This window comes from Streptomyces sp. NPDC030143 (assembly GCF_055573695.1).
In genome coordinates, this window is the sequence record NZ_JBVIAY010000014.1 from 111,752 (window position 1) to 169,258 (window position 57,507).

General features: G+C 72.4%; 47 protein-coding genes, 1 tRNA gene and 1 riboswitch (2 of these 49 only partly in view). Of the genes, 34 read left to right on the top strand and 14 right to left on the bottom strand.

The features are described from left to right. The 3 genes in view from ACZ4YY_RS23675 to ACZ4YY_RS23685 are tightly spaced (at most 7 nt apart) and all read left to right on the top strand, a layout consistent with a single transcriptional unit that may run on beyond the window. Positions 1-372, top strand: partial view of a VMAP-C domain-containing protein gene (locus ACZ4YY_RS23675; RefSeq protein ID WP_468293507.1) — the 3' end only. The gene continues 1,254 nt to the left of window position 1, outside the view; 372 of the gene's 1,626 nt are visible here — the last part of the coding sequence; the start codon falls outside the window, past its left edge; it ends in the stop codon at positions 370-372. Further along, positions 369-1,421: an AAA family ATPase gene (locus ACZ4YY_RS23680; RefSeq protein WP_468293509.1), complete on the top strand. Its 1,053-nt coding sequence runs from the start codon at positions 369-371 to the stop codon at positions 1,419-1,421. Before ACZ4YY_RS23675 ends, ACZ4YY_RS23680 begins: the two co-directional genes overlap by 4 nt. Positions 1,422-1,428: 7 nt before the next feature. Then, positions 1,429-5,301: an SAV_2336 N-terminal domain-related protein gene (locus ACZ4YY_RS23685; protein WP_468293512.1), complete on the top strand. Its 3,873-nt coding sequence runs from the start codon at positions 1,429-1,431 to the stop codon at positions 5,299-5,301. A 22-nt stretch (positions 5,302-5,323) separates the two neighbouring features. Here ACZ4YY_RS23685 and ACZ4YY_RS23690 read toward each other — a convergent pair whose 3' ends face one another. Continuing rightward, positions 5,324-6,817: an MFS transporter gene (locus ACZ4YY_RS23690; protein WP_468293515.1), complete on the bottom strand. Its 1,494-nt coding sequence runs from the start codon at positions 6,815-6,817 to the stop codon at positions 5,324-5,326. 558 nt (positions 6,818-7,375) lie between these two features. Between ACZ4YY_RS23690 and ACZ4YY_RS23695 the strand changes: the two genes are divergently transcribed. From ACZ4YY_RS23695 to mfd, 3 genes are all read left to right on the top strand, one after another. Further along, positions 7,376-8,164, top strand: coding sequence for an ABC transporter ATP-binding protein (locus tag ACZ4YY_RS23695; protein WP_468293518.1), 789 nt, complete (start codon positions 7,376-7,378; stop codon positions 8,162-8,164). Next, positions 8,161-10,740 carry an ABC transporter permease gene (locus tag ACZ4YY_RS23700; protein ID WP_468293521.1) on the top strand — a complete coding sequence of 860 codons (2,580 nt, stop codon included), beginning with the start codon at positions 8,161-8,163 and terminating at the stop codon, positions 10,738-10,740. Before ACZ4YY_RS23695 ends, ACZ4YY_RS23700 begins: the two co-directional genes overlap by 4 nt. Before the next feature lie 613 nt (positions 10,741-11,353). Further along, positions 11,354-14,887, top strand: coding sequence for a transcription-repair coupling factor (mfd, locus tag ACZ4YY_RS23705; protein ID WP_468293524.1), 3,534 nt, complete (start codon positions 11,354-11,356; stop codon positions 14,885-14,887). Between the two features lie 536 nt (positions 14,888-15,423). Here mfd and ACZ4YY_RS23710 read toward each other — a convergent pair. Next, positions 15,424-15,612, bottom strand: a complete 189-nt coding sequence (locus ACZ4YY_RS23710; RefSeq protein ID WP_468293526.1) for an antitoxin — start codon at positions 15,610-15,612, stop codon at positions 15,424-15,426. A 258-nt stretch (positions 15,613-15,870) separates the two neighbouring features. On the opposite strand from ACZ4YY_RS23710, the gene ACZ4YY_RS23715 reads away from it, so the two are divergent. The 3 genes from ACZ4YY_RS23715 to ACZ4YY_RS23725 all read left to right on the top strand — a co-directional run bounded on the left by ACZ4YY_RS23715 (position 15,871) and on the right by ACZ4YY_RS23725 (position 18,001). Beyond that, on the top strand, positions 15,871-16,593 hold the full coding sequence (locus tag ACZ4YY_RS23715) for an HNH endonuclease family protein (RefSeq protein ID WP_468293529.1): 723 nt from the start codon (positions 15,871-15,873) through the stop codon (positions 16,591-16,593). A gap of 239 nt (positions 16,594-16,832) precedes the next feature. Then, positions 16,833-17,576, top strand: coding sequence for a GNAT family N-acetyltransferase (locus tag ACZ4YY_RS23720; protein ID WP_468293532.1), 744 nt, complete (start codon positions 16,833-16,835; stop codon positions 17,574-17,576). Next, complete coding sequence (locus ACZ4YY_RS23725) at positions 17,573-18,001, top strand: DUF6086 family protein (RefSeq protein WP_468293535.1); 429 nt, start codon at positions 17,573-17,575, stop codon at positions 17,999-18,001. Before ACZ4YY_RS23720 ends, ACZ4YY_RS23725 begins: the two co-directional genes overlap by 4 nt. A 117-nt stretch (positions 18,002-18,118) precedes the next feature. Here the strand turns inward: ACZ4YY_RS23725 and ACZ4YY_RS23730 are convergent, their stop codons facing one another. Beyond that, positions 18,119-18,514, bottom strand: coding sequence for a hypothetical protein (locus tag ACZ4YY_RS23730; protein WP_468293538.1), 396 nt, complete (start codon positions 18,512-18,514; stop codon positions 18,119-18,121). 241 nt (positions 18,515-18,755) lie between these two features. On the opposite strand from ACZ4YY_RS23730, the gene ACZ4YY_RS23735 reads away from it, so the two are divergent. The 13 genes from ACZ4YY_RS23735 (at position 18,756) to ACZ4YY_RS23795 (ending at position 33,576) form a co-directional block, all read left to right on the top strand. Continuing rightward, positions 18,756-19,586, top strand: a complete 831-nt coding sequence (locus ACZ4YY_RS23735) for a glycoside hydrolase domain-containing protein (RefSeq protein WP_468293541.1) — start codon at positions 18,756-18,758, stop codon at positions 19,584-19,586. A 154-nt stretch (positions 19,587-19,740) separates the two neighbouring features. Further along, complete coding sequence (locus ACZ4YY_RS23740) at positions 19,741-20,388, top strand: SurA N-terminal domain-containing protein (RefSeq protein ID WP_468293544.1); 648 nt, start codon at positions 19,741-19,743, stop codon at positions 20,386-20,388. Positions 20,389-20,658: 270 nt separating this feature from the next. Then, positions 20,659-21,642 (top strand): nucleoside triphosphate pyrophosphohydrolase, encoded by a 984-nt coding sequence (locus ACZ4YY_RS23745; RefSeq protein WP_468293546.1) that lies wholly within the window; start codon positions 20,659-20,661, stop codon positions 21,640-21,642. Positions 21,643-21,660: 18 nt separating this feature from the next. After that, complete coding sequence (locus ACZ4YY_RS23750) at positions 21,661-22,953, top strand: cytochrome P450 family protein (RefSeq protein ID WP_468293548.1); 1,293 nt, start codon at positions 21,661-21,663, stop codon at positions 22,951-22,953. Between the two features lie 144 nt (positions 22,954-23,097). Further along, positions 23,098-24,132 (top strand): transglycosylase family protein, encoded by a 1,035-nt coding sequence (locus ACZ4YY_RS23755; protein WP_468293551.1) that lies wholly within the window; start codon positions 23,098-23,100, stop codon positions 24,130-24,132. 205 nt (positions 24,133-24,337) lie between these two features. After that, a riboswitch (cyclic di-AMP (ydaO/yuaA leader) is annotated at positions 24,338-24,506 on the top strand. Positions 24,507-24,509: 3 nt separating this feature from the next. Then, the gene (locus ACZ4YY_RS23760) at positions 24,510-25,217 is read left to right on the top strand and encodes a transglycosylase family protein (protein WP_468293554.1); all 708 of its coding nucleotides are present in this window, start codon (positions 24,510-24,512) and stop codon (positions 25,215-25,217) included. 371 nt (positions 25,218-25,588) lie between these two features. Continuing rightward, entirely contained in the window at positions 25,589-26,869 is a 1,281-nt protein-coding gene (gene eno, locus ACZ4YY_RS23765; RefSeq protein ID WP_468293557.1) for a phosphopyruvate hydratase, read from the top strand. A 115-nt stretch (positions 26,870-26,984) separates the two neighbouring features. After that, the gene (locus tag ACZ4YY_RS23770; protein WP_468293560.1) at positions 26,985-27,461 is read left to right on the top strand and encodes an FtsB family cell division protein; all 477 of its coding nucleotides are present in this window, start codon (positions 26,985-26,987) and stop codon (positions 27,459-27,461) included. Between the two features lie 26 nt (positions 27,462-27,487). Continuing rightward, a complete protein-coding gene (locus ACZ4YY_RS23775; RefSeq protein ID WP_468293563.1) occupies positions 27,488-28,030 on the top strand; it encodes a DUF501 domain-containing protein in 543 nt (180 codons plus the stop codon). 218 nt (positions 28,031-28,248) lie between these two features. After that, the gene (locus tag ACZ4YY_RS23780) at positions 28,249-29,199 is read left to right on the top strand and encodes a Ppx/GppA phosphatase family protein (RefSeq protein WP_468293781.1); all 951 of its coding nucleotides are present in this window, start codon (positions 28,249-28,251) and stop codon (positions 29,197-29,199) included. Positions 29,200-29,843: 644 nt separating this feature from the next. After that, positions 29,844-31,229 carry an NAD(P)/FAD-dependent oxidoreductase gene (locus ACZ4YY_RS23785; RefSeq protein WP_468293566.1) on the top strand — a complete coding sequence of 462 codons (1,386 nt, stop codon included), beginning with the start codon at positions 29,844-29,846 and terminating at the stop codon, positions 31,227-31,229. Between the two features lie 155 nt (positions 31,230-31,384). Continuing rightward, positions 31,385-32,059 carry a hypothetical protein gene (locus ACZ4YY_RS23790; protein WP_468293569.1) on the top strand — a complete coding sequence of 225 codons (675 nt, stop codon included), beginning with the start codon at positions 31,385-31,387 and terminating at the stop codon, positions 32,057-32,059. 227 nt (positions 32,060-32,286) lie between these two features. Beyond that, entirely contained in the window at positions 32,287-33,576 is a 1,290-nt protein-coding gene (locus tag ACZ4YY_RS23795; RefSeq protein WP_468293572.1) for a class I SAM-dependent methyltransferase, read from the top strand. A gap of 108 nt (positions 33,577-33,684) precedes the next feature. Here the strand turns inward: ACZ4YY_RS23795 and ACZ4YY_RS23800 are convergent, their stop codons facing one another. After that, entirely contained in the window at positions 33,685-36,216 is a 2,532-nt protein-coding gene (locus tag ACZ4YY_RS23800) for an ABC transporter permease (protein WP_468293575.1), read from the bottom strand. 52 nt (positions 36,217-36,268) lie between these two features. Further along, positions 36,269-37,039: an ABC transporter ATP-binding protein gene (locus ACZ4YY_RS23805; RefSeq protein ID WP_468293578.1), complete on the bottom strand. Its 771-nt coding sequence runs from the start codon at positions 37,037-37,039 to the stop codon at positions 36,269-36,271. A 395-nt stretch (positions 37,040-37,434) separates the two neighbouring features. On the opposite strand from ACZ4YY_RS23805, the gene ACZ4YY_RS23810 reads away from it, so the two are divergent. The 3 genes from ACZ4YY_RS23810 to ACZ4YY_RS23820 all read left to right on the top strand — a co-directional run bounded on the left by ACZ4YY_RS23810 (position 37,435) and on the right by ACZ4YY_RS23820 (position 40,061). Further along, positions 37,435-37,517 (top strand) — tRNA-Leu (locus ACZ4YY_RS23810). A gap of 227 nt (positions 37,518-37,744) precedes the next feature. After that, positions 37,745-38,920: a 4-hydroxybenzoate 3-monooxygenase gene (locus tag ACZ4YY_RS23815; protein ID WP_468293581.1), complete on the top strand. Its 1,176-nt coding sequence runs from the start codon at positions 37,745-37,747 to the stop codon at positions 38,918-38,920. 223 nt (positions 38,921-39,143) lie between these two features. Continuing rightward, complete coding sequence (locus ACZ4YY_RS23820; RefSeq protein ID WP_468293583.1) at positions 39,144-40,061, top strand: Bax inhibitor-1/YccA family protein; 918 nt, start codon at positions 39,144-39,146, stop codon at positions 40,059-40,061. Positions 40,062-40,214: 153 nt separating this feature from the next. Here ACZ4YY_RS23820 and ACZ4YY_RS23825 read toward each other — a convergent pair whose 3' ends face one another. Next, positions 40,215-40,442 carry a DUF4287 domain-containing protein gene (locus tag ACZ4YY_RS23825; RefSeq protein ID WP_468293586.1) on the bottom strand — a complete coding sequence of 76 codons (228 nt, stop codon included), beginning with the start codon at positions 40,440-40,442 and terminating at the stop codon, positions 40,215-40,217. Between the two features lie 103 nt (positions 40,443-40,545). Between ACZ4YY_RS23825 and ACZ4YY_RS23830 the strand changes: the two genes are divergently transcribed. Further along, positions 40,546-40,857 (top strand): hypothetical protein, encoded by a 312-nt coding sequence (locus ACZ4YY_RS23830; RefSeq protein ID WP_468293589.1) that lies wholly within the window; start codon positions 40,546-40,548, stop codon positions 40,855-40,857. Positions 40,858-40,872: 15 nt separating this feature from the next. On the opposite strand, the gene ACZ4YY_RS23835 is transcribed toward ACZ4YY_RS23830, so the two are convergent. The 3 genes from ACZ4YY_RS23835 to ACZ4YY_RS23845 all read right to left on the bottom strand — a co-directional run bounded on the left by ACZ4YY_RS23835 (position 40,873) and on the right by ACZ4YY_RS23845 (position 44,366). Beyond that, complete coding sequence (locus ACZ4YY_RS23835; protein ID WP_468293592.1) at positions 40,873-41,664, bottom strand: hypothetical protein; 792 nt, start codon at positions 41,662-41,664, stop codon at positions 40,873-40,875. 280 nt (positions 41,665-41,944) lie between these two features. Then, positions 41,945-43,162 carry an acetyl-CoA C-acetyltransferase gene (locus tag ACZ4YY_RS23840; protein ID WP_468293595.1) on the bottom strand — a complete coding sequence of 406 codons (1,218 nt, stop codon included), beginning with the start codon at positions 43,160-43,162 and terminating at the stop codon, positions 41,945-41,947. A 166-nt stretch (positions 43,163-43,328) separates the two neighbouring features. Further along, on the bottom strand, positions 43,329-44,366 hold the full coding sequence (locus tag ACZ4YY_RS23845) for an SGNH/GDSL hydrolase family protein (RefSeq protein ID WP_468293597.1): 1,038 nt from the start codon (positions 44,364-44,366) through the stop codon (positions 43,329-43,331). A 149-nt stretch (positions 44,367-44,515) separates the two neighbouring features. Here ACZ4YY_RS23845 and ACZ4YY_RS23850 point away from each other — a divergent pair, with 149 nt between their 5' ends. Then, positions 44,516-45,904 (top strand): cystathionine beta-synthase, encoded by a 1,389-nt coding sequence (locus ACZ4YY_RS23850; protein ID WP_468293599.1) that lies wholly within the window; start codon positions 44,516-44,518, stop codon positions 45,902-45,904. 717 nt (positions 45,905-46,621) lie between these two features. After that, the gene (locus ACZ4YY_RS23855; RefSeq protein WP_468293602.1) at positions 46,622-47,122 is read left to right on the top strand and encodes a DUF6924 domain-containing protein; all 501 of its coding nucleotides are present in this window, start codon (positions 46,622-46,624) and stop codon (positions 47,120-47,122) included. Here ACZ4YY_RS23855 and ACZ4YY_RS23860 read toward each other — a convergent pair. Continuing rightward, entirely contained in the window at positions 47,040-47,471 is a 432-nt protein-coding gene (locus ACZ4YY_RS23860; protein WP_468293605.1) for a hypothetical protein, read from the bottom strand. The two genes, ACZ4YY_RS23855 and ACZ4YY_RS23860, sit on opposite strands and share 83 nt — an antisense overlap. Before the next feature lie 192 nt (positions 47,472-47,663). Between ACZ4YY_RS23860 and ACZ4YY_RS23865 the strand changes: the two genes are divergently transcribed. Beyond that, positions 47,664-48,530, top strand: a complete 867-nt coding sequence (locus ACZ4YY_RS23865; RefSeq protein ID WP_468293608.1) for a MurR/RpiR family transcriptional regulator — start codon at positions 47,664-47,666, stop codon at positions 48,528-48,530. A gap of 157 nt (positions 48,531-48,687) precedes the next feature. Then, positions 48,688-49,272, top strand: coding sequence for a hypothetical protein (locus ACZ4YY_RS23870; protein ID WP_468293611.1), 585 nt, complete (start codon positions 48,688-48,690; stop codon positions 49,270-49,272). Between the two features lie 350 nt (positions 49,273-49,622). Here ACZ4YY_RS23870 and ACZ4YY_RS23875 read toward each other — a convergent pair whose 3' ends face one another. From ACZ4YY_RS23875 to ACZ4YY_RS23890, 4 genes are read right to left on the bottom strand one after another with little or no spacing between them, the layout of a single operon-like run. Then, a complete protein-coding gene (locus ACZ4YY_RS23875) occupies positions 49,623-49,997 on the bottom strand; it encodes a roadblock/LC7 domain-containing protein (protein WP_468293614.1) in 375 nt (124 codons plus the stop codon). 15 nt (positions 49,998-50,012) lie between these two features. Next, positions 50,013-50,504: a roadblock/LC7 domain-containing protein gene (locus ACZ4YY_RS23880; protein WP_468293617.1), complete on the bottom strand. Its 492-nt coding sequence runs from the start codon at positions 50,502-50,504 to the stop codon at positions 50,013-50,015. Between the two features lie 34 nt (positions 50,505-50,538). Continuing rightward, the gene (locus ACZ4YY_RS23885) at positions 50,539-51,363 is read right to left on the bottom strand and encodes a transcriptional regulator (RefSeq protein WP_468293620.1); all 825 of its coding nucleotides are present in this window, start codon (positions 51,361-51,363) and stop codon (positions 50,539-50,541) included. After that, on the bottom strand, positions 51,360-51,752 hold the full coding sequence (locus tag ACZ4YY_RS23890) for a hypothetical protein (RefSeq protein WP_468293622.1): 393 nt from the start codon (positions 51,750-51,752) through the stop codon (positions 51,360-51,362). The genes ACZ4YY_RS23885 and ACZ4YY_RS23890 overlap by 4 nt, the downstream gene beginning before the upstream one ends. A 582-nt stretch (positions 51,753-52,334) precedes the next feature. Between ACZ4YY_RS23890 and hutU the strand changes: the two genes are divergently transcribed. The 4 genes from hutU to hutI form a co-directional block, all read left to right on the top strand. Then, positions 52,335-53,999 carry a urocanate hydratase gene (gene hutU / locus ACZ4YY_RS23895; protein WP_468293624.1) on the top strand — a complete coding sequence of 555 codons (1,665 nt, stop codon included), beginning with the start codon at positions 52,335-52,337 and terminating at the stop codon, positions 53,997-53,999. Positions 54,000-54,400: 401 nt separating this feature from the next. After that, on the top strand, positions 54,401-55,603 hold the full coding sequence (locus ACZ4YY_RS23900; RefSeq protein ID WP_468293627.1) for an allantoate amidohydrolase: 1,203 nt from the start codon (positions 54,401-54,403) through the stop codon (positions 55,601-55,603). Further along, entirely contained in the window at positions 55,600-56,949 is a 1,350-nt protein-coding gene (locus ACZ4YY_RS23905; protein ID WP_468293630.1) for a formimidoylglutamate deiminase, read from the top strand. Before ACZ4YY_RS23900 ends, ACZ4YY_RS23905 begins: the two co-directional genes overlap by 4 nt. A gap of 47 nt (positions 56,950-56,996) precedes the next feature. Beyond that, positions 56,997-57,507: the 5' portion of an imidazolonepropionase gene (hutI, locus tag ACZ4YY_RS23910; protein WP_468293633.1), read on the top strand. Its footprint extends 665 nt past the window's final position; the window shows 511 of its 1,176 coding nt (coding positions 1-511); it begins with the start codon at positions 56,997-56,999; its stop codon lies off the right edge, out of view.

The window sequence follows — 57,507 nt, forward strand, 5'->3', positions numbered from 1 at the left end:
GACGTCGCCGAGTGGCTGCGCACCCACACGGATCTGACGTGCCTGGGCCTGGGCCTGCCCTACGACCACGACGACGAGCTCCTCCGGGACGCCGTGGACGACGCGCTGCTGGAGGACGGCATCCCCGTCATCGTCTGGCGGCGCGACGCGGGCGGCCCCGGCCCGCTCCTGGACGCGCTGCGCGAGGGACATCCGCCCGCCCTGCTGGCCGACCTGCCGCACAGCGTGCACCGGGCGCGCAGGCTCGGACGGCCCGACCCGACGAGCGTGCACAACCAGATCACCCTGCTGTGGGACGACCCGACGTGCGTCTTCAGCGGCCAGGACCAGCCGATGTCCGGCACCCGCGGGGCCGGTGAGGGAGCGGTATGAACACGACGCAGGATTGGCGGGTCTACCGGGGCACCGGCACCCCGCACGACGGCATCGACCGGCTGCCCGAGGCGCCCCCGTGGCGTGCGTTCCGGCACGGCGGCGCCCGGCCCGCGCAGTTGCTCCCCACACCCCGCGTCCCCGACGACGACGCCGTCCAGCGCCACCTCGGCCGGGCCGGCCAGGGCGCCGCCTACCAGGCCGGCCCGCGCGAGGTCCACCTGGTCAACCTGGCTCTGCACCTGCGCCGCCCCCTGCTGCTGACCGGCAAGCCCGGCACCGGCAAGTCCACCCTGGCCTACGCCGTCGCCCACGAACTCAACCTCGGCCCCGTGCTGCGCTGGGCGATCACCAGCCGCTCCACGCTCAAGGACGGCCTGTACGAGTACGACGCCCTGGGCCGCCTCCACGACGCCGGACTGCGCAACGCCGGCACCCTCGCCCGCCGGGAGGACGGGACGCCCGAGCCGCCCGACATCGGCAGGTACCTGTGGCTGGGCCCGCTCGGCACGGCGCTGCTGCCCTGGCGCAGGCCCCGTGTCCTGCTCATCGACGAGATCGACAAGAGCGACATGGACTTCCCCAACGACCTGCTGAACGTCTTCGAGGAGGGCGAGTTCCTCATCCCCGAACTGGCCCGGCTCGGCCCGGGCACCCAACAGGTCATGACCGCCGACCGGGTCCCGGGGGAGGTCGCCGGCGGCTCGGTGGCCTGCGCGGAGTTCCCGCTCGTGGTGCTGACCAGCAACGAGGAGCGGGAGTTCCCCATGGCGTTCCTGCGCCGCTGCGTCCGGCTGGAGATCGGCGCCCCGGACGAGGAGCGGCTCAAGGGCATGGTCGCGGCCCACCTCGGCGAGCCGTCCGACCGGGCGGTCCCGGTCCGCGCCGAGATCATCGCCCGGTTCCTCGCCCGGCAGCGGGAGACCGGCGCCCTCGCCAACGACCAGCTCCTCAACGCGCTGCTCATGGCGGAACGGGGCCTGTGGGACGACGAGTCCGGCCGCGCCCTGCTCGACGAGGACCTGCTGCGGCCCCTGGACCGGGGGTGAGGTGACCGTGCCCGGGGGTGCGGGGCCGGGGCCCGCGGGGACACCGCCCGGGACGGGAGACGCGGTACCGGGCGCCGAGCTGCTCCGTGAGGAGCTCGCCCGCCTGCTGGGCGCCGGGGGCGCGCCCGACGCCCGCGACGCACTCGACGTGCTCTGGATCGCCCGGCTCGCCGGAATCGGCCCGCTCGACCGGTCACAGCCGCGCTCCACCGCCCCGACGCCACCGCCGGCGCCGGCCGCGCCGCCTCCCGACCCCGCGCCCGACCCCGTGTCCGAAACCCCGCACCCCGCCCCGACGCCACCGCCGGCGCCGGCCGCGCCACCGCCGCCCGGCCCCGAGCCCCACACCCCGGCTCCCGCCCCGGAACCGGCTCCCGTCCCGGCCCCCGCACCCCCCACCGCCCGCCTGCACCTGCCCGGGAGGAAGAACGCCGGGACAACCGTCCGGCCCGGCGGCGCGCACTCCGTCCGGGTCGTCCAGCCCCAGGCCCTCCCCGACACGCTCGCCCTCCACCGCGCCCTGCGCCCCCTGCGCCGCACGGTCCCCTCGGCCCGCGACCGCGTCCTGGACGTGGAGGCCACCGCGGCCGCGGCCGGCGACACCGGACTCCTGCTGCCGGTCCTGCGCCCCGCCGCCGAACGCCGCTTCTGTGTCGACCTGCTCGTCGACACCGGCACCACCATGACCGTCTGGCACCGCCTCGCCGGCGAACTGAGCACCCTCCTCGCCCGGCACGGCGCCTTCGCCGACGTCCGCGCCTGGGCCCTGCACACCGACGGCCCGGTGCCGACCCTGGCACCCTTCCGGCGTGGCGCGCAGGCCGCCCGCCCCACCCGCCGCTGGCACCGGACCCTCGCCGACCCCACCGGCCGCCGCGCGGTCCTGCTCCTCACGGACGGCACCGGCCCCGCCTGGTACGGCACGGAACTGCCCGCCACGCTCGCCGACTGGTCCCGCCGCCGCCCCGTCGCCGTCCTCCAGGTCCTGCCGAGCAGGCTGTGGCACCGTACGGCGCTGCGCACGGCACCCGTCCGCGCCCGTGGCACCGACACCGCCCGCGCCACCCTGGAGATCCGCTCCGGGGGACCGCTGCCCGGTGTCGTCCGCGGCCCCGCCGGAGCCGCCGACCGGGCGCGGATCCGCTGGCTGCCGGTGCTCGAGGTGTCCGGCGACTGGCTCGCGCCCTGGGCCCGGCTCGTCTCCGGCCGCACGACCGACTGGACACCGCTGCTCGCGGCGCCGCTCACGGTCGTCGACCGTCCCGACCCGGTCACGGACGCGGACGGACCGGCCGACCCCGCCGCGCGGATCGAGCACTTCGAACAGGGCTACTCCCCGGAGGCCTTCCACCTGCTGCGGCTCCTGGCGGCGGCCCCGCTGAGCCTGCCCGTGATGCGGCTCGTCCAGGGCGCCATGCTGCCCTCGTCCACCGCCATGCACCTGGCCGAGATCTTCCTCTCCGGCCTGCTGGTCCGCCGCGGCCCGGCCGTGCCGGGGGAGGACCCGGACGCCGTGCTGTACGACTTCCGCGACGGCGTCCGAGAGGCGCTGCTCGACCGCCTCACCCGCACGGAGTCCCTGCGCGTCCTGGACCAGGTGATCGACGGCGTGAGCGATCGGGTCGCGGCGACGCTGGGCGGGATCACCGACTTCGCGGCCCTCGCGGCGGCCGTGGAGCACGACGGCGGACCGGACGGGCTCGAACTGCCCGACGACAGCCGGGCGTTCGCCGAGGTGGCGCTGGCCGTCGTCGCAGGCGCCGGCGGCGACTACGCGCGCCTCGCGGCGCGCCTGGCCGGGGGCGGCGCGGGCCGAGCGGCGGCGCCGGAGCGGGAGGCCCCGCGGCGGCGGGGGCGCAGGGGAGCCCGGCTGTTCCCGTGGCGGCGCGGGCGGGAGCCGGAGCGGGAGGGGGAACGCGTTCAGGACCGGGAGCGCGACCACCGGCCCCCGCCGGCCACCGAGTCCCGCACCACGCGGAGGGTGGCGTCCCGGACACCCGAGCTGCCGCCCTTCCACCAACGGCGGGACGAGATCTCGGACGTCGTGAACGCGCTGCTGCGCGGCGGCACGTCGGTGTGTGTGATCGACGGGGCGCGCGGCGTGGGCAAGACCACGCTCGCCGTCGACGTCGCGCGCACGCTGAGGTCGGACTTCCTCCTGGTCCGGTGGATCCGGGCCGACACGGTCACGGTCCTGCTGGCCGACCTGATGGGCTTCGCCGACGATCTCGGCGTGCCCGTCCGGGGCGAGAGCCCCGGCGAGGTCCTCGGCGCGATCGCCGTCCGCCTGCGCTCCCACCCGGGCTGGCTGCTGGTCCTCGACGGCGTGACCGCGCAGACCGCTCCCCATCTGACCGACGGCTTCCAGCCGTTGTTCTCGGTCGGCTCCGGAAGCGTCCTGATGACCCTCGCCGAAGGGACACCGCTGCGGATCGTCCGGACGTACGAGAGCGTGACCCTGTACGACTTCAGCCGTGAGACGGCCCTGTCGTACGTCCGGGCGGCGCTCGCCGGTCACCGGGGGGAGCTGTGGCACAGCGAGGACGAACTCGCCGACCTGGTGGCCGTGGTGGGCAGGAACCCCGCGGCCCTGGCGTCCGCGGTGGCGACGATGCAGCTGGCCGGACGGCCGGTCGCCCTTCACGTCGAGGACGGCCTGTCGAGCCGTCGGACGGTCAGCGCGTTCGTGAACTCGATCGTGTGGATCACGGAGGGCGACGACTTCGTCGGGACCGGCGTCGCCGTCCGGTCCGACCTGGTCCTCTTCACCGGCTCGTTCGGGGACGCCGGTGCGCTGCGCGTCCACCTCAGGAGCGGCGCGGTCCTGCGTCCGAACGACGCGGCGAGGTCGGAGCGCCACCGCGGCCTGGTGACACTGCTCCGGCTGGAGGAGTCCGTCCTGCCGGCGGCCCTGCCGCCCTCGCCCACCGGTGACAACGAGGTCTTCGCCGCGTGGTACGCCCCGCCCGAGCCCGGCCAGGAGGCGCGGTTCGTCCTGCGGCGCGCGGACTCCACGGCCTCCCCGCCTCCCCCGAGCGCGGCGCTCTTCGACCCGGACGGAAAGCTGTGCTCCCTGGTGGACTCCGTCGACGGCGCCGGGCGGATCTTCATCACCCCCCGGTTCGTCGACGCCCTCGCGGCACACCTCGTCGAACGCCCGGTCCCCGAGGTGCCGCAGCCGGGTCCCGGATCACGTCGGCTGCTCGTCTGGCCCGCCCCTCACGCCCGTACGCGGCAGGAGTTCGTCGACCGCGGCTACCAGCCGGTGATCGTGCAGTCGCCCGAAGAGACCGACGCGCAGAGCGCCGTCCGGCCGGCCGCCTTCCTCGTCGACCCGCTGACCGTGCCCGTCACCCGCACCACGTTGCTGTCCCTGCGGACGGTGGCGGCCAGGATGCCGGTGCTGGTCACGGCCGGCCTCGGACAGGCCTCGCGCGATGCGGCGTACGGCGCCGACCCCGCCGTGATGCTGAAGGCGCTCGCGCCCCGCGACGGCGAGCGGCACCCGCAGCGCGTGCTGGTCGTCGAGGAGTGGGAGGAGATCGCGCTGGCTCTGAGAGCGATGCTGGAAGGACGCGGGATGCTGGTCTCCCACGCCGTCGGCGGCCGGGACGCCGTGATGCTCGCGGCGGAGATGCGGCCGAACCTGGTGGTGCTGAACCTCATGCAGACCCACCGGCTCCGGATCGTGGAGTGGCTGCGGGCGAACGGCCGCCTCGAGGGGACGCCGCTCGTCGCGTACACCTGCGCGATCGACCGGGCGGACCTGCCGCGGCTGGCCTCCGGCGAGAGCGTGCTCCACCTCACCGAGCGGGCGGCCACCCCGGAGGCGCGGGACCGGCTCGTCGACCTCGTGGCGTGGATGAACGGCGAGGCGTAGCGGCTGGGGGCGTCGTCACTCCTTACTCCTTCAGTACCGGAAACCGCCGGGGCGCCACGCACAACAGCACCAGGAAGGCCACCGCCGCCGCGCAGGAGGCGCCCAGGTACACCGCGTGCACCGCGTCCGCGAGCGCCCGGCGGGTCGTCTCCGGGACGGCGCCCCCGTCCAGGGCGCGGGTGACGGAGTCCAGGTCGCCGGCGCCGCCGAGCCGTGCGGCCAGCACCCCGTTGGCGACCGCGCCGAACACCGCCGCGCCGACGGTCTGGCCGGTCTGGCGGCAGAACAGGACGGACGCGGTCGTCGTGCCGCGCTCCGACCAGCCGACCGTGGACTGCACGCCGACCAGGAGCGGGAGCTGGAAGAGCCCCAGGGCGGCGCCCAGCAGGAGCATCAGCACCGTCGGCTGCCAGGCGGCGCCGGGATACGGCAGGAACGGAAAGGCCAGCAGCACCAGCGTGGCCGCGCCGATGCCGAGGAGCGCGGTGTCGCGGAAGCCGATGCGCCGGTAGACGTGCTGGCTGAGGGCGGCCGACAGCGGCCAGCTCAGCGTCCACACCGACAGCACGAACCCGGCGGTGACCGGGTCGAGTTCCAGCACCGACTGCGCGTACGTCGGCAGGAACACCGTGGGTGCCACCATGACCAGGCCCAGCGCGCCCAGGGCGAGGTTGACCGCGGCGATCGTCCGACGGCGCCAGACCCAGCCGGGGATGATCGGCTCGGCCGCCCGGCGCTCCACCAGCACCACCACCACCGCCAGCGCGAGCCCCGTGCCGAACAGGGCGAGCGACGGCCGCGACAGCCACGGCCAGGCCACCCCGCCCTGCACCAGCGCGGTCAGCAGCACCCCGCCGCAGGCGAACACCGCCAGCGCCCCCGCCCAGTCCACGCGCGCGCGAGGGCGTGACTCCCGCAGCGGCTCGTGCAGGTGACGCACGATCAGCCACAACGCCACCGCCCCGACGGGCAGGTTGACCAGGAAGATCCACCGCCAGTCGGCGTAGGCGGCGAGCAGCCCGCCCACGCCGGGCCCGGCGACGGCGGACACCGCCCACACCGTGGACAGCTTCGACTGGATCTTCGGGCGCTCCTCCAGGGGGTAGAGGTCGGCGGCGAGCGTCTGCACCGTGCCCTGCAACGCCCCTCCGCCCAGGCCCTGCAGGACGCGGAACGCGATCAGCGCACCCATGTTCCAGGCGAGTGCGCACAACAGCGAGCCCAGCAGGAACAGGGCCGCGCCGGCCACCAGTACCGGCTTGCGGCCGAAGGTGTCGGAGAGCTTGCCGTAGACGGGCAGGGTGACCGTCACCGCGAGGAGGTAGCCGGAGAACAGCCAGGAGAAGACGGAGAACCCGCCGAGGTCGCCGACGATCTGCGGGACGGCGGTGGAGACGACGGTGGAGTCCAGGGCGGCCAGCCCCATGGAGAGCATCAGCGCGGCGACGACCGCGGTCCGCCGGTCGGTGGCCGGGTGCCGTGCGGCCTCCCGCGCCGCGGGTCTCGCGTCGCCCACCTGATGCCCCCTGCCCATGCTTCCGCGGTTCCCGTGCCCCTTGCAGCTTTCGGCTGCCGACAGCTTGCCACTTGAGGGGTCCTTGCACTGTGCCCGCCCGGGCCGCGCGGCCTGGCACCGCACCTCGCGGCGCCTTGCGCGGCACGGCACCGGGCCGCGCGGCCTGATCAGGCGCTCACAGTGCAAGGACCCCTTGCGCCTGACGCGACGGGAGGGTGGAGGCTCAGTGGGCCGGAGGGTGGAGGCGACCCTGAGACGCACTCCACCCGTCGGCGGACTGCCCCTAGGGGGACCTCGGTACTACGGGTCGGGGAGGGTTCGTACCGACGGAGGACGAGACGGCCAGGGCCGCTCCTTAACCTGGCTTTACGCCGTCGATCGGGGGCGGGGGACGGCCACCCCCCTCGCCGACAGGGGGGTTATCCCCCGGCGAAGACGGGCCCGAGCACCAGCGCGCGGGACCCGTCGGCACCGACAGACTCATCGACGTAGAGCCGAGCGCTGCCTTTCCCGCACATCCGGCAGCTCTTCCCTTACTGCTGACATAGGAGACATACCGTGACTTCGGCTGTGACCATTCCCAGGCACGGGGGCACTGGAGGGCGTACGGCCGTCGCCGCGCGAGCGCGCCAGGTCGTCAAGGCGTACGGATCCGGGGAGACCCGGGTCGTCGCTCTCGACCACGTCGACGTGGACATCGCCCGTGGCCGGTTCACCGCGATCATGGGCCCCTCGGGGTCCGGCAAGTCCACGCTGATGCACTGCCTCGCCGGTCTCGACACCGTCACGTCCGGGCAGATCTACCTGGACGAGACCGAGATCACGGGCCTGAAGGACAAGAAGCTGACCCAGCTGCGCCGGGACCGGATCGGCTTCATCTTCCAGGCGTACAACCTGCTGCCGACGCTGAACGCGATCGAGAACATCACCCTGCCCATGGACATCGCCGGCCGCAAGCCCGACAAGGCGTGGCTGGACCGGGTCGTGGAGACCGTCGGCCTCGCCGAACGGCTCAGGCACCGGCCCACCCAGCTCTCCGGCGGCCAGCAGCAGCGCGTCGCCGTCGCCCGCGCCCTCGCCGCCCGCCCCGAGATCATCTTCGGGGACGAGCCGACCGGAAACCTCGACTCGCGCGCCGGCGCCGAGGTGCTGGGCTTCCTGCGCCGCTCCGTCGACGAGCTCGGCCAGACGATCGTGATGGTCACCCACGACCCGGTCGCCGCCTCCTACGCCGACCGCGTCCTCTACCTCGCCGACGGCCGGATCGTCGACGAGATGCACCAGCCGACCGCCGAGCAGGTCCTGGACCGCATGAAGGACTTCGACGCGCGGGGGCGTACGTCATGACCGTCATGAAGACCTCGATGCGCAACTTCTTCGCGCACAAGGGACGCATGGCCCTCTCGGCCGTGGCGGTCCTGCTGTCGGTGGCGTTCGTCTGCGGCACGCTCGTCTTCACCGACACCATGAACACCACCTTCGACAAGCTGTTCGCCGCCACCTCCTCCGATGTGACGGTGAGCGCGAAGGGCGCCTCGGACACCGGGGAGACCATCTCCGGCAACGGCAAGCCGCCGGTCATGCCGGCCGCCGTCCTCGGCAAGATCCGCGAGGCGGACGGCGTGAAGTCGGTGGAGGGGACCGTCTTCTCGACCTCCGTGACCGTCGTGGACGCCGACAAGGACAACCTGTCGCCCTCCAGCGGCGCCCCGACCGTCGTCGGCAGCTGGAACAGCCAGGACGCCCGCACCATGAAGATCACGGAGGGCGTCGCGCCCCGCGGATCCGGCCAGGTCATGGTCGACGCCGACACCGCCGACAAACACCACCTCGAGCTCGGCGACAGCATCGGCGTCATCACCGCCGTCGGCACCCACACCGCGCGGATCTCCGGCTTCGCCGCCTTCCAGGTCACCAACCCCGGCGCCGCGATCTTCTACCTCGACCTGAGGACCGCCCAGCAGACCCTGGTCGGGCAGCCGGACGTCTACACCAACGTCAACGTCAACGCCGCGGCCGGCGTCACCGACGCGCAGCTCAAGCAGAACGTCACCGCCGTCGTCGGCGGCGACTACAAGGTGCAGACCGCCAAGGAGACCGCCGACGCCAACCGCAAGGAAGTCGGCGAGTTCCTGAACGTCATGAAGTACGCGATGCTCGGCTTCGCCGGGATCGCCTTCCTCGTCGGCATCTTCCTGATCATCAACACCTTCTCGATGCTGGTCGCCCAGCGCACCCGCGAGATCGGCCTCATGCGGGCCATCGGCTCCAGCCGCAAGCAGGTCAACCGCTCCGTCCTCGCCGAGGCGCTGCTCCTCGGGGTCGTCGGCTCCGTCCTCGGCGTCGGCGCGGGCGTCGGCATCGCCGTCGGCCTCATGAAGCTCATGGGCATGACCGGCATGAACCTGTCCACCGACGACCTCACGGTCGCCTGGACGACCCCCGTGACCGGCATGGTCCTCGGCGTCGTCGTCACCGTCCTCGCCGCCTACCTGCCCGCCCGCCGCGCCGGCAAGGTCTCCCCGATGGCCGCCCTGCGCGACGCCGGCGCCCCCGCCGACGCCAAGGCCGGTGTCGTACGGGCCGTGCTCGGCGCCCTGCTCACCGGCGCCGGCGTCTGCGGCCTCTACCTGGCCACCGCCGCCGACAAGGCGAGCGAGGGCTCCCTGTGGCTCGGCCTGGGCGTGGTGCTGTCCCTGATCGGGTTCGTCGTCATCGGCCCGCTGCTGGCCGGCGCGGTGGTCCGCGTCCTCGGCGCCCTCCTGCTGCGCGCCTTCGGCCCGGTCGGCCGCATGGCCGAACGCAACGCCCTGCGCAACCCGCGCCGCACCGGCGCCACCGGCGCCGCCCTGATGATCGGCCTCGCCCTGGTCGCCTGCCTGTCGGTGGTCGGCTCCTCCATGGTCGCCTCCGCCACCGACCAGCTCGACAAGAGCGTCGGCACGGACTTCATCATCCAGAGCGACAACACGCAGCTGATGACCCCGCAGGCCGTCCAGGCCGTCAAGAAGACGCCCGGCCTGGAGCGGGTCACCGAGTACAAGCTGCTCGAGGCCCACCTCACCACCCCCGACGGCAAGACCTCCAAGAACGAGACGATCAACGCGACCGACCCGACGTACGTCACGGACCTGCGCACCGAGACCGTGGCGGGCGACCTCGCCGCCGCCTACCGGCCCGACTCGATGTCCGTCTTCGAGGGCTTCGCCGAGGAGCACGGCCTGAAGATCGGCTCGAAGGTCGACGTGGCCTTCAAGGACGGCGGCACCGCCTCCCTCACCGTCCGCGCCATCACCAGCGACGACGTCGTCATCGACAAGGGCGCCATGTACGCCTCCATCGCGACCGTCGCCCGGCACGTGCCGGCCGAGCGGATGCCGCTGGACGCCATGGTCCTGGCCGCCGCGAAGGACGGACAGCAGGACGCCGCCTACACGGCGCTCAAGGCGTCGCTGCACGACTACCCGCAGTACGTCGTCCGCGACCAGACCGACTACAAGGAAGCCCTGAAGGACCAGATCGGTCAGATGCTGAACCTGATCTACGGTCTCCTGGCGCTCGCGATCGTCGTCGCCGTCCTCGGCGTCGTCAACACCCTCGCCCTGTCCGTCGTGGAACGCACCCGCGAGATCGGCCTGATGCGCGCGATCGGCATGTCACGCCGTCAGCTGCGCCGCATGATCCGCATGGAGTCGGTGGTCATCGCCCTCTTCGGCGCCCTCCTCGGCCTCGGCCTGGGCATGGGCTGGGGCGCGACCGCCCAGCAGCTCCTCGCCCTGGAGGGCCTGAAGGTCCTCGACATCCCCTGGCCGACGATCATCACGGTCTTCATCGCCTCGGCCTTCGTGGGCCTGTTCGCAGCCCTGATCCCGGCGTTCCGCGCAGGCCGCATGAACGTCCTGAACGCCATCGCGACAGACTGACCCGACCCCCCCCCGTCCCGAACCGGGGGCGGGACGGGGGCGCCCGGCGCCGAAGAGTCTTGGGGGACTCTTCGGCGCCGCGGTTTTCCCCGGTCGCCGACGGGGGGACCGGGGTGGGGTGTGCGGCGTTCGGGAGGGGGAGGGTGGTGGGTCCGGGGCGAAGCCCCGCCGGGGTCGAGGGGACGGAGTCCCCGGGGGCGGGAAGGGTAGGGGCGACGGGAGCTGAACCGCCTCCCCGCACACCCCGGCCGCGCCCCCCGACCCCGTCGACACCGGCCACACCACCCCCGCGGTTGTCCACAGCCCCCGCCGACCACGACCACGTCGTCGTAGGCTGGACGCACCCCCGGCCCGCCCCGCGTGTCGGGCACTTCGCGATGCCCAAAGCCCGCAGAGCCCGAAAGGGCCAGCAAAGCCAGCAAAACCCGCAAGAAGCAGCAAAGCCACCAAGAGCCAGCAAGCCGCCACAAGCCAGCCAAGCCCGTAAGAGTCGGTCGCAAGGTCCGCAAAAGTCGGCCAACGGCCCGCAAGAGCCGGCCGGACCCGACCCGAGCCCGGCCAGACCAGCCCCAGACCCCCCGAAGCCCACCCCCCGGACGAAAGCCGCCCCCGAATGAGCCTGCACGGTCTGCTCGACGCCGTAGTCAAGGACACCGCCCTCGCGGAAGCGATCCCGGCGGCAGCCGACGGCAACCGCATGCACGTCGACCTCGTCGGCCCCCCGGCGGCCCGCCCCTTCGCGATCGCCGCCCTCGCCCGCGAGAGCGGCCGCCCGGTCCTGGCGGTGACGGCCACCGGCCGCGAGGCCGAGGACCTCGCCGCGGCCCTGCGCTCCCTGCTGCCCCCGGACGGCGTCGTGGAGTACCCCTCCTGGGAGACCCTCCCGCACGAACGCCTCAGCCCCCGCAGCGACACCGTCGGCCGCCGCCTCGCCGTCCTGCGCCGCCTGGCCCACCCCCGCCCCGACGACCCGGAGACCGGCCCGGTCTCCGTCGTCGTGGCCCCCGTCCGCTCGGTGCTCCAACCGCAGGTCAAGGGCCTCGGCGACCTGGAACCGGTGGCCCTGAGAAGCGGTCAGACCGCCGATCTGAACGAGATCGTCGAGGCCCTCGCCGCCGCCGCGTACGCGCGCGTGGAGCTCGTCGAGAAGCGCGGCGAGTTCGCCGTCCGCGGCGGCATCCTCGACGTGTTCCCGCCCACCGAGGAACACCCCCTGCGCATCGAGTTCTGGGGCGACGACGTCGAGGAGATCCGCTACTTCAAGGTCGCCGACCAGCGCTCCCTCGAGGTCGCCGAACACGGCCTGTGGGCCCCGCCCTGCCGCGAACTGCTCCTCACCGACGACGTCCGCTCCCGCGCGCGTGCCCTCGCCGAGCAGCACCCCGAGCTCGGCGAACTGCTCGGCAAGATCGCCGAGGGCATCGCCGTGGAGGGCATGGAGTCCCTCGCGCCCGTCCTCGTCGACGACATGGAGCTGCTGATCGACGTCCTGCCCAAGGGCGCCATGGCCGTCGTCTGCGACCCCGAGCGGGTCCGCACGCGTGCCGCGGACCTCGTCGCCACGAGCCAGGAGTTCCTCCAGGCGTCCTGGGCGGCCACCGCCGGCGGCGGCGAGGCCCCCATCGACGTCGGCGCGGCCTCCCTGTGGTCCCTGGCGGACATCCGCGACCGCGCGCGCGAGCTGGACATGATGTGGTGGTCGGTGTCGCCGTTCGCCGCCGATCTGGAGCTGGAGGCGGACACCCTCCAGCTCGGCATGCACGCCCCCGAGACCTACCGCGGTGACACCGCGAAGGCGCTCGCCGACACCAAGGGCTGGCTGGCCGACGGCTGGCGCGTCGTCTTCGTCACCGAGGGCCACGGCCCGGCGGCCCGCACCGTCGAGGTGCTCGGCGGCGAGGGCGTGGCGGCCCGCCTGGACGTCGACCTCGCCGAACTGTCCCCGTCCCTCGTCCACGTCGCCTGCGGCTGCATCGACTACGGCTTCGTCGACCCGGCGCTGCGGCTCGCCGTGCTGACGGAGACCGACCTGTCGGGTCAGAAAGCCGCCGGCAAGGACGGCGCGCGCATGCCCGCGCGCCGCAGGAAGACCATCGACCCGCTCACCCTGGAGGCGGGCGACTACATCGTCCACGAGCAGCACGGCGTGGGCCGCTACATCGAGATGGTGCAGCGCACGGTGCAGGGCGCCACGCGCGAGTACCTGGTCGTGGAGTACGCCCCCGCCAAGCGCGGCCAGCCGGGCGACCGCCTCTACATCCCCACCGACCAGCTGGAACAGATCACCAAGTACGTCGGCGGCGAGGCACCCACCCTGCACCGGCTGGGCGGCGCCGACTGGACGAAGACGAAGGCCCGCGCGAAGAAGGCCGTCAAGGAGATCGCGGCCGACCTGATCAAGCTGTACAGCGCCCGCATGGCGGCCCCCGGGCACGCCTTCGGCGCGGACACCCCCTGGCAGCGGGAGCTGGAGGACGCCTTCCCGTACGCGGAGACGCCCGACCAGCTCACCACCATCGCCGAGGTCAAGGACGACATGGAGAAGTCGGTCCCCATGGACCGGCTGATCTGCGGCGACGTCGGCTACGGCAAGACGGAGATCGCCGTCCGCGCCGCCTTCAAGGCCGTCCAGGACGGCAAGCAGGTGGCGGTTCTCGTCCCGACGACACTGCTGGTGCAGCAGCACTTCGGGACGTTCAGCGAGCGGTACGCGCAGTTCCCGGTCAACGTGCGGGCACTGTCCCGCTTCCAGACCGACACGGAGGCCAAGGCGGTCCTCGAGGGCCTGCGCGAGGGCTCGGTCGACGTCGTCATCGGCACCCACCGCCTGTTCTCGTCCGAGACGAAGTTCAAGGACCTGGGCCTGGTCATCGTCGACGAGGAGCAGCGCTTCGGCGTCGAGCACAAGGAGCAGCTGAAGAAGCTGCGCGCCAACGTCGACGTCCTGACCATGTCCGCCACGCCGATCCCGCGCACCCTGGAGATGGCGGTCACGGGCATCCGCGAGATGTCCACGATCACGACACCGCCCGAGGAGCGCCACCCGGTGCTCACCTTCGTCGGCCCGTACGAGGAGAAGCAGATCGGCGCCGCCATCCGCCGCGAACTCCTGCGCGAGGGTCAGGTCTTCTACATCCACAACCGGGTCGAGTCGATCGACCGGGCGGCCGCCCGTCTGCGTGAGATCGTCCCCGAGGCGAGGATCGCCACCGCGCACGGCCAGATGTCGGAGGCGGCGCTGGAGCAGGTCGTCGTCGACTTCTGGGAGAAGCGGTTCGACGTGCTCGTCTCGACGACGATCGTCGAGTCCGGCATCGACATCTCCAACGCCAACACCCTGATCGTGGAGCGGGGCGACACCTTCGGTCTCTCCCAGCTCCACCAGCTGCGCGGCCGGGTCGGACGAGGCCGCGAACGCGGCTACTCCTACTTCCTCTACCCGCCGGAGAAACCCCTCACGGAGACCGCCCACGAGCGTCTCGCCACCATCGCCCAGCACACCGAGATGGGCGCGGGCATGTACGTGGCGATGAAGGACCTCGAGATCCGCGGCGCGGGCAACCTGCTCGGCGGGGAACAGTCCGGCCACATCGCGGGTGTCGGCTTCGACCTGTACGTCCGTATGGTCGGCGAGGCCGTCGCCGACTACCGGCGCCAGCTGGAGACCGGCGAGATCGAGGAGGAGCCGCCCCTCGAGGTCAAGATCGAACTGCCCGTCGACGCGCACGTCCCACACGACTACGCCCCCGGCGAGCGGCTGCGCCTGCAGGCCTACCGCGCCATCGCCTCCGCCAACTCGGAGGAGGACATCAAAGCCGTGCGCGAGGAGCTCGTCGACCGCTACGGCAAGCTGCCCGAGCCGGTGGAGAACCTGCTGCTGGTGGCCGGCCTGCGCATGCTCGCGCGCGCGTGCGGCGTCGGCGAGATCGTCCTCCAGGGCACCAACATCCGCTTCGCACCCGTGGAGCTGCGCGAGTCGCAGGAGCTCCGCCTCAAGCGGCTCTACCCCGGCACCGTCATCAAACCGACGGTCCACCAGGTCCTGGTCCCCCGCCCCAAAACCGCGAAGGTGGGCGGCAAGCCCCTGCTCGGACGCGCACTGCTGGGCTGGGTCGGCGAGTTCCTGACGTCTGTCCTGGGCTCGTAGGCCGTCGGCCCGTATCGGCGGAGGAGGGGCGACTCGGGCCGAGCGGCGCCTTGTGGACCTTCAGCCCGTCCGGCGTTCGAGGCCGAGGCCCGTCAAGGGCCGACGCGGGGTGCAGGGGCGCAGCCCCACCGGGGCCGGAGCCCCGGGCGGGCGGCCCCACCGGAGTCCGGGGCGGGCGGTCCCGCTGGGTGCACATGGGCGAGGCGTGGCAGGTCGCCGCCCCCGAAGCGGTGCCGGCGGCGAACTGCGCCGCCGCGAGGAGGAGGACACCGACCGGCTCGCCCTCGGCCCCCGGCGCGCCCCCGGCTCGCCCTCGGCGCGGAGTCCGCTGAGCGCCTCACCTCGCTCCTCGGTGACCACCGGGTCGCGGCGATCGGCTCGGGCCTGCTGCCGTCGGAGTCGACGCTGGGGTTCGGAGAGGTGTGACACCCGGTCACGGCACGGCGAAGCCGCCCGAGAGTGCACTGCGTCGCGGACGGCTTCCGATGCGCGACCGGTACGCGCGACCGGTCGTGGAGAGTCTCCCGGTCCCGGCGCTACTGCTGCTCGGGTGGCCGCTGCTCGTCGTCCATGCCGAGCCGCCGGTGCATCTGCTGCTGCCCGGAGTCGACCTGGGACTCGTACTTGTTGCCGGTCCTCTCGTTCACCTTCTGTTCCGCGGTGTCGGACACGTTCTTGGCCTTGCTTCGCCCCTGGTGGCTCTTGAACCTGTCGAAGATGCCCATCCCGAACTCCTTCCGGAGGTGGCTCCACACCGACGATATGCCTGGCTCACAACAGATGCCCACTTAGGCCCTTTATGGTCTGGACCTCCCGTCGCCCCCCACCCGCCACCGCCGCCCCCCACCCGCCACCGCTGGCCGCCCTCTGCCACCGCTGGCCGCCCTCTGCCACCGACCGCCCGCTCGCCTACGGTGTAGGCGGGTCCGGCAGGGGAATCCGCCCTGTGCCGGGTGGAAGCGGTCAGGCAAGGGGAGGGGCGCGTGAGGCGTCTGAGGGGCGGGGCGGCCGTGGCCGTCGTGGTGATGTGCGCCGTGACCGGCTGCACCGGCGAACAGGCCACCGGCACCGGATCCGCCGGTCCGGCCCGGACGACGGGCGGGGGAGCGGCCCTGGCGGCCGTCGACTCGCTGACGGTCAAGGGGCGCGCCCCCAGGACCGGGTACGACCGGGACAAGTTCGGCACCCCGTGGGCGGACACGGACTCCAACGACTGCGGCACCCGCGACGACATCCTCAAACGGGACCTGGAGGAGGTGAGGTTCACCGACGGCGTCTGCAAGGTGAGTTACGGGGTGTTGGAGCGGGATCCGTACTCCGGCAAGGAGGTGACCTTCCGGCGGGGCCGCAGCCAGGTCGACATCGACCACGTGGTCGCCCTGTCCGACGCCTGGCAGAAGGGCGCCAAGTACTGGGACGCCGGGAAGCGGATCGCCCTCGCCAACGACCCCCTCAACCTGCTGGCCGTCGACGCGAGCACCAACCGTTCCAAGGGGGACGGCGACACGGCGACGTGGCTGCCGCCCAACAAGGCCTACCGCTGCACGTACGTGGCGGCACAGGTCGCCGTGAAGAAGAAGTACGAACTCTGGGTCACCGCCGCGGAGAAGACGGCGATGCACAAGGTCCTCGCGTCCTGCCCCGACCAGAAACTCCCCACGGGCGGCACCCCGACGAAGGCCCCGGAACGCTTCCACGCGAACTGACCGCCACTTCCTGACCGAGCCCGCGCCGCCCGGTCCGCCACCTCCTGGCCGGGCCCGTGCCGCCCGGTCCGCCACCTCCTGGCCGGGCCCGTGCCGCCCGGTCCGCCGCTTCCCGGCCGAGCCCGCGCCGCCCGGTCCGCCGACCCGACCGGACCCCGGCTCATCACCCGGAACCGGCCGCCGGCTCACCGCCCCGAAATCCGTTTTCCGCCCACGGACCGGCCGCCTACGGTTGCCGCATGGAACTGAAGATCTCCTCCCTCGCCGCGCGGCCCGAGATGCTGGGGCCCGTGCTCGAGATGCCGGACAGCTGGCCGGAATTCACGACACAGGACCCGGTGGGCAACGCGCACTACGGGCGGATCCCGCTCGAGTTGCCGGAGTACGTGCTGTTCGCGGAGGACGACAAGGGTGAGGTCCTCGCGCACGCCTACAGTGTGCCGTTCGCCCTCGCAGCCGACGGCCGGGGTGAGCTGCCGGCCCGGGGCTGGGACCAGGTGCTCGTGTGGGCCTTCGCCGACCTGCGGAACGGGGTGCGGCCCGACACGGTCAGCGCGATCTCGATCGTCGTCGCCCCGCACGCCCAGGGCCGCGGCCTGTCCGCCATCATGCTCTCGGCGATGCGGGACAGCGCCCGTGCGCGGGGCTTCGCCGAGGTCGTCGCCCCGGTCCGCCCGAACGCCAAGCACCGCGAACCGCACACCCCCATCGAGGAGTACGCGCACCGGGTGCGGGAGGACGGGCTGCCCTACGACCCGTGGCTGCGGGTGCACGCACGGGCGGGGGCGAGCATCGCGCGGGTGGCGCCGGCGTCGATGACGGTGGCCGCCTCGCTGGAGGAGTGGCGCCGCTGGACGGGGCTGCCCTTCGACACGCAGGGGGACGTCGAGGTGCCCGGCGCGCTCGTGCCGGTGCGCTGCGAGCCGGAGCGTGACCACGCGGTGTACGTCGAGCCCAACGTGTGGATGCGCCACCCGTTGTGAGCTACATCTTCACCCTCGCGGAGACCGACGAGGACGTGTGGGAACCGGCTCTGGCCGTCGGTCAGTTGTTCATGGGCGGCGTCGAGGCCCTGAGTTCCCGCATCCTCGGGATGCCCAGCGGGCTCGACGACGTCTCGGGCGACTGGGTGATGGTCGATCCGGTGGAGTACGGGGCGTTCGTCGACGCGGCTCTCAAGCGGCGTGGTCGGACGACCCACTCGCAGTTCGTCATGATGCTGGACGGCGTGCTGCCCGTCATGATCATGCTGGCCGACCGGGCCGGCGCGTCGATCACCGCGACCACCCCGGCCGAGCGCGTGTATTTGGAGTGGGCCAGGGACGAGGACCGCGTCCTGCACGGACACGTCTGGGAGAACCACGACGGAAGCGTCACCGTCTGGAAGTCCGGGGCCGTCCGCGAGTGACCCCGCACGCCGGGCCGCCGCAGTGCGTTCTCGTCCCGCGGCCCCCGGATGCCGCGCCCCAGGGCCTCATCGCCCTTCGGTGTCCCGCGCCCCGGGCGCCCCCTGGCCTCTCCTCGTCTACCGCCCGTACGGGTACCCCTGCTGATACGGGTACGGCTGCCCGGTCCCGGCTCCCGCCGGGTACGTCGGCAGCTTCTTGTCGAACACCGCGAACAGCAGCATCCAGGTCGCCACCGCCAGCGACACCAGTACGGCGATGCCGAGGAACGGGTCGCCGTCGCCCTCGGACGTGATCAGCGCCCACGGCAGCGTCAGGACCTCGTACAGGGCGAACGCCGCGAAGGCGACCCAGTCCGAGGGCCGGCCGCGCCGGATCGCCACGTAGAGGAACGGCACCCACACCAGCAGGCCCAGCGCCCCCCACACCAGAGCCGCCCAGGCCAGCCGCTGGAACCAGCCGCCCTCCAGCCGCTTGTCCGGCCCCGCCGTCACACCCGTCGTGCCCATTGTCATGTCCCGCCCCCCACATCGTGCAGAGGGCAAGGGTAGGGCACGGGGGTCCATGCCGGACCCCTCTTTCTTTACTGGGACATGAGCGAATCTTGCGGCTTTGGGAGGCCTCCGTTTTCTGTTCACAGAGCCCTCCCGGGGTACGGTGCGATCCGCTTCGAGCGCCGTGCGGACACGCGAGCAGGCGAACGGCCCGGCGTACGAACGTCATCGACGGACAGATCAGGAGTGGGGTGGGGTGGGGATGGCCGAGCACCGGCAGTCCAGAAAGCGCAGATACATCACCTGGGGGGTGGCCGGCGCCGCCGTCGTCGCCGGCGCGGGGATCGCGGCACAGCAGTCCATGGCGGCCACCACCTGGCCCGCCCAGAAGACGTACACCGGCCGCGCCTTCGACACCTGCGCCGCGCCCTCCCTGGCCGCGATGAAGGCCTGGCGCACCAACGGCTACTACGGCGCCGCCGCCGTCTACATCGGCGGCAAGAACCGCGGCTGCGCCCAGCCGAACCTCACCGCCTCCTGGGTGAAGTCGGTCAACTCCGTCGGTTGGAAGCTCATCCCGCTCTACGTCGGCGCCCAGCCGCCCTGCCAGACCGGCTCCAGCCCCGAGAAGATCGCCGCCGCCACAGCCGCCTCCCAGGGCGCGCAGGACGCCGCCGACGCGGTCGCCAAGGCCGCCGCGCTCGGCATGAAGGCCGGCAGCCCCGTCTACCTCGACATGGAGCCGTACGACATCACCAACAAGGCGTGCAACGACGCCGTGCTGACGTACGTGCGTTCCTTCACCAAGACCCTGCGCGCCAAGGTCTACCGGGCCGGCTACTACGGCTTCTCCAGCTCCAGCGCCAAGGCGGTCGCCACCGCGACCAACAGGACGGACCTGCCGGGCAACCTCTGGTACGCGCTGTGGGACAAGCAGGAGACCACCACCGCGGACTGGCCGTGGGGCGCCACGCAGTACACCGATCACAGCCGCGGCCACCAGTACATGGTCAACAGCAAGGAGACCCGCGGCGGCTACACGATCACCGTGGACCGCAACGCCTGGGACGCCCCGGTCGCCATCATCGGCTGACCCGCGCGGCGACCCGAGGGGGCGAGAGGGCGCGGCGGTGCCCGAAGTCCCGGTGAATCGTTGGTCGAATGGGTTGGCCACAGCCGCACCACTGCCTACCATCGATCACCGCAAGACTTTGTGCACCGCCGCACAATCTCCTCGGGAGGCTTCCTTGCACCGCCGACGCCGTCGCACCGCGCTCCTGCTGTCCGCCGCGATCGTGGCGGCCCCTCTCCTCACCGCTTGCGGAAACGATGCGCATCCGGGCGCCGCGGCCGTCGTCGGCGGCCAGCGGATCACCGTCTCGCAGCTGGAGAACCGGGTGAACGAGGTGCGCGCCGCCCAGCGCGCGGCCGTCCCCGACGACACCCAGTACGCGCAGGCCATCGCCCAGACCGGCACCCTCACCCGCGACACCCTGCACGGCATGGTGCTGGACAGGGTGCTGCACCGCGCCGCCGAGGACGCCGGGGTCACCGTCTCGCGCCGGGAGGTGCAGGAGATGCGGGCCGGCCTGGAGCAGCAGGCGGGCGGCGCGAAGGGCCTGGAGACGGTCTGGCTCCAGCAGTACGGCATCCCGCCGCAGCGCCTCGACGAGAACCTCCACCTCCAGCTGGAGGCCCAGAAACTCGCCGCGGCGCTCGGCACGGACACCAGCCAGCCGGCCTTCTGGGCGGCCCTGTCCAAGGCGTCCACGGCCCTCGGCGTCGACCTCAACCCGCGCTACGGCGCCTGGGACGTGAAGAAGGTCAGCCGCGTCGACGCGCAGACCCCGTGGGTCCGCGACGTCACGACGACGGGCTCCCGGCAACCGGCGTGACCCCGCCGTCCGGCGCCCACCCGGGGTAACCCCGCCGCCCGGCGCCCACCGGGCGTGATCCCGCCCTCCGGCGCCCACCCGGCGTGACCCTGTCCGCCGGGTGGTGTCGGACGTGACGCACACCGGGGGCTCCGCCCGTCGTTGAGCCGCCCACCGGCTCCCCGTCCGCCGGCTCCTCGCCCTTCGAGCCCCCGAGCCCTGCGCCTCCACGCCACCCCCGCCCGCCGGACGGCTGATCGCGCTGTCCGTGGTGTGGGTTACGTTCGAGGTGTGAACGATGTGACCGTACCCACCGCGTCCGCCACAGGCCGAGTCGTCCTGCTCACGACCAGCCACCGCGTGGCGCCCGGCCTGCTGTCCTGGCCCGCCTGGCAGGCGCTGCGCACCGCCGACCGCGTCCTGTGCGCGGACGGCGCGCACCCCCAGTTGCCGTACCTGCGGGAGGCGGGGATACCGGTCGAGGAGTCCTCCCCGACGGCGGAGGACCTGATCGCCGGCTGCGTCGGGGGCCGCACGGTGGTGGTCGTGGCGACCGGTGAGGGCGAACCCGCGCTCACGGACGGCCTGGCCCGTCTCGCCGGCTCCGGCCGGGTCTCCCTGCCGGAGCTCGAGCTGCTGCCCGCCTCCTACGACCTCCCCGGCGCCCGTCTCCTCGACCTCGTCCAGGTCATGGACCGCATCCGCGCCGAGTGCCCGTGGTCCTCCCGCCAGACCCACAAGGGCCTGGCGAAGTACGCGGTGGAGGAGTCGTACGAACTGGTCGAGGCGATCGAGGACGGCGACCGCGACGAGCTGAGGGAGGAGCTGGGCGACGTCCTGCTCCAGGTCGTCTTCCACGCGCGGATCGCCGAGGAGGACGAGGAGTCGCCGTTCTCCGTCGACGACGTGGCGGCGACGATCGTCGCCAAGCTCGTCCACCGCCACCCCCATGTCTTCGGCGAGGCCACGGCCACCACGCCCGAGGAGGTGAAGGAGCACTGGCTGCGCACCAAGGCGGCCGAGAAGCGGCGCGAGTCCGTCACGGACGGCGTCCCCCTGCACCAGCCGGGACTGGCCCTCGCCGCGAAGCTCGCCTCACGGGTGCGCACCGCAGGTCTCGACGTACCGCTGCCGGCCGCCGAGGGCATCGGCTACGAGCTGCTGGCCCTCGCGGCCCGCGCGGAGGCGGAGGGTGTCGACCCGGAGGCTGCGCTGCGGGCGGCGGCCCGCGCCTACCGGGACGCGATCCGGGGTGTGGAGGGGCTCGCGGAGTAGTGCGGATACGGTCAGGGGGTGACGGACCAGCCCACCCCCGACGGCACCGCCCCCGAACTCTTCACCTGGGAGTTCGCCACCGACCCCTACCCCGCCTACGCGTGGCTGCGCGAGCACGCCCCCGTGCACCGCACGCGACTGCCCAGCGGTGTGGAGGCCTGGCTGGTCACCCGGTACGCCGACGCCAAGCAGGCCCTCGCCGACCAGCGGCTCAGCAAGAATCCCGCGCACCACTCCGAGCCCGCGCACGCCAAGGGCAAGACGGGCATTCCCGGTGAGCGCAAGGCGGAGCTGATGACGCACCTGCTGAACATCGACCCGCCGGACCACACCAGGCTCCGACGGCTCGTCAGCAAGGCCTTCACGCCGCGCCGGGTCGCCGAGTTCACCCCCCGCGTCCAGGAACTGACGGACCAGCTGATCGACCGGTTCGCCGAACGGGGCAGTGCCGACCTCATCCACGACTTCGCCTTCCCGCTCCCCATCTACGCCATCTGCGACCTCCTCGGCGTCCCCCGCGAGGACCAGGACGACTTCCGCGACTGGGCGGGAATGATGATCCGGCACGGCGGCGGGCCGCGCGGAGGTGTCGCGCGCTCGGTGAAGAAGATGCGCGGCTACCTGTCGGAACTCATCCACCGCAAGCGCGAGTCCCTGCCCGCCGAACCCGCCCCCGGCGAGGACCTCATCTCGGGCCTCATCCGCGCCTCCGACCACGGCGAGCACCTCACCGAGAACGAGGCCGCCGCCATGGCCTTCATCCTGCTGTTCGCCGGCTTCGAGACGACCGTCAACCTCATCGGCAACGGCACCTACGCCCTGCTCACCCACCCCGATGAACGTCGCCGCCTCCAGGACGCGCTGAGCGCCGGCGACCGCGCCCTCCTGGAGTCCGGGGTCGAGGAACTCCTGCGCTACGACGGACCGGTGGAGCTGGCCACCTGGCGGTTCGCCACCCGCCCGCTGACCCTCGGCGGTCAGGACATCGCCCCCGGTGACCCCGTCCTGGTCGTGCTGGCCGCCGCCGACCGCGACCCGGAGCGCTTCGCCGACCCGGACGTCCTCGACCTCTCCCGCCGTGACAACCAGCACCTCGGCTACGGCCACGGCATCCACTACTGCCTGGGCGCACCGCTGGCCCGGCTGGAGGGTCGGACCGCCCTCGCGACCCTGCTCACCCGGCTGCCCGACCTGCGACTCGCCGCCGATCCGGCCGACTTGAGGTGGCGTGGGGGGCTCATCATGCGTGGGCTGCGCACGCTGCCGGTGGAGTTCAGCCCCGTATGTGCCCGTTCGGCGAAGCAAGGGTGACCGAACCTCAACTCTGTGATCTTCACGTGATCTGCGCGGCATTAACTTGTGACAAGTGATCGTCTGCCTATACGTTCACTCGTCAACGCGGCGGGGAAGCATCAGCCGTCGCGCGGGCACTGCTGTCTCGAGAAAGGCCCCCGCATGCTCTCCGGGAACGGTCGTCACCGTCGCCCCCGTCAGGCCCCGGCCCTCCTCGTCGCGGTCGGCGTGACCGGCTCGGCCATCGCCATCCCGCTGCTCGGCGCCTCCGGCGCGAGCGCCGCCGACGGCACGGTGTGGGACAAGGTGGCGGAGTGCGAGACCGGCGGCTCCTGGAGCGCCAACGACGGCAACGGCGAGTTCGGCGGCCTGGCCCTGAGCCAGGAGGACTGGGAGGCCTACGGCGGCCTCGACTACGCCTCGCGCCCCGATCTGGCGAGCCGCAACCAGCAGATCGCGGTCGCCCAGAAGGTCCTGGCGGACCAGGGGATCGGCGCGTGGGGCACCTGCGGGCTGACGTCCGGGCTCAGCAAGGAGTCCGGCTCGGGGAGCGTCGACACCGGTGTGCCGGACGCCACGTCCGACTCGCCTGTCTCGTCCGGCTTGTCCGACCTGTCCAGAGGCTCGTCCGGCTCGTCGAACCCCTCAGGAGTCTCCGACTCCGCGAAGGGGTCGGGCGCGTCCGCCGACCCGTCCGCCGAATCCTCCACGGATGCCGGCAACTCAACGGATACGCCGTCGTCGTCCCCTTCGTCCCCTTCCTCCCCCTCCGGAGTGGACGACTCCGCCGCACCGGGCACCTCCGAGGGCTCCGGGGCGAGCGGTTCACAGGGGACCGGCAGCTCGCCGACAGCGACCCCCGGAACGGACGAGTCAGACAACTCGGGGCAGAGTGCCGGTTCTTGGAGCCTCGTCGACACGGGTTCCCTCGGCGCCGGCCGCCACCGCGGCGCCACCGCGGACGAGGGTGCGGCCGACGGCGCCGCCACCGCCCCCTCCGGCCGGCACGCCGCCAACACCCTGGACGGCGCGGCGAGCGCCTACACCGTCCAGCCCGGCGACTCGCTCGTGTCCATCGCCGACTCCCTTGAGCTCGACGGCGGATGGCGTGCGCTCTACTCCGCGAACCAGGACGTCATCGGCGCCGACCCGGGCGACATCGTCCCCGGTCAGACCCTGGACACGGGCGTCGAATAGGGCGGAAACCCCGCGAAAAACAGCGGGAGTTCACGTCATGGTTCGCGCTGAATGTCCGGTTTGGCGAAAGTGTGGGATGAGTCTCAGAAGCCCTGATCGTCTTTGAAATTCCGCCGATCGCGTGTCTACGGTCGTGACCGCTCGGCAATCCGAGCCCCGGCTGCCGCAACGCCGAATCCTGCCAGCGGCCGCCCGGGAACAGTCGTCGCGTCAAGCGCCGTAGGCAGGAGCGGGGGACCCAAGGTAAGCGCCGGCCCCGGCAGTTGATGCCGGATCCGGCTAGGGGTGAAGCCACGCCTCCCAGGAGGAGTGGCCGGGCAACTCAACCGGCCCGAACCCGACAGCTCACCTCGCAGGCGTCGGTGAGGGGATCCACCATGCTGTTTTCCGGCAAGGGCAAGCACCGTCGTCCGTCCAAGGCCACTCGCGCCATCGCCATCGCCGGTGTCACCGGTGCCGCCGTCGCCGCCCCGCTGATGGCGGCCGGCAACGCCTCCGCCGCCACCGCCTCCGAGTGGGACGCGGTCGCCCAGTGCGAGTCCGGCGGCAACTGGTCCATCAACACCGGCAACGGCTACTACGGCGGTCTTCAGTTCTCGGCCTCCACCTGGGCCGCGTACGGCGGCACGCAGTACGCCTCCACCGCCGACAAGGCCACCAAGTCGCAGCAGATCGAGATCGCCGAGAAGGTCCTCGCGGGCCAGGGCAAGGGTGCCTGGCCGGTCTGCGGCGTGGGCCTGTCCGGCGCCGCGTACAACGGCGGCGGCACCTCCTCGTCGTCCTCGTCCTCCTCGTCGTCCTCCGGCGACTCCTCGGACAGCGGCTCCCGCTCCACCGAGCAGCAGAGCGCCTCCCGCTCCGCCGAGCGCCCGGCCACGAAGTCCCAGAAGACCGTCACCACGCCGACCGGCAAGAAGGTCAAGAAGGGCGACGGCGAGTACAAGGTCGTCAAGGGCGACACCCTCAGCTCCATCGCCGGCAAGCAGAAGGTCGAGGGCGGCTGGGAGAAGCTGTTCCAGCTGAACAAGGACATCGTCGAGGACGCCGACCTCATCTACCCGGGTCAGCAGCTTCACCTGAAGTGACACCCGGCTCCCAGGACGGCCACAGCCCCCTCACAGCCGAGGTCCGCACACTGAGGACCTCGTGAGGGTCCCCCCGTCCCCACGGGCTCCCCGCCCCGGTGCGTTCTCCCCCGTACGCACCGGGGCGGGGTTTTCTCTTCCCCGGCCTCTCCCGGCGGCGACCCCGCCCGCCCCCCGGATTTCGCCCAATCGTCGCCCTCCCTCTTTGTTCCGGACGGGAACAATGTGTACCGTCAGGCTGTCCACGGGACGGTCGGTCGGCTGCCGACGGCCCGGGGGCGGTTAGGCTCTAGTCGCAAGGCTCCGCAAGGGTCCGTCACGACCCCTCGGGCCCCGCACTACCAGCGTCACATCCCAAGAAGGAGATGCTCGTGCCGTCCATCGACGTCGTCGTAGCCCGGGAAATCCTGGACTCCCGAGGCAACCCCACGGTCGAGGTCGAGGTCGGCCTCGACGACGGCAGCACGGGTCGTGCCGCCGTCCCGTCCGGCGCCTCCACCGGCGCCTTCGAGGCCGTCGAGCTCCGCGACGGCGACCCGAACCGCTACCTCGGCAAGGGTGTCGAGAAGGCCGTCCTCGCCGTCATCGAGCAGATCGGCCCGGAGCTGGTCGGCTACGACGCCACCGAGCAGCGCCTGATCGACCAGGCCATGTTCGACCTGGACGCCACCGACAACAAGGGCTCCCTCGGCGCCAACGCCATCCTCGGCGTCTCCCTCGCCGTCGCCCACGCCGCCTCCGAGGCCAGCGACCTCCCGCTCTTCCGCTACCTGGGCGGCCCGAACGCGCACCTGCTCCCGGTGCCGATGATGAACATCCTGAACGGCGGCTCGCACGCCGACACCAACGTGGACATCCAGGAGTTCATGATCGCCCCGATCGGCGCGGAGTCCTTCTCCGAGGCCCTGCGTTGGGGCGCCGAGGTCTACCACACCCTCAAGAAGGTGCTGAAGCGCAAGGGCCTGAACACCGGCCTCGGCGACGAGGGCGGCTTCGCCCCGAACCTGGACTCCAACCGCGCCGCCCTCGACCTCATCCTCGAGGCCGTCAAGGAAGCCGGCTACACCCCCGGCGAGCAGATCGCCCTGGCGCTCGACGTCGCCGCCTCCGAGTTCTACAAGGACGGCGTGTACGTCTTCGAGGGCAAGGAGCGCACCGCCGCCGAGATGACCGACTACTACGCCGAGCTCGTCGACGCGTACCCGCTGGTCTCCATCGAGGACCCGCTGTTCGAGGACGACTGGGACGGCTGGAAGACCATCACCGAGCGCCTCGGCGACAAGGTCCAGCTCGTCGGTGACGACCTGTTCGTCACCAACCCCGAGCGCCTCGCCCGCGGTATCGAGGAGGGCGCCGCCAACGCGCTGCTCGTCAAGGTCAACCAGATCGGCTCGCTCACCGAGACCCTGGACGCCGTCGAGCTGGCCCAGCGCAACGGCTTCAAGTGCATGATGTCCCACCGTTCCGGCGAGACCGAGGACGTCACCATCGCCGACCTCGCCGTCGCGGTGAACTGCGGTCAGATCAAGACCGGTGCCCCGGCCCGCTCGGACCGCGTCGCCAAGTACAACCAGCTGCTGCGCATTGAGGAGATCCTCGACGACGCCGCGGTCTACGCCGGCCGCAGCGCCTTCCCGCGCTTCAAGGGCTGACACCTGGTGAGGTGACCCTCCGGGTCACGGCTTGGCCAGTCGTACGTACGTCCCCGTACTCGGTCCCGTACCGTGTCCGGGGACGTACGCACGTGTGAGACGGAAGGCGGGAAACATGCCCGTGAGGGACCGGGACCGTTTCTCCACCGCGACCAGGATCAGGCTGCTCGGCGAGCAGACGGCGGCCCGCGTCTACCGTTCCCAGACCAAGCGCCAGGCCCGCCGCTCCCGCCTCACCGGCCGTGCCGCCCTCCTCGCGCTCGTCCTGTGCTCGATGATCGTGGCCCTGGCCTACCCGATGCGCCAGTACGTCTCCCAGCGCGCCGAGATCGCCGATCTGCAGCGCGAGCGGGAGCAGGCCCGCGAGCGGGTGGAGCAACTGCGCGACCTCAAGGCGCGCTGGCAGGACGACGCGTACGCCGAGCAGCAGATCCGGCAGCGGCTGCACTACGTGATGCCGGGGGAGACGGGATTCATCGTCGTCGACCCGGACGCGGCCAAGCAGGCCCGCACCGACCTGGGGGCCGCCGACCGCCCCTGGTACTCGAACGTCTGGGACGGGGTCGACAAGTCCGACGCCTCCGACCAGTGAACCGACAGAGAGACACTCCCCGAAGCATGGAAACCCCTCCGCCGACCACCCCGCGCACCGAGCCCACCGACGCGGACGTCGAGGCCTTCAAGCAGCAGCTCGGGCGTCCCCCGCGCGGTCTGCGCGCGATCGCCCACCGCTGCCCGTGCGGCCAGCCGGACGTCGTCGAGACGGCGCCCCGCCTGCCCGACGGCACCCCCTTCCCCACGCTGTACTACCTGACGTGCCCGAAGGCGAACTCCGCCATCGGCACGCTGGAGGCCGACGGCGTGATGAAGGAGATGACGGAGCGCCTCCAGCAGGACCCGGAGCTGGCCGCCGCCTACCGGGCCGCGCACGAGGACTACGTCCGGCGGCGGGACGAGATCGAGGAGCTCAGGAACTTCCCCAGCGCCGGCGGCATGCCGGACCGTGTGAAGTGCCTGCACGTCCTGGTCGCCCACTCGCTGGCCGCCGGCCCCGGCGTGAACCCCCTCGGCGACGAGGCGCTCGCGATGCTGCCGGAGTGGTGGCGCAAGGGGACGTGTGTCACGCGCGGCACGGAGGAGTCACCGTCCACGGGCGGGTGACAGTCCGCGGGGTATGACCGTCCGAGGAGAAGCGGCCGTCGGCCCAGCCCCGCCGGTGCGGTCCCCGCCACGGGGCCGCCCGCCGGTGCGGGACCGCCACGCGGCCGCTGCCCCGGACCTCCGCTTCGGCCCTCAACGGGCCTCGTCCTCGCACGCCGGACGGACTGGATACTGCCGACCGGCGCCGCAAAGCTCACCTGATGACAGAAGGGCCCGCCATGACCCGCGTCGCCGCCATCGACTGCGGTACGAACTCCATCCGGCTTCTTGTCGCCGACGCCGACCCGGCCACGGGCCGACTGGTCGAGCGGGACCGCCGGATGACGATCGTCCGCCTCGGCCAGGGGGTCGACCGCACCGGCCGTCTCGCACCCGAGGCGCTGGAGCGGACCTTCGCCGCCTGCCGGGAGTACGCGGCCGTCATCGAGGAACACGGCGTCGAGCGCCTGCGTTTCGTCGCCACCTCCGCCTCCCGGGACGCGGAGAACCGCGACGTGTTCGTGCGCGGGGTGCTGGACATCCTGGGCGTCGAGCCCGAGGTCATCTCCGGCGACCAGGAGGCCGAGTTCTCCTTCACCGGCGCCACGCGGGAACTGACGGGCCGGGACGACCTCCCCAGGCCCTACCTCGTGGTCGACATCGGCGGCGGCTCGACCGAGTTCGTCGTCGGCGACGACCACGTGCGCGCGGCGCGCTCGGTCGACGTCGGCTGCGTGCGGATGACCGAGCGGCACCTGGTCGTGGACGGGGTGGTCACCGACCCGCCCACCGCCGAGCAGATCACGGCGATGCGGGCCGACATCGAGGCCGCCCTAGACCTCGCGGAGCGGACCGTGCCGCTGCGCGAGGCGCACACGCTGGTCGGCCTCGCGGGCTCGGTCACGACGATCTCCGCGATCGCGCAGAAGCTGCCGGAGTACGACTCCGATGCCATCCACCACTCCCGGGTCTCCCGCGAGCGCGTCCACGAGATCACCGAATGGCTGCTGCGCTCCACGCACGCCGAACGCGCGGCCGTCCCCTCGATGCACCCGGGCCGGGTGGACGTCATCGCCGCGGGCGCCCTCGTCCTGCTCGCGATCATGGAGCGGATCGGCGCGCGGGAGGTCGTGGTGAGCGAGCACGACATCCTGGACGGGATCGCTTGGAGTTGCGCGTCCACCGAGTGACCCTCGTGGGCGGTCTTCGACCGCACCGCTCATCGCGCGGCGGGCCGGGAGCGCTGAGGGGAGGGCAGGCGGCGGGGCGTCCCACATCGCGGTGGACGTCCCGCCGGTCGCGGCGGTACCGGTCGTCACCGAGTGCGGTCAGGGCGGTGAGGATGCGCACGGCGTCGGGACGGCTGACGGACCCGGGCTGCCGCTGCGCCGCGGGCCGGGCAGCACTCCGCTGAGCAGTGTGGACAACGCATGAGCGCACCGCAGGGGCCTTTGCGGGCCCCTCGTCACGGCCCGGGCGACGCCCCGTCGGAAAAGTTCGTGAAGTTCTTCACAAGGAATTCGGCCCTGGCGGAGGACGGGAACGCTCCGGTTGACCCTTCCGGGCCCCCGACGCCCGTGTGAACGTGTTCAAAAGCGGAGTGCGGGGACGTTTCGCGGGGGTGCCGCACCGGGGTGTCCGGCGCCCCTCACCCCGGCCCTCATCGCCCGGAGAGGCAGCTCACGCGGCATTGACAACGGGGTGGGGGAGGCACAGGTTCCCGTTTCGCGCCATGACGTGGATCACGCGGGCGGCGGAGGATAGCACACCCTCTGGAAGAGCTTGTGAAGGGGCGCACGAGCGACCCCCCCGAGCCGGGTGGATACTCGATGGCATGAGCACCACGGAGCGTCCCAGGATCCTCGTAGTAGGCGGTGGGTACGTAGGCCTGTACGCAGCTCGGCGCATTCTGAAGAAGATGCGCTACGGCGAGGCGACCGTCACGGTCGTCGACCCCCGGTCGTACATGACCTACCAGCCCTTCCTCCCCGAAACCGCCGCCGGCAACATCTCCCCGCGCCACGTCGTCGTCCCGCTGCGACGCGTGCTGCCCAAGGCGGAGGTCCTCACCGGCCGGGTCACCACCATCGACCAGGACCGCAAGGTCGCCACGATCGCCCCGCTGGTCGGCGAGGCGTACGAGCTGCCCTTCGACTACCTGGTGATCGCGCTCGGCGCGGTCTCCCGCACCTTCCCGATCCCCGGCCTCGCCGAGCAGGGCATCGGCATGAAGGGCATCGAGGAGGCCATCGGCCTGCGCAACCACGTCCTCGAGCAGCTGGACAAGGCCGACTCCACCAACGACGAGGAGATCCGCCGCAAGGCGCTCACCTTCGTCTTCATCGGCGGTGGCTTCGCGGGCGCGGAAACCGTCGGCGAGGTCGAGGACATGGCCCGCGACGCGGCCAAGTACTACAAGAACGTGTCCCGCGAGGACATGCGCTTCATCCTGGTCGACGCCGCCGACAAGATCCTCCCCGAGGTCGGCCCCAAGCTCGGCCAGTACGGCAAGGAGCACCTGGAGAGCCGCGGCGTGGAGATCTACCTCTCCACCTCGATGGACTCCTGCGTCGACGGCCACGTGGTGCTGAAGAACGGCCTGGAGGTCGACTCCAGCACCATCGTGTGGACGGCCGGCGTCAAGCCGAACCCGGTCCTGGCCCGCTACGGCCTCCCGCTGGGCCCGCGCGGTCACGTCGACACGGCCGCCACCCTCCAGGTGCAGGGCACCGACTACATCTGGGCCGCCGGCGACAACGCCCAGGTCCCGGACCTCGCCGGCCGCAAGGCGGGCAACGAGAACGCCTGGTGCCCGCCGAACGCCCAGCACGCCCTGCGTCAGGCCAGGGTCCTCGGCGACAACGTGATCTCCGGAATGCGGGGCTTCCCGCAGAAGGAGTACGCGCACTCCAACAAGGGCGCGGTGGCCGGTCTCGGCCTGCACAAGGGCGTGGCGATGATCGTCATGGGCAAGATGAAGATCAAGCTCAAGGGCCGTCTCGCCTGGTACATGCACCGTGGCTACCACGGTCTGGCCATGCCGACGTGGAACCGCAAGATCCGCGTCTTCGCCGACTGGACCCTCGGCATGTTCCTCAAGCGTGAGGTCGTCGCCCTCGGCGCCCTGGAGTCCCCGCGCGAGGAGTTCTACGAGGCCGCCAAGCCGGCCCCGGTGGCCGCCAAGCCGGCCAAGACGGAGGAAAAGGCCAAGGCCTCCTGACCTCCGCCGACCGAACGACGCCCGAAGGGGCCGCCCGCCATCCGTGGTGCGGGCGGCCCCTTCGGCGTGGACGGGCCGGGGCGCGGTCGATCTGAGTACGTCTCTGAGTACCGGCGCCCACGCCCCGCCACCGCCCGTCATGATCGAGTGGGGCCATGACGACACCGCACGTTCCGCACCTCCCCCAGCAGCCCCCGTCCCCGCCCGTCGCCGGGTTCCCGCCGCCGCCCGCCCCCGGCGGGCCGGGGCGTCGGTGGCGGGGGCCGGTGGGTGTGGTCGTGGCGTTGGTGCTGCTCGTGGCCGGTGCGGGGCTCGTCGCCTGGCGGATGACGGACGGCGGGGACGACGGGCCGCTGGCGGGGCGGCCACGGGTGCAGGACACCACCGCCGGCATCTCGTACGCCCTTCCCGAGGGGTGGAAGCGCGCGGACGGTGATCTGCTCGACGCGTTCACCTCCTCGATCTCGCACGGGGGCGAGTCCGCCGCCGACGACAGCGGGAGCGTCGTCCTCGCGGGGCGGGGCGGCGCCGTGGCGGAGTCCGACCTGCGGGCGTCCACCGAGGCATGGGCCCGTTCGAACGCCGAGTTCTTCTACCCCGACGGCGACTCCACCCCGCAGGAGTCCGAAGCCCGCACGGTCGACGGGCGTCCGGCGCACACCGTGGTCCTGAAGGTGTCCGACGGCGAGGGAGGGGCGGGGCACCTGCGGATGACCGTCGTCGCCGTGGACGACAGCCGCTCGGCCTTCCTCCTCGGTGTCGCGCAGCCGGGCGGGCCCGAGGCGCGGCGGATCGTGGACGCCGTGCTGGACAGCGCCACCCTTCTGTGACCGGCGGGGGGACGGCGGCGACCGGCTGAGAGCCGTCGGGCGCACGGACCGCGACCCGCTGTGACAGGCGGGGTGCGCCGGGGGCTGTGATCTGCCGGGCGCGTGGGCGGTCGGCGTGCGCCCTCATTTTGCCCGTTCATAACGGCTGTGGGGGACTGGAATCGGGTACGTTCCGTGTTTACGTGGTGACAGGACATTCCGGGATCACCGTCACGGAGGTGTGCACCATGGCCGACGCCGCGTCGCGGCTCCATGCCCTCGTCGAACAGTTGCTGGGAGCCCCGTTCCCGGTGCGTGTCCGCGCCTGGGACGGTTCCCAGGCGGGACCTCCCGACGCACCCGCCCTGGTCGTGCGCAACCGCAGGGCGCTGCGCCGACTGCTGTTCAAACCCGGTGAACTGGGCCTGGCCCGCGCCTGGGTGGCCGGCGACCTGGAGATCGAGGGGGACCTCTACACCGTCCTCGACCGGCTGGCCGGCCTGGTCTGGGAGCGCGGCGAGGACGCCCGCACCCTCGCCGAGGCCCTCCGCGACCCCGACTTCCGCCGGGCGGTCGCCGGACTGCTGAGGCTCGCCGGCCCCCCGCTGCCGCCCGCCCCGCCCCGCGAGGAGGTGCGCCGAGGCCGCCCCGTGCACACCCGCCGCACCGACAGACGGGCCGTCAGCCACCACTACGACGTCGGCAACGACTTCTACGAGATCGTCCTCGGCCCGTCCATGGTGTACTCCTGCGCCTACTGGGAGTCCCCGGACGACACGCTCGAGGCCGCCCAGCGCGACAAGCTCGAACTCGTCTGCCGCAAGCTCGCCCTGACCCCCGGCCGGCGCCTGCTCGACGTCGGCTGCGGCTGGGGCTCGATGGCGATCCACGCGGCCCGGGACCACGGCGTGAGCGTCGTCGGCATCACCCTCTCCCAGGAGCAGGCGACCTACGCCCGCAAGCGCGTCGCCGACGAGGGGCTGACCGACCGGGTCGAGATCCGCGTCCAGGACTACCGGGACGTCTCCGACGGGCCGTACGACGCGATCTCCTCCATCGGGATGGCCGAGCACGTCGGCGCCGAGCGGTACCTGGAGTACGCGAAGGTCCTGCACGACCTCCTGCGGCCCGGCGGACGACTGCTGAACCACCAGATCGCCCGCCGTCCCCAGCGCGACGAAACCACCTACCGCATCGACGCGTTCATCGACGCCTACGTCTTCCCCGACGGCGAGCTGGCCCCCGTCGGCACCACCGTCACCCAGTTGGAGCGGGCGGGCTTCGAGGTCCGCGACGTGGAGGCGATCCGCGAGCACTACGCCCTCACCCTGCGCCGCTGGGTCGACCGGCTGGAGGCCGACTGGGACCGGGCCGTGCACCTGACAGGCCCCGGCCGGGCCCGTGTCTGGCGGCTGTACATGGCCGCCTCGGCCCTCGGCTTCGAACGCAACCACATCGGCGTCAACCAGGTCCTCGCCGTCCGCACCCCCGGTGCCGGGGCGTCGGGTCTGCCGCTGCGCGCCCGCACCTGGAACTGACGGCGCCCGACCGGTACGCCGAGGGCCCCGGAACCGCGTGAGCGGACTTCCGGGGCCCTCGGGGCCGGGCCGCGTCGCGCTCCGGCCGCGGCCCGCCTGCGCGCCGCCCTACTCCGACTTGATGGCCGTGAGCATGTTCAGCTTCGCCGCCCGCCGCGCCGGCCACAGCGCCGCCAGGACGCCCACACAGGCCGCCAGCAGCAGGAAGACGGCCATCCGGGCCCACGGCAGGACCAGCTCGTACGTCGGCATCGCCGTGCCGATGAGCTCGCCGGCCGCCCAGCCGAAGAACACGCCGAGCCCGATGCCGAGCACCCCGCCGAACAGGCAGATCACCAGCGACTCCAGCCGCACCATCCGCTTGACCGACCTGCGGTCCAGGCCGATGGCGCGCAGCATGCCGATCTCCTGGGAGCGCTCGAACACCGACATCGCCAGGGTGTTGATGACACCGAGCACCGCGACGATCACGGCCATCGCGAGCAGCCCGTACAGCATGTTCAGCATCAGCGTGAACATCTGCGCGATCTCGTTGGAGAGGTCCTGCCTGCTCTGGACCTTGATGGCCGGGTTGGAGCCGAGGGCCTTCTCCAGCTTGTCCTTGGTCGCGTCGGACGCGCCGCCGGACGTCTTGACCATGACGTTCATGTCGGTCGGGTCGGTCAGGTGCGGGGTCAGGGTGGCGTTGTCGAGGAGGATGCCCTGGAGCAGCTCGTTGCCCTCGTAGACCGCGGAGACCGTCAGCCGCTCCTTCTTGCCGTCCTCGAACGACGCCGTGAAGGACGAACCGGCCTTCCAGCCGAGGCTCTTGGCGGTGCGGGTGTCGACGACGACCCGGGCGCCGCCGATCTCGAACGTACCGTTGTCGACCTTGAGGTCGGTCAGTCGGCCGATCGCCGAGCCGGTCACGCCGGTGAGGTACTCGGTCGTCTTCCCGTCGACGCGGGCCGGCGCGTTGCGCATCGGGCTGGTGAGGGTCACCCCGGCGGTCTCCCGGAGTGTGCGGTCGACGTCGGGGGAGAGGTAGGTGCCGTTCGCCATCGACACGACGTAGTCGGCCTTGATCGCGGCCGAGGCCATCTTGTCGATGGACTTCTGCACGCTGCCCGCCATCACCGTCATGCCGGTGATCAGGGTCAGGCCGATCATCAGGGCGGAGGCCGTGGCGGCCGTACGGCGCGGGTTGCGCACCGAGTTCTGCCGGGCCAGCTTCCCGGACACCCCGAACACCCGCAGCACGGGCGCCGCGGCGGCGATCAGCGGACGCGACAGCAGCGGCGTCAGGATGAACACGCCGATGATCAGCAGCACCGCGCCGAGTCCCATCGGGGCCTGGCCGTCGGAGCCGCTCATCGTCGTGGCGGCGAGGACCACGGCGACGCCGGCGGCCGAGAACAGGGCGCCGAGGGTGTTGCGCAGCACCAGCGACCGGGTGGTCGCGCGGGCGTGGACGCTGCTCATCGCGGCGACCGGCGGGATCTTCGCGGCCCGTCGGCCCGGCAGCCAGGCCGCCAGCATGGTGATGACGACGCCGACCCCTAGGGCGGCGGCGACCGTGCCGGGCGAGATCACCAGCGGGCCGTCGGGAACGGTCGCGTCGAAGGTGCCCATCAGCGACCTGAGGCCGGCGCCGATGCCGACGCCCGTGACCAGACCGGTCACGCCGGCCACCGTGCCGACGACGAACGCCTCGATCAGCACCGAGCGGGTGACCTGCCGGCGGGAGGCGCCGACGGCGCGCAGCAGCGCCAGTTCCCTGGTGCGCTGGGCGACCAGCATGGTGAAGGTGTTGGCGATGATGAAGGTGCCGACGAAGAGCGCGATGCCGGCGAACACCAGCAGGCCCTGCTTCATCCCGCTCATCTGGGACGAGATCATCTCCGCCTGTTCGTCGGCGAGTTGCCGGCCGGTGGTGGTCTCGACGAGGTCGGCGGGCAGGGCCTTGTCGAGTGCGGCCTTCAGCGCGGTCTGGGAGGTGCCCGCGGCGGCCTTCACGGCGATCTCGTCGTACACGCCGGGCTTGCCGAACAGCTTCTGCGCGGTGGCGGTGTCGAACAGGGCGAGGCTGCCGCCGGCGGCGACGTTGCCGTCGTCGGTGGTGAAGATGCCGCTGATCCTCGGGGTGAGGACCGGGCCGTCGACCGAGATGCGGACGGTGTCGCCGACCGCGTAGCCGGCCCGCCGCGCGGTCTCGGAGTCGATGGCCACCTGGCCGGCGCCGTGCGGGGCGGAACCCTCCTTCAGCGGGTACCGGGGGTCCTTGTCGCCCCAGTAGTTGCCGCCCTGCGACCGGAAGCCGCCGCCGATGAGCTTGCCGTCCTTGTCGGCGATCGCGGTGAAGCCGCCGACGACGCCGACGGCGGACGCGGCGCCGGGCACCTTCGCGCTGTCGTCGAGCAGGGCCCGGGTCAGCTCGGGGACCTTGCCGATGCGGTCGCCCTCGTCGTCCTGGTACTCGGGCGTCACGGCGACGTCGACCTGGTCGAAGCCCTTGGCGGAGCTCTTCTGGTAGGCGTCGGAGATGGTGTTGGTGAAGACCAGGGTCCCCGACACGAAGGCCACGCCGAGCATCACGGCGAGCACGGTCATCAGGAGCCGGGCCTTGTGCGCGAGTACGTTGCGCAAGGCGGTACGGAACATGGGTTCTTTTCTTCTCAGTCCGGTTCTCGGATCCGTCGGTCCTGACGGGAGATCAGCTGGTGCGGCCCTTGGCGTCGAACCGCTTCATCCGGTCCAGCACCGAGTCGGCGGTCGGCCCGTAGACCTCGTCGACGATCCGGCCGTCCGCGAGGAAGACCACCCGGTCCGCGTACGCCGCGGCGACCGGGTCGTGGGTCACCATCACCACCGTCTGCCCCAGCTCCCGTACGGAGTTGCGCAGGAAGCCCAGCACTTCGGCGCCCGAGCGGGAGTCGAGGTTCCCGGTGGGCTCGTCGCCGAAGATGATCTCCGGCTTGGCGGCGAGGGCGCGGGCCACGGCGACGCGCTGCTGCTGGCCGCCGGAGAGCTGGGAGGGCCGGTGGCCGAGCCGGTCCGCGAGGCCCACCATCCGGATGACCGAGTCCAGCCACTGCTTGTCCGGCTTGCGGCCCGCGATGTCCATCGGGAGGGTGATGTTCTCCAGCGCGGTCAGCGTCGGCAGCAGGTTGAACGCCTGGAAGATGAACCCGATCTTGTCCCGGCGCAACTTGGTGAGCTGCTTGTCCTTCAGGGAGCCCAGCTCGGTGTCGCCTATCCGCACGGAACCGGAGGAGAAGGTGTCCAGGCCGGCCACGCAGTGCATCAGGGTGGACTTGCCGGAGCCGGAGGGGCCCATGATCGCGGTGAACTCCGCCTGGCGGAAGTCGACGGAGACCTGGTCCAGGGCGACCACCCGGGTCTCGCCCTGTCCGTAGATCTTCGACAGGTCCGTGGCACGTGCGGCCACGGCGGTGGTCCGGTCGGCGAGGGGGCTGGTGGTCACGGGTGATGCTCCTGTCGACGGCGGCGTGTCCCCGGTTCGGGGGACAGGAACCATCGTCCCGGCCGTCCGCCGCCGTGTAGTCAGTCGCAGTTCCGGTTCCGAAGGCAGACTTCGGGGGGACGGGGGGCCGCCGTGTCATACCAGGGGATGACGGCCGCCCCTGAGAGACCGTTCGTCAAGAACCGGTGGAGCACCCTCGTTCGGGCGGTGAAATTCCGTCATTCCGCATGCGTGACCGGCTGCCGCACGCGAGGCTATTGGCAAGTGCGGATGGCCAGTTCCCGGGGCTGATGCTCCCTCAGACGTCAATAAAATAAGACAACATCGGTCCGTTCTTCGGCTGTTCGGGGGACGCGCCCCGATAGGGTCGAATCTCGATGCGGAGCCCATGGCCTGCCCGGATGGTGGAATGCAGACACGGCGAGCTTAAACCTCGCTGCCCCTCGCGGGCGTACCGGTTCAAGTCCGGTTCCGGGCACCTCCGACCCTCGCGGGTTCGTTGCACCCTCCATTGAGTCCTTGACCTCCGGCGGCCCGACCGTTGACACCCGATGAACGCGGGCGCAGACTCACATCCCATCGTAGTGAAGAAAACTTCACCACGCGAACATCCGGGAACGCCCGCCCACGTCCGCGAACACTCTCTGTTGGCTACCGCTCTGCGCACACCGCGCGGCACTGACGCCCGTCTGAAGGGAACGCCCGATGCGCACCACCGTCGGCATCATCGGCGCCGGCCCCGCCGGCCTCCTCCTCGCCCGCCTCCTCCACGAGTCCGGCGTCGACTCCGTCGTCCTGGAGAGCCGCGACCGGGCCTACGTCGAGCACCGGCAGCGGGCCGGGATCCTCGAGCAGGGCACGGTGGACGTGCTGCGCGCGGCCGGGGCCGGGGAGCGCATGGACCGCGAGGGGCTGCGCCACGACGGCATCGAGCTGCGCTACGACCGCAGGCGTCACCGCGTCGACTTCCCCGCCCTCACCGGCGGCCGGTCCGTGACGGTCTACGCCCAGACGGAGGTCTGCAAGGACCTCATCGCCCTCCGGCTTCAGGACGGCGGCCCGCTGCTGTTCGAGGCGGAGGCGCTGGCGGTGGAGGGCGCGGACACCGACAGCCCGCGCGTCCGCTTCCGGCACGAGGGCGCCGAGGACGTCCTGGAGTGCGACTACGTCGCCGGCTGCGACGGCTTCTGGGGCGTCGCCCGCCGGGCGATCCCCGCCGAGCTGACCCGCGTCTTCGAACGCACGTACCCCTTCGGCTGGCTCGGCATCCTCGCCGACGTGCCGCCCTCGCACGACGAGCTGGTCTACGCCCGCCACGACCGCGGCTTCGCCCTGCTGTCCATGCGCTCCCCGTCCGTCTCCCGCCTCTACCTCCAGGTCCCCGAGGGCACCGACGCCGAGGCCTGGAGCGACGAGGAGATCTGGGACGAGCTGGAGCGCCGCTTCGAGACGGCCGACGACTGGCGCCTCGAGCGCGGCCCGATCACCCAGAAGTCGGTCACCCCCATGCGCTCCTACGTCCACGAGCCGATGCGCCACGGCCGGCTCTTCCTCGCCGGCGACGCCGCCCACATCGTGCCGCCGACCGGAGCGAAGGGCCTGAACCTGGCCGTCGGCGACGTCGTCACCCTCGCGCACGCCCTGGTCCACGAGAAGGAGACCGGGTCGCCCGAACTGCTGGACGCCTACTCGAGGACCTGCCTGCGGCGCGTCTGGCAGGCCGAGCGGTTCAGCTACGACATGACGACCCTCCTGCACCGGGCCCCCGACGCCACCCCCTTCGAGGACCGCCTCCAGCTCGCCCGGCTGGAGCGCATCGCCTCCTCCCGGGCCGCGGAGACCGACCTGGCCGAGGCGTACACCGGGTTCCCGTTCGGGTGAGGGCGGGCACGGGAGGATGACGGGGCCGGATGATCTCCGACCGGTTCCGGGCGGGTACCGGGTTGGTCATGAATGAGTCCGCCCGCTGGCGGGAATCAGGGAGCCACGTACCGTGTTGCGCAGCACGACGAGGGAAAGATCCTCCCCAAGCACTAGGGTCAATCCTTTGCCTACCTATTACTCTTGATGCCAAGGCCATGCTGTGTGGCCATGGAGGAGTGAAATGAGGAGCAGAAACCCGGTCTTCTCGCGACGGGGGTTCAGCCGCGACAACGGCTACGCGGGCTTCAACGCCGCGCCGCAGGCCGGGGGTCCCGCTGTCGGCACGCAGCAGGGCAACCCGTACGCGCAGGGCGGCAACCCGTACGCCCAGCCGGCCGGCAACCCCTACGCGCAGAACCCTTACGCCCAGCAGGACGCGCAGTACGGCGCCCCGCAGGCCCCGGTCACCACCGGTGCGATGACCATCGACGACGTGGTCACGCGCACCGCGACGACGCTCGGCACCGTGGTCTTCACGGCCGTCCTGTCGTGGCTGCTGCTGCCCGTCGACGAGGCCAACCTCGGCAAGTCCTACGGCATCGCCGTCGGCGCCGGTCTGGTCGCGATGGTCCTGGCGCTCGTCCAGTCCTTCAAGCGCCGTCCGTCGCCCGCGCTGATCCTGTCGTACGCGGCCCTCGAGGGCGTGTTCCTCGGTGTGATCTCCAGCGCCGTGTCGACGTACATCGCCGACGGCGTCGTCGCCCAGGCCGTGCTCGGCACGATGGCGGTCTTCGCCGGTGTGCTCGTGGCCTACAAGGCGGGCTGGATCCGCGTCAACCGCCGCTTCTACGGCTTCGTCATGGCCGCCGCGCTCGGCTTCGTCCTGCTGATGGCCGTGAACCTGCTGTTCACCGTCTTCGCCGGTGGCGACGGGCTCGGCTTCCGCAGCGGCGCCCTCGGCATCGTGTTCGGTGTCATCGGCATCATCCTCGGTGCCTGCTTCCTCGCCCTGGACTTCAAGCAGGTCGAGGACGGCATCGCCTACGGCGCCCCGCGCGAGGAGGCCTGGCTCGCGGCCTTCGGTCTCACGCTGACGCTGGTGTGGATCTACATGGAGTTCCTGCGACTCCTGGCGATCCTCCAGGGCGGCGACGACTAGGACACCGCGCCGGGCGGTCCACCGCCCGGGCACGGACGATGACCACGCAAGGGCCCCGGGATCCCCGGGGCCCTTCGTCATGTCCGTGGTCGTTGCGTGGGTCAGGTCGTGTCGTGGGTCGGGTCCGTGCGGAGGGTCGTCCTCCGAGCGCGCCTAGCGCAGTTTGCGCGCGGCCCTCCTCAGGTCGTACTCGTGGATGATCGCCTTGGCGTGGCCGTACGCGAGGTTGTGCTCGTGGCGCAGCCAGCTGACCTTCTCCTCGAAGCGGAGAGCGGGGCCTTCGTCGACGGTGCGCAACCAGTCGGAGATGGCACGACCGGTGCACTGGGGGATGCGGGCGAGCAGGTTGCGATGGGTCTCCTCGGAGAAGACTTGGGACATCGGCGCCTCCGGACGCAATGGGGTGTAAGCCGGTCCTTCAGGTCACCGTGCCTGAGCGTTCGCCCGTTGGCAACAGTCCCGGTGCGGCGCGTACGCTCACCGCGTGGTTGATACGACGCCTCTTACCCGTGCGGTGGATCACTTCGCCGATCGCCTTCGGGCGGCCCCACAGAGTCGGTTGCAGAGAGGTGCCGCCGCGGAGGCGCTGGCGCTGGCCAGGGAGTTGGCGCTGCGGACCCAGCGGATCGAGGACCCCTCCGGGGAACCGAGGGTGATGCCGGACGCCGGGATGTTCGCCGCCGCCGACCAGATCACCGTCGCCGTGCACGACCTCGCCCTCGTCCTGCGGGACGAGAGCGAGGTCGAGGAAGCGGTACGGCTCGTGGAGGAGGCGCAGAAACGCGCCGGCGTGTGAGGGCCGGTCCGGCGGTCAGAAGCTCGCTATGACCCGGTCGGCGAGGATGTAGACGTTCTCCTCGCCGCACGCGAACGTCAGCGTGTACGCGCCGGAGATGCCCGAGCCGCCCAGCAGGTACGGCGTCTCGCCCGCCGTCAGGGCGCTCGCGAGGCGTTCGGCGGTCTCGCGGTGGCCCGGTGTCATGCACAGCGTGGTGCCGTCGGCGAAGACGTAGACGTCGAGGGTGCCGAGCGGGCCGGGCCGCACGTCGGTCAGTTCGGTCCGGGCGGCGGCCAGGTCCTCCAGGGCGGTGACCGTGCGCTCGTGGTCGTTGACCACCGGCGACTGCACGGGCACGAAGTCCGGGTGGGAGGGGTGCCGGCGGCGCGCTGCGGCCAGCTCCGGGGACTCCCCGGCGAACTCGTCGAGGTCCGCGGTCGGCTCGCTCACCGGCTCCAGCGGCTCCAGGCCCGTGAAGTCGGTCTGTCGGGGCAGGAACAGCTCGCTGTCCGGCAGGCCCAGCAGGGAGGGCGTGTCGGAGGCGTCACGGGCCTCCTGGGCGGCCCAGAAGGCCCGCGCCTCGGCCAGCTCCCGCTCCCGCTCCTCGGCCAGCGCCCCGGCCACCGCGGCGCGTATCTCGTCCGCGTCGGCCGTGGTGCGGGCTGCGGGCACCAGTCCGTGCGTCCGGGCGGCCTGGTGGTCGGCGAGCCGGGTGTGCAGGGCGGCGACCTGCCGGCGCAGCTGCAGGAGGGTGCGCAGGACGGCGACGCCCACGGCACCGGTGGCGGCCGTGGTGACCAGCAGGGCGATCGGCATGGCGCTCACTGACGTACTCCCGGTTCAAAGTCGACCCCCCGACTTCCTACATCAGCTTGAAGGGCGGACTATCCAGCTGTCAGTGCGTAACGTCACGAAACGGACGGGGACATGGGTCCGGGGTCCGGTGACGAAACGGCTCTGAACTGGGATTTCCCTGCGGCGAGGGAGATAGGTCACATCCTGGGGGAAATTCGATCACAAAACGGCCCGGAGTCCAGGGGTTTTCCGGACTCCGGGCCGTCGGCTCACCGTCGGTGCCGCGACGGCTACCGTGAGGTGCGGTCGGTCAGCTGAGGCGCTCGATCACCATCGCCATGCCCTGGCCGCCGCCCACGCACATCGTCTCCAGACCGAACTGCTTGTCGTGGAACTGGAGGGAGTTGATGAGCGTGCCGGTGATCCGGGCGCCGGTCATGCCGAAGGGGTGGCCGACGGCGATGGCGCCGCCGTTGACGTTCAGCTTGTCGAGGTCGATGCCGAGGTCGCGGTAGGAGGGGATCACCTGCGCGGCGAACGCCTCGTTGATCTCGACCAGGTCGATGTCGTCGATGGTCAGACCGGCGCGGCGCAGGGCCTGGTTGCTCGCCTCGACCGGGCCGAGGCCCATGATCTCCGGGGAGAGGCCGGAGACGCCGGTGGAGACGATCCGGGCCAGCGGGGTCAGCCCGAGCTCGCGGGCCTTGGTGTCGCTCATGATGACGACCGCGGCGACGCCGTCGTTCAGGGGGCAGCAGTTGCCCGCCGTGACCATGCCGTCGGGGCGGAAGACCGGCTTCAGGCCGGCCACGCCCTCCAGGGTGACGCCGGCGCGCGGGCCGTCGTCCTTGCTGACGACCGTGCCGTCGGGGAGCGTCACCGGGGTGATCTCGCGCTCCCAGAAGCCGTTCTTGATGGCTTCCTCGGCGAGGTTCTGGGAGCGGACGCCGAACTCGTCCATGTCCTGGCGGGTGATGCCCTTGGCGCGGGCGAGGTTCTCGGCGGTCTGGCCCATCGCGATGTACGGGTCGGGCAGCAGGCCGTCCTCGCGCGGGTCGTGCCAGGTGGTGCCCTCCTGCTGGGCGACCTCGGCGGTGCGGGCCTCGGCGTCGGCGAAGAGCGGGTTGCGCCCGCTCGGCATGTCGGAGGTGCCGTTGGCGTAGCGGGAGACCATCTCGACGCCGGCCGAGATGAAGACGTCGCCCTCGCCGGCCTTGATGGCGTGCAGGGCCATGCGGCTGGTCTGGAGCGAGGAGGAACAGTAACGGGTGATCGTGCAGCCGGGCAGGTGGTCCATGCCCATCTGCACGGCGACGATCCGGCCGAGGTTGTGGCCCTGCTCGCCGCCGGGAAGACCGCAGCCGAGCATCAGGTCGTCGATGTCCCTCGGGTCCAGCTCGGGGACCTTGGCGAGGGCCGCCTGGATGATGGTGGCGGTCAGGTCGTCCGGGCGCAGGTCCTTGAGGGAGCCCTTGCCGGCGCGGCCGATGGGGGAGCGGGCGGTCGAGACGATGACGGCTTCGGGCATCACGGCTCCATTGGCGTACGGGGAACTTCTGTCTGCGTGGCTGGTTGGGAAGTTACCTGTCCGTATGGTCCTGGTCACGGGGAGCGTGGTGTGACCCTGACCGCAGTTTCCAAGCGCTTGCTTTTCTCGGGGGCGCACTCCCGACGGGCCGGGCCGCGCGGACCCCTCACTGACCGGCGCCCGACGGGGACACCGAGGTGGTCTCCGGCTCGGGGACCCGGCGCCGACGGCGGCGCTTGAGCAGTGCCCACGGGCCCCGCGGCCCCGTCGGCATCGCCGCCGTGACCTCCGTGCCGGCCTCGGACGCGGCCTCCGCCGCCGCCCGTGCCACCGGCAGGAAACCCTCGCGGCGGGAGACGTCCGGGCGCTCCTCCTCGGCCGGCCACAGCCCGAGGGCGGCGCAGACCGTGGGCAGGACCGCCATCGCGGCCGTCGCGTACCCCTCAGCCGAGGGGTGGTAGTGGTCGGGGCCGAACAGCTCGCGGGGGTTCGCCTCGAACTCGGGGCCCAGCAGGTCGCCCAGAGACACCGTGCGACCGCCCTGCTCGACGACGCCGATCGTCTGGGCGGCCGCCAGCTGGCGGGAGGCGCGTCTGGCCAGCCAGCGCAGGGGCTGGCCCACCGGTTCGAGGGTGCCCAGGTCGGGACAGGTGCCCACGACCACCTCGGCACCGGCCGTCCGCAGCCGCCGGACCGCCGACGACAGGTGGCGCACCGAGCGGGTGGGGGGCATGCGGTGGGTGACGTCGTTCGCGCCGATCATGATCACGCATACGTCGGGCACCCGGTCGGTGTGGCCGAGGACCAGGGTGACCTGCCGGTCGAGGTCGTCGGACTGGGCGCCGGGCAACGCCACGTTGCGCAGCTTCACCGGGCGCTCCGCCACGGCCGCGAGCCCGGAGGCCAGCAGCGCGCCCGGGGTCTGGCCCGCCCGGTGGACACCCTGCCCGGCGGCCGTGGAGTCGCCGAGCAGTGTCAGCCGCAGCGCCTCCACGCCGGGTGTGGTGTAGACCCGGCCGTACACGCCGTCCGCCTGCGGGACGCGGGGCTGGGCGCCGTTGCCGTTGACATGGCGCCGGGCCAGTTGCGCCTCCGTCAGCAGCAGTCCGACGACCGCCGCCCCGGCCAGGCCGATCCCGCCGCCGCCGTAGGCCGCGCCGGCCGCGATGCGCCGGGCCACCCGTGCCCTGGACATGCTCGTCATGCCTCGCCGCCACCTCCTCGTGTCCGTACACCCACTCCTTGCCCCGTACGGACCGTCGGCCAATCTCAACCGGAAGTGAACGTCACGGCCGGGCCGTAGGCTGGCGGGACCACTACGACCACTGTTTTTGCAAGCAACCGGAGACAACGGTGCAATTCCACGACTCGATGATCAGCCTCGTCGGCAACACCCCGCTGGTGAAGCTCAACCACGTCACGCAGGGCATCCGGGCGACCGTCCTGGCCAAGGTGGAGTACTTCAACCCCGGTGGTTCCGTGAAGGACCGCATCGCCCTGCGCATGATCGAGGCGGCCGAGCAGAGCGGGGAGCTCAAGCCCGGCGGCACCATCGTCGAGCCGACCAGCGGCAACACCGGTGTGGGGCTCGCCATCGTCGCGCAGCAGAAGGGGTACAAGTGCATCTTCGTGTGCCCCGACAAGGTGAGCACCGACAAGATCAACGTACTGCGGGCGTACGGCGCCGAGGTCGTCGTCTGCCCCACGGCCGTCGACCCCGAGCACCCCGACTCGTACTACAACGTCTCCGACCGGCTGGTGCGCGAGACGCCGGGCGCGTGGAAGCCCGACCAGTACTCCAACCCCAACAACCCGCTCTCCCACTACCACTCCACGGGCCCCGAGCTGTGGGAGCAGACGGAGGGGAGGATCACCCACTTCGTGACGGGCGTCGGCACCGGCGGCACCATCTCCGGCACCGGCCGCTACCTGAAGGACGTCAGCGACGGCGCGGTGAAGGTCATCGGCGCCGACCCCGAGGGTTCCGTCTACTCGGGCGGCTCCGGGCGGCCCTACCTCGTCGAGGGCGTCGGTGAGGACTTCTGGCCGAGCGCCTACGACCGGACCGTCGCCGACGAGATCGTGCCGGTCTCCGACAAGGACTCGTTCCAGATGACCCGCCGGCTGGCCAAGGAGGAGGGGCTGCTGGTGGGCGGCTCCTGCGGCATGGCCGTCGTCGCCGCGCTGCGGGTCGCCGAGCGGCTCGGGCCGGACGACGTCGTGGTCGTGCTGCTGCCCGACAGCGGCCGCGGGTACCTCTCGAAGATCTTCAACGACGAGTGGATGGCCGACTACGGCTTCCTGGAGGACGAGGGCCCCAGCGCGCGCGTCGCCGACGTCCTCAACGACAAGGTGGCCGGCGCCATCCCGTCCCTCGTCCACATGCACCCGGACGAGACCGTCGGCCAGGCCATCGAGGTGCTGCGCGAGTACGGCGTCTCGCAGATGCCGGTCGTCAAGCCGGGCGCCGGACACCCGGACGTCATGGCGGCGGAGGTCGTGGGATCCGTCGTGGAGCGCGAGCTGCTCGACGCCCTGTTCAACAAGAGGGCCTCGCTGGAGGACCCGTTGGAGAAGCACATGTCCGCCCCGCTGCCGCAGGTCGGCTCGGGCGAGCCGGTCGGCGACCTGATGTCCGTGCTGGGTACGGCCGACGCGGCGATCGTCCTCGTCGAGGGCAAGCCCACCGGCGTCGTCAGCCGCCAGGACCTGCTCGCCTTCCTCGCCAAGGGCGGGAAGTAGCTTCCGGGGTCCGGGAGCCGAACCTCCGGGAAACATGCGGTGAATCGCCCGTTCGGGCGGCGAACTTCCGTTTGCCCACCGAAGCGGTGGACTTCGCGGAAGTGGTACGAGCGCGTCACGTGCGCGCAGCACACGCTTAACACGGGTCCGGCACATTGGAGGTGTCGGCAGGCGGTGGAAGTACCTCCCAGGCGGTGAACGCCGGGGGAGACGCCCCGCCCCGCCGGCACCGAAACGGCGTCACGGACCTCCGGAGCGGCTCCCGGACCTCCACAGGCGCCACGGACGCGAGCGCCGGCCTGACCCGGACCGCGTCCCTCGCGGGGACCGCCGTCGTCCCGCCCCCCGGTGACGGGGGTGCGGCGGTCCCCGCGCACACTCCCCCTCACGCCCCACGCCCCCGGCGGGCTGAACCGCCGCCGCGCTCGCGGCCGTGCCCGCCCGCGGGCGGGAGTTCTCGGGTGCCGGTGGCGGCCTTGGCCGCCGGTGGGATTCGTCCCTCAGCGGTGGTGGGCCTCGTCGCCCGTCGGTGGGGTTCCTCGGTGCCGGTGGGGTTCCTCGGGCCGGTGGCGGCTTTGTGCGCCTGCCGGTGGGGCTCTTCAGCGCTGGTGTCGGCCGTCGTCGCCGGTGGGGTTTCTCCGTCGCCGGCGGACATGGCATGTCCCGTCCCCCTCCGCCGACGGGCCTTGTAGCCTTCCGGCCGCCTAGCATCGCCGTATGGCTCTGCCCCGACCCGATGAACTGACCTCGCTCGTCCTGCGCACCGACTTCACGGACGACTCGGCGTGGGACGCCCTGCGGGAGGTGTACGGAGCCGGTGCGACCTGCGTCGGCGACGTCCGGTTCGCCGGCGTCGGCATCGGGGACCTGATCGCCGAGGACAACGCCGCCGAAGAGGGCGAGCAGCTCACCCACCTCTTCCTCGCCGACACCGTCGCCCTGACCGGCGCGGAGCACCGCCTGCTCGCCCTCTCGCTCGACGACGAGCCCGGACGCACGGTCCGGGTGCCGCCCGAGTGGTTCGCGCGGATCTCCGCCGACCTGCGCGCGAGCGCCGGCCCGGACTTCGGCGACTACGCCGACTGCGCCGACGGGACGGGCACCTTCCGCGGCTTCGGCGTCGCAGGCCGGCCGCTCACTCCTCCCAGCCGCCGTCCCCGGTGGCCCTTCGCCGGCGGAAGAGGCCCGGATCGCTCCGGGCGGCCTGGACGACGTTGACGCCGACGATGCCCGCCCAGGCGACGAGCAGACCCGGCAGGTGGGCGGTGCCGGCACCGATCGCCGAGAGCGGGACCGCCAGCACCAGCGAGACGATGCCGAAGCCGAACCGCTCGCTCCAGGAGTCCGTCGCCCGGGGCGAACGGCTCTCCCAGGCCGCCGTCATCCGCGCCTCCGCGAACTGCCGGCGCACCCGGCGCTCCACCGCGGCGTCGATGCGCTGGTCGACCTTCTCCAGGAAGGAGTCCACCAGCGCGGTCTCGTACTCCTCGCCCAGTTCCCTGCGTGCCCGCAGGCTGGCGTCGAGGTCCTTCTTCAGCTCGGTGTCCCCTGCTTCCATTCCGGTCATGCCGTCCACGGTAGGAAGCGCCGGGCCGGGGGGCACTGGGGTTAGCCCCCCTCTCCGTACGGGGGACCGCCGACCCCGTTGGGGCGCGCCGAGCCCCGCGGGAGTCCGCAGGGCGGGACGGCCTTGCCTGGCTGTATAGCTTCATGCAGAGTTTGCGTTGAGTGAATAAGCGGCCGTGGAGGGGGAGCGGGCATGAACGGGGACAGGGACACCGCGGTGGGCGTGACGGACAGCCCCGCCGTCCGTCTGCAGGCGCTCTTCGAAGGGCACCGGCTGACGCCCACCCAGCGCCGGATCGCGCACAGCATGGTGCGACGCGCCGCCGACGTGCCGTTCCTCTCCAGCGTCGAACTCGCCGAACTGGCCGGGGTCAGCCAGCCCTCCGTCACCCGGTTCGCCGTCGCCCTCGGCTTCGACGGCTACCCGGCGCTGCGCCGCCACCTGCGCGAGGTCGCACCCGCCGAGCAGAGCGCGGACTCCGCCGCCCGCAACGAGTACCAGCAGGCCGTCGAGGCCGAGATCGAGAACCTGCGGCACCTCGCCGAGGTGCTCGCCGACCCCCGGCCCGTGCGGCGGGCCGGACGGCTGCTCGCCGCCTCCCGCCCCCTGCCCGTGCTCGGCCTGCGCGCGGCCGCCTCCCAGGCCTACGGCTTCGCGTACTTCGCCGCCAAGGTCCACCCCGACGTACGGCTGCTGCACGAGGGCGGCTCGATGCTGCACGACCGCGTCGACGCGGCCGTCCACGCCGGCGCCTCCACCCTGCTCTGCTTCGCGCTGCCCCGCCACCCCCGGGAGGTCGTCGACGCCCTCACCTACGCCAAGGAGGCGGGGCTGACGGTGGTGACGGTCGCCGACTCCGCTTTCGCACCGGTCGCCAAGGTGTCCGACCTGCTGCTGCCGGCGGCCGTCGGCACCGGGCTCGCCTTCGACACCGCGTGCGCGCCGATGCTGCTGGGGCGGGTGCTGCTGGAGGCGATGTGCGACGACCTGCCGGACGCGCAGGCCCGGCTGGAGGAGTTCGACACGAAGGCGGCGGCGGGCGGGCTGTTCGTCGACTGAGCGTCGCGTCTTCGGCCGTGTGGTCTTCGGCCGTGTCGTCTTCGGCCCGACCGAGGGGGTGGGCGCCCGTGGGTGTTCTCAGATTCGTCTCACGTTCGCTCGCTAGTCTGCTCGACCACCCACACGGAGGGGTGTCGAGACGACGAGGAGGCGGAGCGTGGCACGCGGAGGTCAGGGACTGGCTCGGGTGGCCGTCGTCGTACGGGCCGGGGCCGCGCCCCTGTGGTGGCTCGGGGTGTTGGCGGCGGGCATCGGCGTTCTGGTGCCGGGCGTCACCGGGCGGCGGATCGGGGTGACGGCCGGGGCGGCGCTGTTCGTGGTCGTGACCGCGGTGGTGGCGCTGGCGCGACGCAGGCGGTACACCGCCCTTGCCCGCGCGGCGGTCCGCGCGGGCAAGCACGACGTGCTCCAGGACCGGGCGGTCACCGTCCGCACCTGGCGACGTGGCCACCGCTGGTGGCTGCTGCTCGCCTTCGCCGCCGCGCTGGGCAGCGCGTTCGCCGTGCCCGCCGCCGGCGGCATGGCGCTCGCCGCGGGCGGTGCGGGGCTGTGGCTGAAGGCCGCCTGGCTCGGCCGGCGCGAGCGGACCCAGGACGCTCTGCTGTGGGTGCGCGTCGACTGGCTGGGCCGGTACGGCGGACGCCCGGCCGGCAAGGCCGTCAAGGCGTACCGCGGCACCGGCGTCGCGGCGGGCGACGCGACCCCGGGCGGAGCGCGCCGCCGCACCGCGGCGTTGGTCTGAGAGGGGTCCTTGCCCTGTGAGCGCCTGATCGGGCCGCGTGGTCCGGCGCCGTGCGGCGCGAGGCGCCGGAGAGCCCTGGTAGCTCCGCTACCAGGGCTCTCCGGCAACGCGGCGAGGTGCGGTACCAGCCGCGCGGGCCAGGCGGGCACAGGGCAAAGACCCCCTGAGGCCTGTTTCGGCAAGAGCGTCCTCCGCCCGGAGGGCGGGGCCCGTGGCGTCCGGTGCGGCGCACCGCGAGGCGGAGGGTGGCCCGCGTACTTGGTGTGCGCGGACGACCCCGACAACGCGGCGAGGCGCCGTGCCGGGCGTCGCGGGCCGGACGTGACTCTCGCAACACGCCCCAGGGCCGGTCAGACCTCCAGGTCCTCCTCGATCCTCCTCAACTGGTGGCGGGCCATCGCCAGATTGGCCCGCTTGGCATCCAGGACGAGGTACAGGAAGAGACCGTTGCCGCCGCGCCCGCTGATCAGACGGATCAGGTGGTACTGGTCGGACAGCGTGATCAGGATGTCCTCGATCTGCGCCTTGAGCCCCAGGTGCTCCATGGTGCGCATCTTGGCGCGCACCACGTCGGTGTTGCCGGCGGCGGCGACGTTGAGGTCGAAGCTCTTGCCGCCGCCCAACGTGCCCAGCGCCATGCCGCTGGTGTAGTCGACGAGTGCGACGCCGGTGGCGCCCTCGATGGAGGCCAGCGCTTCCTTCAGCGCGGTTTCGGTGTTGGCCATGAGTATGGGTTCCTCTCAACTTTCCGTGGTGGTGCGCGCGTTGGTGGTGGCTGTGGTGCGCGCCGTTCGTGTGCGTGCGGGGGTCTTCGCCGGGGACCGTGCGGCGGCCTGGTCGCGGACCGGGCCGGCCCGGCGTTCCGTCGCGTCGACGAGCGCTCCGATGCGCACCCCGGCCCGCCGGCCCTCCAGGTGCAGCCGGCCGACGTTGACCCGGTCCTGCGCGAGCACCGTCAGCACGGCGCTCTCCCCGGCCGCGTACGTCGCGACGTAGCCGTCCACGCCGCGCACGAGCAGCTCGCGGAAATCGCCCCGGCCGGTGGTGTCGGTCATCCGTACGGCGACCGCGAGGGTTGTCGCGGTGAGCGCGGCCACGCCCTCCGGTTCGACGCCGGGAGTGTCGTGGGCGAGGACCAGGCCGTCCACGCCCGCCGCGAGCGCCCCGGTCAGCTGCGGCACCCGGGCCCGCAGCCGCCTGAGCTCGTCGAGGATCTCCGGCTCGGCGGCCATCAGCTCTCTCCTCCCAGCGTGCGGTCGCTGCCGTTCAAAGGGCCTCCAGCGCATCCCTGAGCCTCTTCAGCAACGTGATGTCGGGGTCGTTGACCCGGGGCAGCCCCAGGTCGGGCGCCGGCTGTGGTGCGGGCGGCGGGAACTGCGCCGTCACCAGCCCCGCCGCCGCCAGCCGGCGGACGTCCGCCAGGGTGGGGAAGGCCCGCCGGCCCAGCTCCCGGGCGATGTCCGACGCGGTGCGCACCCCGTCGACCAGCGCCAGCACGCCGCGCTGCCGGGCGGTGAGCGAGGCCACGTCGACCGGGCCGGCGCGCAGCAGCGGCGCGCTGTCCGGCAGCGGGTCGGGCCACAGGCGGTGCAGCAGCTCGCGCCGGCGCAGCGTCTCGCGCTCCAGCGCGTCGACCGGGACCGGCCGCAGCGCTCCGAACCAGTGGCCGGTGCCGTACCGGAAGTGCCCGGGGGAGCTGCTGGGGGAGAGGGCGAAGTAGGCGGCGTCGTACAGCGCCCCCAGGTGGCACAGCTCCAGCGCGCCCCGCCCGATCGGGCCGGCGTCCAGCAGCAGACGGGCGGTGCCCCGCTCCTGGTCGGCCTGCTCGACCGCCTGCCACCACAGCGAGGCGTCGAGCGTGCCGTGCGCGGACAGCAGCACCTCCAGACCGGGCGCCAGCGGGCTGTCCGCGTACACCACCCGTCCCTCGACGAGGTGCAGGGAGCCGCGCTCGCGCTCCAGGACGCCGGTGGCTCCCTCGGCCGCGAGCCGCGTCAGCATCGGCGAGACGCCGCCGCCCGCGCGGTCCCGGGCCACCGTTGTGTCCCGCACCGGCAGCCGGGGCGGCGGGGTCGTCCCCACGACGGTCATCCCAGTACCAGCCGTCCGGCCATCTCGCCCAGCCGGATGCGGGCCAGGGCGAGATTGCCGTCCGACCGGCCCAGCCACACGTGCAGGAACACGCTGCTGTCGAAGGATGTCGGGACGAACCGCAGCACGTGGTAGCTGTCCCGGTTGCTGATGATCAGGTCCTCGACCGGGGGGTCCGCGGCCTCCTCCCCGTCCTCGGGGGTGAACGCCCGCTGTTCGGCCGTGAGCCGCGCGACCTCCGCGGCCTCGGCGGCCGCCGCCTCGTGGTCACCGCCCGGGAACTCCCCGACCGTGCCCAGGGCCAGCCCGCTGGTCCAGTCGACCAGCGCGGCTCCCCGGGCCCCGGGCAGCCGCATGGCCTCCAGTAGACACTCGTCGATTCCGGGCACCGTTGGCTCCCCTCCCGCCTGCGGTTCGGCTGAGTGAGGGAGACGCTACGCAACGTGTGCGCGAGGAGTGAGGCTTCTGGCATTTTCCAGCGGAACATGCGCAGAGTGACTAGGGTGGGTCGGCTGGTCCCCCAACAGGCCCCGCCCCCACGCCTGTTCAACACCGAGTGCGCGGGTGCACGTCAACGGCGCGGGAAGGGCCTCGGGGTGGTGAGGCGCGATTGCGTGCGCCCCCCTTGCCGGGTGACGTCGGACGTCCCCCTGCCGATGTCGGCGCCGTCACGCCGTTGACTTCGGCGCCGCCCCCTTGTCGGGGTCGGTGTCGTCCCTGTGCGGAGATCGGTGGCGCCCCCGTGCGGAGGTTCGTGTCGCCCTCGCGTGGAGGTTCGTGTCGCCCTCGTGTGGAGATCGGTGGTGCCCCCGTGCGGAGGTTCGTGTCGCCCCTGGCGACGTCCGCGTCCTTTTCCCTGCGCCGTCTGCTCTGCCCCCTTCGCCGTATTGACTAGCTCTATTCAGAGGTTCAGGATGTGAATAACAGTCGCAACATCCGCCGGGACCATCCCGTCCGCAAGGAGGCAGACCATGTCAGGACCCCGCCCCGTACGAGCGCCGCGCGGTACGGAACTGAGCGCCCTGGGATGGCAGCAGGAAGCCGCCCTGCGGATGCTCCAGAACAACCTCGACCCCGAGGTGGCCGAACACCCCGACAAGCTCGTCGTCTACGGCGGCACCGGCAAGGCGGCGCGTGACTGGCGGTCCTTCGACGCGATGGTGCGCACCCTGCGGACGCTGAAGCAGGACGAGACCATGCTCGTGCAGTCCGGCCGCCCGGTGGGCGTGATGCAGACCCACGAGTGGGCGCCGCGCGTCCTCATCGCCAACTCCAACCTCGTCGGCGACTGGGCGACCTGGGAGGAGTTCCGCCGTCTGGAGGCCCTCGGCCTGACCATGTACGGCCAGATGACCGCCGGTTCCTGGATCTACATCGGCACCCAGGGCATCCTCCAGGGCACCTACGAGACCTTCGCCGCCGTCGCCGCGAAGAAGTTCGGCGGCTCCCTCGCCGGCACCATCACCCTCACCGCCGGACTCGGCGGCATGGGCGGCGCCCAGCCCCTCGCCGTCACCATGAACGACGGCGTGGCGCTCTGCATCGACTGCGACCCGCGGGCCATCGAGCGCCGCATCGAGCACCGCTACCTGGACGTGCGGGCCGACTCCCTGGAGCACGCGCTGCAGTTGGCCGTGGAGGCCCGGGACCAGCGCAGGCCCCTCTCCATCGGCGTCCTCGGCAACGCCGCCGACCTCGTCCCGCAACTGCTCGCCATGGGCGCCCCCATCGACATCGTCACCGACCAGACCTCGGCGCACGACCCGCTGTCCTACCTGCCGTCCGGCGTCGCCTTCGAGGACATGGCGTCGTACGCCACCAAGGACCCGGCCGGTTTCACCACCCGTGCCCGGGAGTCGATGGCGCGCCACGTCGAGGCGATGGTCGGTTTCCTGGACGCCGGCGCCGAGGTCTTCGACTACGGCAACTCCATCCGCGGCGAGGCCCGACTCGCCGGATACGACCGGGCGTTCGCCTTCCCCGGCTTCGTCCCCGCCTACATCCGGCCCCTCTTCTGCGAGGGCAAGGGACCCTTCCGGTGGGCGGCCCTGTCCGGCGACCCCGCCGACATCGCCAAGACCGACAAGGCGATCCTGGAACTGTTCCCCGAGAACGAGTCCCTCGCCCGCTGGATCAAGCTGGCCGGCGAACGCGTCCACTTCCAGGGCCTGCCCGCCCGCATCTGCTGGCTCGGCTACGGCGAACGCGACAAGGCGGGCGAGCGGTTCAACGACATGGTCGCCAGTGGTGAGCTGGCCGCTCCGCTGGCCATCGGACGTGACCACCTCGACTGCGGTTCGGTGGCCTCCCCCTACCGGGAGACCGAGGCCATGCTCGACGGCTCCGACGCGATCGCCGACTGGCCGCTGCTGAACGCCATGGTGAACGTCGCCTCCGGCGCGTCCTGGGTGTCCCTGCACCACGGCGGCGGGGTCGGCATGGGGCGGTCCATCCACGCCGGACAGGTGACGGTGGCCGACGGCACGAAGCTGGGCGGCGAGAAGATCCGGCGCGTGCTGACCAACGACCCCGGGATGGGCGTCATCCGGCACGTCGACGCCGGATACGACACCGCCGAGTCGGTCGCCGACGAGCGGGGTGTGCGGGTACCGATGCGCGAGGGTGACACGGCGTGAACACAGGCGGTGATCTTCCGGCGGGCGGCGGGAGCCTTCCGGAGGGTGGCGAGGGTCCGGCGTCGGGTGGCGTGAGTTCGTCAGTGGGTGACAGGGCCCCGGCGGCGGGCGGCGGGAGCCTCCCGGCGGGTGGTGGGGCCCCGGCGTCGGGTGGTGCGAGTTCGTCGGCCGTGGGCGGGGAAGCCCACCGGGCGGGAGATGGCGTCCGCTCGGCGCCAGACGCCCACTCGGCGGTCGGCTCAGCCCACTCGGCGGGCGGCGCGGACCGTGCGGTGGGTGGCGCGGACCACTCGGCGGGCGGCACGGACCGTGCGGTGGATGTCGGGGCCCCGACGGCGGGTGCCGGTGCTGTCGGGGCCCCGACGGCGGGTGCCGGTGCTGTCGGGGACTCCTTCCACCGGATGTGGCGGGACCTGCTCCCCCTGGGCCGGCACTCCTCCTCCGGCGGCTACCGGCGTTTCGCCTGGACCTCCGCCGACGCCGACTGCCGGGCCTGGTTCGAGGAGCAGGCCGCGGTGCGCGGGCTCGTCCACGAGGTCGACCGCAACGGCAACCAGTGGGCCTGGCTCGGCGACCCCACCGCCGGGGACGCCGTCGTCACGGGATCGCATCTCGACTCCGTGCCCGACGGCGGGGCCTTCGACGGCCCGCTCGGCGTCGTGTCCGCCTTCGCCGCGCTGGACGAGCTGCGCGGGCGCGGCGCGCGGTTCACCCGGCCCCTCGCCCTCGTCAACTTCGGCGACGAGGAAGGGGCCCGCTTCGGGCTCGCCTGCGTCGGCTCCCGGCTGGCCGCGGGTCACCTCACCGTCGCACAGGCCCACCGACTGACCGACGGGGACGGGGTGACCCTCCCGCGCGCCATGGAGGCCGCCGGGTACGACCCCGACGCGATCGGCCCCGACCCCGAGCGGCTCGCCCGGATCGGCGCCTTCGTCGAACTGCACGTCGAGCAGGGGCGCGCCCTCGACCTCAGCGGCGACCGGGTCGGCGTGGCCAGCGCCATCTGGCCGCACGGCCGCTGGCGGTTCGACTTCCGGGGCGAGGCCAACCACGCCGGCACCACCCGGCTGGAGGACCGGCGCGACCCGATGCTGAGCTACGCCGAGACCGTCCTCGCCGCGCGGCGGGAGGCCCGGCTCGCCGGTGCCGTCGCCACCTTCGGCAAGATCGCCGTCGAACCGAACGGCGTCAACGCGATCCCCTCCCTGGTGCGCGGCTGGCTCGACTCCCGCGCCGCCGACCAGACCACCCTGGACACGGTGGTCGACGGTGTGGAGCGGGCCGCCCGCGAGTACGCCGCCGCGCACGGCGTCGAGCTGGACGTCGTCCGTGAGTCGTTCACCCCGGTCGTCGAGTTCGACCACGCCCTGCGTGACGAGATCGCCCGCATCCTCGGCAAGGAGACCGACCTGACGGTCCCCGTGCTCGGCACCGGGGCCGGACACGACGCCGGGATCCTGTCCGGAACCATCCCGACCGCCATGCTGTTCGTGCGCAACCCCACCGGCGTCTCGCACTCCCCGGCCGAGTCCGCCGCCGAGGACGACTGCGTCGCCGGGGTGCTCGCACTCGCCGACGTACTGGAAGGGCTGGCCTGCACGTGACCCCCACGCAGCGGACACGGACGTACTGGCTCGAGCACGCCTGGCTCGACACCCACGTCGAGCCGGGCGTCGCCCTCGAGGCCACCGACGGCCGCATCACCGCCCTGCGCCCGGACACCCCCGCCCCGCCGCCCGGCGCGGAGGTGCTGCGCGGCCTGACCCTGCCCGGCCTGGCGAACGCCCACAGCCACGCCTTCCACCGGGCCCTGCGCTCCACCGTCCAGGTCGGCTCCGGCACCTTCTGGACCTGGCGGGAGGTCATGTACGCGGTCGCCGACCGGCTCACGCCCGACACCTACCACGCCCTCGCCCGCGCGGTGTACGCCGAGATGGCCCTCGCCGGCATCACGGCCGTAGGTGAGTTCCACTACGTGCACCACGCCCCCGGCGGACACCCCTACGCCGACCCCAACGCGATGGGCGAGGCCCTGATCGAGGCCGCCGCCGAAGCCGGCATCCGCATCACCCTCCTCGACACCGCCTACCTGTCCTCCGGCTTCGGACAGCCGCCCGACGCCCACCAGCTCCGCTTCTCCGACGGCACCGCCGACGCCTGGGCCGAACGCTGTTCACTTCTCAAGGAACGGGATCACGCACGGATCGGGGCGGCCGTCCACTCCGTACGGGCCGTGCCCGCCGCGCAGTTGGCGACCGTGGCGCGTTGGGCCGAGGAACACGGGGCGCCACTGCACGTGCACCTGTCCGAGCAGACCGCCGAGAACGACGCCTGCCGCGAGGCCCACGGGTGCACTCCGACGCAGCTCCTCGCCGAGCACGGCGTCCTCGGCCGGCGCACCACCGGCGTCCACAACACGCACCTCACCGACGAGGACATCGCCCTCATCGGCCGCTCCGGCACCGGCACCTGCATGTGCCCGACGACCGAACGCGACCTGGCCGACGGCATCGGGCCCGCCACAGCGCTGCAACAGGCCGGCTCACCGCTCTCCCTCGGCTCCGACAGCCACGCCATGATCGACCTGCTCGAAGAGGCCCGTGCGATGGAGCTGAACGAGCGGCTGCGCACCCGCACCCGCGGGCACTGGACGGCCGCCGCACTGCTGAGGGCCGCCTCCGCCGGCGGTCACACGGCCCTCGGCCGCCCCGACGCGGGCATCCTGGAGACCGGCGCGGCCGCCGACTTCACGACCATCGCGCTCGACTCTGTCAGGACGGCGGGACCGCTGCCCCGGCTCGGCGCCGAGACGGCCGTCTTCGCGGCGACCGCGGCGGACGTACGGCACACGGTCGTCGCGGGCCGGCACGTGGTGCGCGACGGCGCCCACACGCTCGTCCCCGACGTGCCGCAGGCCCTCGCGCGGGCCGTGGCAGCCCTGCGCGGCTGACCGCCGGCCCCTCCACCCCCACCTGCCCCGTCACCCACGAGGACACGATGAGCAGCAGCACCGTCATCACCAACATCGCCACGCTGGTCACCAACGACCCCTCCCTCGGTGACGGCTCCCCCCTCGGACTGGTCCGGGACGCGGCCGTCGTCATCGACGGCGACCGCGTCGCGTGGACCGGTGAATCCAGCAAAGCACCCGCCACTGACAATCGGGTCGACGCCGGCGGCCGCGCGGTCCTGCCGGGCTTCGTCGACTCCCACTCGCACCTGGTCTTCGCGGGCGACCGGACGGAGGAGTTCAACGCGCGGATGTCCGGCCGCGGCTACACGGCGGGCGGCATCCGCACCACCGTCGCCGCGACCCGCGCCGCCACGGACCGGGAACTCGAGGCCAACCTCACCCGTTACCTCGCCGAGGCGCTGCGCCAGGGCACGACCACCTTCGAGACCAAGTCCGGCTACGGTCTGACGGTCGCCGACGAGGCCCGCGCGCTGCGCCTGGCCGCCCGCCACACCGACGAGGTCACCTACCTCGGCGCCCACATCGTCCCCGCCG

What these genes read in the sequence shown, in the direction of transcription:
- ACZ4YY_RS23680 (WP_468293509.1), top strand. Translation starts at nt 369, where the DNA reads ATGAACACGACGCAGGATTGGCGGGTCTACCGGGGCACCGGCACCCCG.
- ACZ4YY_RS23700 (WP_468293521.1), top strand. Translation starts at nt 8,161, where the DNA reads ATGACCGTCATGAAGACCTCGATGCGCAACTTCTTCGCGCACAAGGGA.
- mfd (WP_468293524.1), top strand. Translation starts at nt 11,354, where the DNA reads ATGAGCCTGCACGGTCTGCTCGACGCCGTAGTCAAGGACACCGCCCTC.
- ACZ4YY_RS23710 (WP_468293526.1), bottom strand. Translation starts at nt 15,612, where the DNA reads ATGGGCATCTTCGACAGGTTCAAGAGCCACCAGGGGCGAAGCAAGGCC.
- ACZ4YY_RS23720 (WP_468293532.1), top strand. Translation starts at nt 16,833, where the DNA reads ATGGAACTGAAGATCTCCTCCCTCGCCGCGCGGCCCGAGATGCTGGGG.
- ACZ4YY_RS23730 (WP_468293538.1), bottom strand. Translation starts at nt 18,514, where the DNA reads ATGACAATGGGCACGACGGGTGTGACGGCGGGGCCGGACAAGCGGCTG.
- ACZ4YY_RS23735 (WP_468293541.1), top strand. Translation starts at nt 18,756, where the DNA reads ATGGCCGAGCACCGGCAGTCCAGAAAGCGCAGATACATCACCTGGGGG.
- ACZ4YY_RS23755 (WP_468293551.1), top strand. Translation starts at nt 23,098, where the DNA reads ATGCTCTCCGGGAACGGTCGTCACCGTCGCCCCCGTCAGGCCCCGGCC.
- ACZ4YY_RS23760 (WP_468293554.1), top strand. Translation starts at nt 24,510, where the DNA reads ATGCTGTTTTCCGGCAAGGGCAAGCACCGTCGTCCGTCCAAGGCCACT.
- ACZ4YY_RS23770 (WP_468293560.1), top strand. Translation starts at nt 26,985, where the DNA reads ATGCCCGTGAGGGACCGGGACCGTTTCTCCACCGCGACCAGGATCAGG.
- ACZ4YY_RS23775 (WP_468293563.1), top strand. Translation starts at nt 27,488, where the DNA reads ATGGAAACCCCTCCGCCGACCACCCCGCGCACCGAGCCCACCGACGCG.
- ACZ4YY_RS23780 (WP_468293781.1), top strand. Translation starts at nt 28,249, where the DNA reads ATGACCCGCGTCGCCGCCATCGACTGCGGTACGAACTCCATCCGGCTT.
- ACZ4YY_RS23785 (WP_468293566.1), top strand. Translation starts at nt 29,844, where the DNA reads ATGAGCACCACGGAGCGTCCCAGGATCCTCGTAGTAGGCGGTGGGTAC.
- ACZ4YY_RS23790 (WP_468293569.1), top strand. Translation starts at nt 31,385, where the DNA reads ATGACGACACCGCACGTTCCGCACCTCCCCCAGCAGCCCCCGTCCCCG.
- ACZ4YY_RS23795 (WP_468293572.1), top strand. Translation starts at nt 32,287, where the DNA reads ATGGCCGACGCCGCGTCGCGGCTCCATGCCCTCGTCGAACAGTTGCTG.
- ACZ4YY_RS23800 (WP_468293575.1), bottom strand. Translation starts at nt 36,216, where the DNA reads ATGTTCCGTACCGCCTTGCGCAACGTACTCGCGCACAAGGCCCGGCTC.
- ACZ4YY_RS23815 (WP_468293581.1), top strand. Translation starts at nt 37,745, where the DNA reads ATGCGCACCACCGTCGGCATCATCGGCGCCGGCCCCGCCGGCCTCCTC.
- ACZ4YY_RS23820 (WP_468293583.1), top strand. Translation starts at nt 39,144, where the DNA reads ATGAGGAGCAGAAACCCGGTCTTCTCGCGACGGGGGTTCAGCCGCGAC.
- ACZ4YY_RS23825 (WP_468293586.1), bottom strand. Translation starts at nt 40,442, where the DNA reads ATGTCCCAAGTCTTCTCCGAGGAGACCCATCGCAACCTGCTCGCCCGC.
- ACZ4YY_RS23840 (WP_468293595.1), bottom strand. Translation starts at nt 43,162, where the DNA reads ATGCCCGAAGCCGTCATCGTCTCGACCGCCCGCTCCCCCATCGGCCGC.
- ACZ4YY_RS23845 (WP_468293597.1), bottom strand. Translation starts at nt 44,366, where the DNA reads ATGACGAGCATGTCCAGGGCACGGGTGGCCCGGCGCATCGCGGCCGGC.
- ACZ4YY_RS23855 (WP_468293602.1), top strand. Translation starts at nt 46,622, where the DNA reads ATGGCTCTGCCCCGACCCGATGAACTGACCTCGCTCGTCCTGCGCACC.
- ACZ4YY_RS23860 (WP_468293605.1), bottom strand. Translation starts at nt 47,471, where the DNA reads ATGACCGGAATGGAAGCAGGGGACACCGAGCTGAAGAAGGACCTCGAC.
- ACZ4YY_RS23865 (WP_468293608.1), top strand. Translation starts at nt 47,664, where the DNA reads ATGAACGGGGACAGGGACACCGCGGTGGGCGTGACGGACAGCCCCGCC.
- ACZ4YY_RS23875 (WP_468293614.1), bottom strand. Translation starts at nt 49,997, where the DNA reads ATGGCCAACACCGAAACCGCGCTGAAGGAAGCGCTGGCCTCCATCGAG.
- ACZ4YY_RS23880 (WP_468293617.1), bottom strand. Translation starts at nt 50,504, where the DNA reads ATGGCCGCCGAGCCGGAGATCCTCGACGAGCTCAGGCGGCTGCGGGCC.
- ACZ4YY_RS23885 (WP_468293620.1), bottom strand. Translation starts at nt 51,363, where the DNA reads ATGACCGTCGTGGGGACGACCCCGCCGCCCCGGCTGCCGGTGCGGGAC.
- hutU (WP_468293624.1), top strand. Translation starts at nt 52,335, where the DNA reads ATGTCAGGACCCCGCCCCGTACGAGCGCCGCGCGGTACGGAACTGAGC.
- ACZ4YY_RS23900 (WP_468293627.1), top strand. Translation starts at nt 54,401, where the DNA reads ATGTGGCGGGACCTGCTCCCCCTGGGCCGGCACTCCTCCTCCGGCGGC.